We start from the raw sequence: 55,019 nt of genomic DNA, 5'->3' as shown, positions 1-55,019 counted from the left end.
GAGGCTTCCGGCATCACCGGGGTTTTTGATGTTGGTAATCGTACCGTTCCGGCAGCACCTGTCCCACACCATATAGTAGCCCTGTGGGTCGCTGAAATCGGCCGGTTCGAGGCGAAGTGTGGCGCTGTAAGTGATCATATATGTTTCCAAAGATGATATTCCACAAAGCGGATTAGTATAGGTGACCGATTTTCGTTCTATTTTTGGGGCGGGAAGGTAACCTATTGCTGCATTGTCGCGTTTTCGGAACACATAAATATTGACAAATGGATCTTCTGCGCCCGGATTACCATTGAGTGCGTCAAAATACATCGTTAATCCGATATTGTAATTGTAATAGCTGTTCGGGTTGTTGGTGATGAAAAGCTGGCCGCCGACAATATGCGTGGCACTGACTTCGGAGAATGCAAACAGCATCACAAAAAATAAGATGAACCGTTTCTTCATGGCTAAATGTGGCAGTAAATGTTACCCGATACGATTTGGAGTTAGAAATTAAAAAGAGGAATATGCTTAAGAATTCAAAGTATGAGTACGTTGAAATTACCGATTTTGCGGCAGAAGGCAAATGTATATTTAAATCGGAAGACGGCGTAATTTTTGTAGAAGGAAATGTTGCTCCCGGTGACATTGTTGATTTGCAGGTAGTAAAGACCAAAAAAAAATTAAAAGAGGCGGTTGTCACAAAGATTCACTCTAAATCTGCGCTCAGGACAGAGCCGTACTGTCTTCATTTTGATGTTTGCGGAGGATGCAGGTGGCAGCATATCGAATATCAGCATCAGCTACGGTTCAAAAGGCAACAGGTTGTTGACCATTTCGAACGGATCGGGAAGATCAGAAATGTGGAGATCAACCCGATTATAGCGGCCCCGAAAACGGAATATTACCGTAATAAACTTGAATTTACGTTTTCCAACTGGCGATGGCTGACCAAGGAGCAGATGGATTCAGGCGCGCATTTTACCAAGCATGCGCTCGGCTTTCACGTTCCGAAACGTTTTGACAAAATATTTACCGTAGACCACTGCCATTTACAGCCCGATCCATCGAACACGATCAGAAATTCATTGCATCATTTCGGAGAATCCAAGGGCATACCTTATTACGATGTCCGTTTTAACAAAGGTGTTCTCCGCAATCTGGTGGTGCGTACGGCCAATACCGGGGACGTGATGGTGATTGTTCAGTTTGGTGAACAAAACGATGAAGCGATCGCCGGCGTCATGGAGTATCTGCATAAGACGCACAGTGAAATCACCTCGCTGAATTACATCGTCAATCTGAAAGGGAATGACTCGTACCAGGACCAGGAGGTGATTCATTACGCGGGAGAGACAACCATCCGGGAAACCATGGAAGACCTTACGTTTCTGGTGGGGCCCAAGTCGTTTTACCAGACGAATTCCGAACAGGCATACCATCTTTTTAACGTGGCGCGGGAATATGCCGGGCTGACGGGCGGGGAGTCGGTTTATGACCTTTATACCGGGACTGGCACTATTGCCAATTTTTTGGCGCGTAGTGCGAAAAAGGTGGTTGGTGTGGAGTATGTGGAAGCTGCGGTGGAAGATGCGCGCAGGAACTCCCAATTGAACGGGATCACGAATACCTCATTTTTTGCAGGCGATATGCGTTACATCATGAATGAAGGTTTTTTGCAGAAACACGGAAAACCGGATGTGATCATTACCGACCCGCCCCGGGCAGGTATGGACCAGCCGGTAGTAGAGACCATTTTAAAAGCGGCTCCCGACCGGATCGTTTACGTTAGTTGTAATACTGCTACCCAGGCACGCGACCTGGCCCTCATGGCGGATCATTACGAAGTAACCAAAGTACAACCGGTAGATATGTTCCCCAATACGCATCACGTGGAAAATGTGGCACTGCTGGTCAGGAAGTGAGTTCTCCTGTCAGGAGGGCTGTCGAAACCCGGAAGCTAATGCTTAAAACGGCGGCTCGCTGTCCGGCCCTTTGTAATCGAAGTTGCTCAGGTCGTTGGCGCGGCTTCTTAGTGTGCCGCCAGCGGCCGGAGGCGCCGGTTTTCCCTGGCTTTCAAAGGATGCAATAGGGTTGGTAGTCACAATAGGCCTGTCTACGGAAAAAGGAGCGGGGGAGAATTGGGAGTCCAAATCGGTAAACTTGGTATACTTACCAATAAAACGCAGTTGCACTGTATCCAGCGACCCAGCCCGGTTTTTAGCGAGGATCACCTCGCCGATACCTGCCACAGAGTTACCCGCTTCGTCTTCTGTAATTCCATAATACTCAGGACGGTACAAGAAAAGAACCATGTCGGCATCCTGCTCGATAGATCCCGATTCCCTTAAATCCGAAAGCTGCGGACGTTTTTCACCTCCACGCGTTTCTACGGCCCGGCTAAGCTGGGACAGGGCAATGACCGGTACGTCAAGTTCTTTGGCCAGGTTTTTAAGAGACCTTGAAATCATCGCAATTTCTTGTTCCCGGTTTCCTGCGCCTTTGCCCCCGGTGTCACCGGTCATGAGCTGAAGGTAATCGATTACGATCATTTGTATATCATGCTGCGCTTTCAGACGGCGACATTTTGCACGCAGTTCCAGAATGGATAGGGCGGGGGTATCGTCGATAAAAATCGGGGCATTGGTCAGCCGGTGGATCCGGTGGTGCAGCTGCTCCCATTCATGGGGTGCAAGGCTTCCTTTACGTATTTTTTCACTGTCAATTTCTGCCTCGGCGGATATCAGACGATTCACCAGCTGAACAGATGACATTTCGAGTGAAAATATAGCGACCGGCATGTTGAAATCCACTGCGGCATTCCTCAGCGAGGATACAACGAAGGCAGTTTTTCCCATACCCGGACGGGCTGCCAGGATCATCAATTCAGTTTTTTGCCAGCCAGACGTAAGCCTGTCCAGCGCGCTGAATCCCGAAGGTACGCCTGTAAGACCATCCTTATTATTTTTCTTCTGATCGAGCTCGGCCAGGGCCTGGCGCATCAGGGCACCCATGTCGGCGTAGTTCTTTTTAATGTTGGATTCCGAAATCTGGAACAACGCCTGTTCTGTTTTATCCAAAAGACGGAAAACATCAGTTGTATCTTCAAAAGCTTCGCGCTGTATTTCAGAGGAAACCTTGATCAGTTCACGTTTGATGAACGCCTGGGAAATGATACGCGCGTGGAATTCAATGTTAGCGGCAGAATTTACCCGCGATGTTAGCTCCATGATGTAGGAAGCTCCCCCGATCAGTTCAAGTTCTCCTGTGCTGCGAAGCTTGGATGTAACGGTAAGCATATCGATAGGCTCAGAGTCCGCGAAAAGCGTGATGATCGCGGTATAAATCCTGACGTGTGCTTCTTTGTAAAAACTATCGGGCCTGAGAATATCTGCTACCGCCGTAAGTGCGTCTTTCTCAATCATTAAAGCGCCTAAAACTGCCTCTTCAAGATCAATGGCCTGAGGGGGAAGTTTGCTGAATGTCTGGTCAACAGCAGGAGTGCGTGTGCCAAGGGATTTTCTTGCAGAATTCCCTTGTTTTGAACCTGTTCGGGAGTAATTGTTGGGTGCCTTTTCATTTTCCATGTTAACACAAAGCTAATGATTACAGGGCTCGAAGAAAAGAAAGAGCAGACAACAATTTTTTTGAAAATATCTTCCAATATCTGCACTGCTGATACTGAAAGAGTTGATCATAATTTGGTAATTTTTCAGTGTTAGATTTCTCTGTGGAATTGTTAATTCTCGGTCTATGTTTTACAAATGTTGGTTATTATTACTAAATTTTAGAACAAATAGACCAAAACTAAACTTCAAATCATTTGCTGGAAAAAATCATCACACTCGAGGACGTTTCAATGGTCGACTTTCTGGGTATTCACAATTCGAATATTAAAGAAGTCGCGGCTGCTTTCCCTGAAAGTAAAATCATTTCCCGCGGTAACGAGATCCGCATTCAGGGCACCGCTCCTGAGATTATCCGCATCACCGACGTAATGGACTCTCTTCTTGCCCATTACCAGCGATACGGAAAAGTAACAAACGACAATGTGAAAGGGTACCTGAACGGGATTGTCAAAACAAACGTAAAGGCTGGGGAGGACGACGATGATGTCATCATTTATGGTAATAAAGGACTGGTAGTAAAGGCAAAGACACCAAATCAGAAGCTGTTGGTAGAGCAGGCAGCGAAATTTGACCTGGTTTTTGCAGTAGGTCCCGCCGGTACAGGAAAAACATATACTGCTGTCGCAATTGCGGTGCGCGCATTGAAAAATAAAGAAGTACGTAAAATCATCATAACCCGCCCGGCTGTGGAAGCGGGAGAAAACCTGGGTTTTTTGCCGGGGGATCTTAAAGAGAAAATTGATCCGTACCTGCGCCCGATATATGACGCGCTGGATGATATGATCGCCCCTGAGAAGCTGAAACTCTACCTTGAAAGCCGGGTTATTGAAATCGCACCCCTGGCTTACATGCGCGGCCGTACGCTGAACAATGCTTTTATCCTGCTTGACGAGGCCCAGAATACCACACCTATGCAAATGAAAATGTTTCTGACGCGTATGGGGCCTGCTTCGAAAGCAATTATTACAGGAGATAAATCACAGATAGACCTGCCCAAGAACCTGAAATCAGGTTTAATAGATTCTCTTCACGTTTTGAAAGGAATAAAGGGCATCAGTTTTGTAGAATTGGATGGTTCGGATGTTGTAAGGCACCGTTTGGTAAGGGATATTCTTGCAGCATATGAAAAAACTGAGCAATAGGCTACTTAAAGTTATGGTTCTGGCATCTTGTATCGCAGCTCCGGCTGCAGCACAAGATGCAGACTCCTTATTAATCAGGTGCGCAAGTACGGAAAGGGATTCTGTCAGACTCACTAAAAATCCCGCGCTGATGCAGCTCAGGCTCAGATCGGAGCAGGCGATTCAACGTCATATCGATCTGAACAAATCGACATTGCGTACATCGGCGGATGACATTATTACCATTCCCGTTGTTGTACATGTGATCTACGACCGCGAAGACAACAAGATAGGAGGGGCAGGGAATCCGAATATTACCGACGAGCAGATCAGGAACCAGATCGATGTTCTCAATGAAGATTATGGGAATACATCAGGTTACAAAGGATTTTACACGGATTCGCTGGGAGTAGATACCGGTATTCGTTTCAAGCTGGTGACTGTAGTGAGGGAACGAACTACCAAGACCCAGTTTAATCCGCTTACCGACGCCGCGACGCTGGCCGGGATTTCGCCTGCGTGGTTTACCAACCGTTATCTGAATATCTGGGTTTGTAAACTGGCTGATCGTTACCTGGGAACTTCCCAGTTTCCGGTTGTGACCGAGATCAATGACCGTACGAATGGATTGTCTGTGAGTGAGGATGAAGAGGTTGACGCGCTCACAGACGGGGTTATCATTGATTTCAGATACTTTGGCCGGAACTCTGATGCGATCACCAGCGCAGTTTATAACTTGGGCAGGACTACCACGCACGAAGTGGGGCATTGGCTTGGACTGATCCATATCTGGGGAGATACTTTTTGCGGTACGGATTATTGCGAGGATACCCCGGTGGCCTATACGAAAAATGAAACGACGGATGTTTCCTGTACCCCGGTTTTCTCTCAATGCCGCGGGAGTAACAGCAGAAATATGATTGAAAATTATATGGATTATTCGCCTGATGCCTGCATGAGCGTATTTACGGATGATCAGAAAGCAAGAATGCAGGCTATTATGCAGCTTAGCCCGAGACGTGCCAGGCTCGTAGAATACTCGAAACTTACCGACCAGAACGTTAAAGTGGAAATTTATCCCAATCCTGTTCATGAGTTTCTTACAGCCGATGTCTACACACCGTCTTACGAGCCGTTTACGGTTAGCGTGCTGAACGATAAGGGGCAAAAGGTATTGGAAGACAGGGTCAACAGGACCTATGTTGATGTGAAGAATTTTCCTGGGGGGCTTTATTTTTACAAAATCACTACCGGGGGCCAAACGATCACTAAAAAGTTTGTGGTTCGATAGCTGATCGCTTATGATATCCCGCACACCATTTGCCGGCATTGTTTTCTTCTACATTGCCGGCATTTTTATGGGCAAATGGCTCATTTCCTGTCCGATACCTGCATACGAGGTTTTCCTATCATTGTTTTTGATATTTTCTGCTATTGGCGGCTGGTTTTATTTTATCCGGCAAAAAACCGGAACAGGAATATGTTTTTCGCTGGTACTGCTTTGTCTCGGCGCTTTTGTGACGGTTGAAAAACATAATCAACTATTCGCGGGGCCGGAACAATTGCAAAGGGCGGAGTATTCATGCTATGAGGCGGTAGTTAAATCACTTCCTGAAAAACGTACAAAAACATTGCGGGTAGAGGCGGCTGTGGTGCGTATTCGCTCGGGTCAAAAATGGATAACGACGGATACGAGAGCATTACTGAATATTACTTCGGATGCATCGGTCATTCCCCGTCCCGGAGATCACATTATGGTTTCAGGTGTATTGAAGAGACCGGACGAGGCATTGAATCCCGGACAGTTCGATTACAGGGGTTATCTCGAAAATAAAGGTATTTTGTGGACAGATTATTTGCGGGAAGGATCTCTCCAGATTATCGGCAGCGAGAGAAATAACCATGACCCATTCGTTTGGAGCATTGCGGTTTCTGAGTGGGCGGACGGTATTTTTCGCAAAAATATTACTGATGACCGCGCTTATGGGTTGATCAAGGCAATGTTGCTTGGCCGCAGGGAAGATCTGCGCGCCGATCAGGTGGACGACTATATAACTTCCGGGACGGTGCATATACTATCCGTTTCCGGCATGCATGTCGCGATTATTTTTCTGGTGATCAGTTTTATGCTTGGCTGGCTGAAGCGCTGGCATACAGGGCGGTTGGTGTATCTTTTCTCTATTGTTTTAATGCTGGGATTTTATGCATTGGTTACCGGGTTGCCGCCGTCCGTTCAGCGTGCTACGCTTATGTGCATCGTTTTTGTAATTGCCGAGGTATTCGCGCGGAAGCATCAGTCGATGAATACGTTATGCTTGTCGGCGTTCTTAATTCTGCTTTTTGATCCTTCGGCTTTATATGATGTTGGTTTTCAATTGTCTTATCTGGCGATGGCGGGTATATTCCTGTTCTACGAACCGATTTGCAGTGTTTTTACTCCTTCCAACTGGTTGACAAAGTATGTATGGCAAATTACTGCGCTGTCGTTTGCTGCCCAGTTGACGACTTTCCCGCTCAGTCTATATTATTTCCACCAGTTTCCAACTTACTTCTGGCTTGTTAATCCCTTTGTGATTGCGTTTACCAATGTACTGCTGCCGGCAGCACTCTTATTACTTTTTGTGAATGTTTGGAGTCCGCTTTGGCTGCAAAATTTCGTTGCCTGGGTTGTAGATATTACCGCTTATTTGGCTAACTGTTCCGTTTCAGTACCTAAATTTTTGCCCGGTTATCTGATCGAAAATCTATATCTGGACAAAGTGGAGGTCGTTTTTCTTTTTGTGATGCTGTTTTTTGTCTGGTACAGTTACTATGGGAGGGAATACATTTATCTGAAATTCGCATATCTGACTGTCTGCATTTTTGCAATTTATTCACTGTCAAATAGTTTGCAGCTACATTGGTCGCCGTCCCTGATGGTACATTCAGTTCCCCGTCATGCTGTGGTTAGTATGAGCCATGGAAGTAAATTGTACATCGCCAGTGACGAAAGCTTCCGGACGGACAGTACAGCCTATGGATTTTATTTGAGAAACTATGCGACTAGTCTGGGTACTAATCACCTGATTTTTAGCGCAACAAAAGGTTCTAACTGAAAAAAAATCTACTGCTGGGCCGCGTACACCGAGGAAATTCTGTCGGCAATCTTCCTGTCCCAGACAGCCTGGGCGCCGGCGTTAAGCCCGTGGCCGGTTTCATCATCGTACTGTTCCTGATCGCGGTTCATTTCACGGAAGGATTCGAGAAACTGATATTGAATTTCGCTGTCAAAATCCTCAATCGTAAGATCGGCTTTGCGAAGCCTGTCCTTAAATTTTTCAACAACCAGTCTGGTAATATCAAAATGGATCTGTTCATGGCGTAAAGTGCCCGAAGTTCTGGCGTCCGGGCGGCCCCAGGACATGCTTTTGACCATAAAAGTTTTCAGCCCGATTTCGACGACCAGGTCGTTTTCTTTGGGATAGGATTTGCCTTCGTAACCAAAGCTCGTAAAAACCGCAGCTGCATACTTGCTGCCCGGTTTCCCGGTTCGTACCTTGAAGTCGTCCCAAATCAATGGTCTTTGGGGAGAGTAAAAAACAGTGTCAGCATCACCGGAACTAGTTATCTCCTTGAAAACGAGGAGCAGGTTACGCGCCAGCGCAGGGTTTTTACCGGTATTCTGAGACATCCATTTATGAAAACTGGTCATAGACTGGTCGAGGAGCTGTCTCACCAGTTTTTCGTAGTCAAAATCTTTTTCCGGGCGGGTGTAGTTTGCGGCTGTCTGGTAGGTGGTCAATTCGATGGGCTGCATAGCCCGGTACCATCTGAATTTTACGGATAACCTGATTTCACCGGTAACCTTGTTCGGGCCAACTCTCTTTTCGCTGATATGAAAGTCTTTTATGCTCACATAGAGCGGAAGGTAGGTCTGGTCTTTTTTGGGTGCACTGAACGACCAGTAACCAAATAGCTCCCGGTCGGCTTTTGCAGGCAGGACAATTGGCACTTCCTTGCCCAGCGCAATAACTTTCCCGATACCTGCACCCGGCAGCACCCGCTGATCTTCGACTTCCTGTATGTAAAATTTATAGGATTTGAAAAGGGCGGAAGGCTCCTTCGAGAGAGTCAATACAACCTTATCCTGCTGCGAAATCGCAGGAAAAATTGTCAACACCAGTAAAAGCATCAGCAGCGCACATCTCTTCATACTTCTCAATCTATATTGAATCCAACCGCCATTTGTGATAAGTTTGTGCATTAATTCTCTTGTACAAACGGATGACTTTACTTACAACGAATTTACGCCCTGAATTTGATGATATATTTATGGAACTGGCTAAAAATCTGGCCCAACGTTCCCACTGCATAAAAGCACAGGTTGGGGCGGTGCTTACCAAGGACACCCGCATAATTTCAATCGGTTACAACGGTCCTCCTGCCGGGACGCACAATTGCGACGAAGAGTTTCCTGAAACCGGTTGTCCGAGAGATGCAAAAGGCAGTTGTTCACTAGCTTTGCACGCCGAGCAAAATGCGATTCTTTTTGCTGTAAAAAACGGCTCTAATATCGAAGGATCAACGCTGTTTGTTACGCTGGCACCTTGTATAGCGTGCGCGAGGGTTATCTACACAATGAAAATCAAAAAGGTAATTTTCCTGCATTCTTATGCTGCCTACAAAGGCATCGCTATTGAGGAGGGAGTGGAGTTTCTGAGGAGGTTTGGGGTGGAAGTGGAGCAATATGGAGGGAAGCTTCTTGGTAGAGCTAATCTTTAATTTTGAATGATTGAATGAACGAATGATTGAATGACCGAATAATTTAATTTTTTGGTGAGTTATTGTGTGAATATCAAGAATCAAATTCTAAAAACATTCACTCATTCACTCAATCACTCATTCACTCATTCACTCATTCACAAATTCGCTCATTCAAAATTACCCTAATGATGGTGCACTCCCCCCGCTCCATGGACATGGCCGTGGCTGATTTCTTCGGGTGTGGCGGCACGGATTGAGATGATCTGGCCTTCAAATTGCATTTCTTTTCCGGCAAGGGGGTGATTGAAATTCATGATCACCACATCATCTTTGATCTCCATCACCTGGCCGTGCATACGCTCACCGTCCTCATTGGTCATCGGGATAATGTTGCCGATCTGCAATAATTCTTCCTGATTGACGTCTTCCATCTGAAAAACGGATTTTGGCAGGTCTACGATCGCATCTTCATCGAATTCGCCGTAGCCTTCTTCCGCCGATACCGTGAATGCAAATGTGTCGCCTGCCACAAGTCCTTCGATCTGGTTTTCAAAGCCTTCCGGTAAACCGCTGATGCCTTGAATGAAGTACATCGGATCTTCTTCGGTAACGACTTCCACGACATCCATTTCTCCTTCAGAGTCAGGGATTCTGAGGCTGTATGTCAACGATATCACGTTATTTTTTTCGACTTTCATTTGCTAGTTTGATTAAAATAATTGTTGTTGTAAAATAATTGTTCCATGGTGAAACTGATGAAACAAACGTACGCCAAATTTGGCAAAATGCCATTTCTATGAATTTTTTAGCACACATTTTATTGTCTGGGGAACGGGATGGCGTGATTTTGGGAAACTATGTCGGGGATTTCATCAAAGGTCGTCTTACCGAGGAAAAGACTGCCCTGTGGAATCAGGAATATGTTCTCGGCCTGAAATTGCACCGCTACATTGATTATTTTACAGATACCAATGAACTTGTGCTGGAAGCAAAACGGATGGCTGCAAAGGTGCACGGGAAATTGGCGGGGATTGTCATGGATATTTACTTCGATTATTTTTTAGCCAAATATTTTGATCAATTTTGCGCCGAATCGCTTTGGGAATATTGTCACAGGATGTACGGCGTGATTGAAAAAAACGAATACCTCATTCCGGACAATATGATACCTATGGTGCGGTCGATGATCCGGCAGGACTGGCTCACCGGCTATGCGACGCTGGAAGGAATAGATATCACTTTTCAGCGGCTTTCGCGCAGGGCTCCGTTTCTCGGGCCGATCATTGGTGCGGCTGAGGAGTTAAAGGAGAATGAAGCGTTTTATCGGGAACATTTCATGCAATTTTTTCCCGAATTACAAAAAGAGGCGGCGCAGTTCATCAAAGAAGGCACACATTAATAATAATTGAAAGTACAAATTACACAGGTTCTGGTATACCAATATAATGGCGCAAACTCCCGATGTTGTCCTGAAAGAGATCAGGGCAAAGAAATACAAACCACTTTATTTCCTGCATGGCGACGAGCCTTACTACATTGATTCAATTGCCGAAGAACTGGAAAAAAGGGTTGTTCCTGAATCTGAGAAAGGTTTTAATCAATTCGTGCTGTATGGGAAAGATACTGATGTGGCTGGCGTGCTGAGCTATGCCAGGAGGTTTCCTTTTATGGCCGAGCGGGCGCTGGTTGTTGTGAAAGATGCAAACAAGTTGGGCGGTATCGAACAAAAAGAACAGCAGTCCCGGCTGGAAGATTACGTTTTGAACCCGCTTTCCAGCACTGTACTTGTGCTTTGTTTTCATGCTAATGCCGACGAACGGAAATCTTATGTGAAGGCATTCAATACGCATGGAACGGTAGTTCAGTCCAAAAAGATGTATGACAATAAACTGCCGGACTGGGTGGCATCCTACTGCCAGAGTGAAGGTGTGAAGATCAGCCCGAAAGCAGTGCAGATGCTGGTTGATAATATCGGAAATGATCTGAAAAGGCTATCCAATGAAATCCAGAAAGTAATGGTGAACCTGCGGGTGGACGAGGGAATCGACGCCTCGGCTGTGGAGCGGTTTGTAGGTATCAGTAAAGAATACAATGTTTTTGAATTCCAGAAAGCGCTGATGATGCGGGATGTGATGAAGGCCAATAGCATTGCTACCTATTTTTCAGCCAATTCAAAAGACAACCCACTGGCCCCGATCCTGATCATTTTGTATAATTTCTTCGCTAAATTACTCCTGGCGCATGCCAGCCCGGATAAGACAGACAAGGGCCTGGCGACCGAGCTGGGGGTAAATCCATACTTCGTAAAAGACTATATGCTGGCTATGCGAAATTATCCCTTACCCAAAGTTGCGCACATTATCCATTATCTGCGTGAATGCGACAGCCGTATGAAGGGGCTCGATGGCGTGAGTATTCCCGAAGGGGAACTGCTGAAAGAGCTTGTTTTCAAAATAGTACATTAACATCGCAAGGATCAGGTTTTTAAGCTTTGAGTAGGGAGGTAACTTCACGGTATGGATAGTAACAGTGTTCTTTTGGTGCCGGTACCTGCACTTTTCAGCTTTCAGGAGTGTATCTGGTTTTTAAACCGCAATTATGACGACTGCCTGCATGTAATCGAAGGAGATGTCATTTTTAAGGCAATTGAAATTGAAGGGAATGCAATCTTGTTCGGTGTAAAAGAAAGCGGAAATTTCCTGGAAGTGGAAATTATCATGGGTGAAGCCGGCAGGAAAGAACGGGATTACCTCACTGCTTACGTCCGGGAATGGTTCGATATGGAGCGGAATGTTCAGCCGTTTTACGATCTGCTGATTAAAGATCAACGACTGGCTTATATGGCGGATGAATACAAAGGGTTGCGGTTAATAGGTATATCCAATCTTTTTGAGGCTATTTGCTGGTGTATTATCGGGCAGCAGATCAATTTGTCTTTTGCCTACAAATTGAAGCGTCGGCTAGTGGAGCGATATGGAAGCCAAATTGCCTGCCACGGGAAATCTTATTACATATTTCCGACTGCCGAGGTACTGGCATGTGCTTCCGTTGAAGATCTGAAAGCGATGCAGTTTTCAGAAAAGAAAGCGCAGTATACTATAGGGATTGCCAGGGCCTTTCACGAAGGCAGCCTGGACAAAGACAAAATCGCTTCGCTGCCAGACCTGGTGTCCCGGAAAAAAGCATTGACGGATTTTAAGGGAATTGGCGTGTGGACTGCGAACTATGCGCTGATGAAGTCATTGAAAGAGCCCGAATGCATTCCTCATGGCGATATCGGTTTGCTCAATGCGCTTTCGCATCACAATATCATCAGCGACAGGAAAGAGCAGCCAAAGATAGATGCGCTGTTTTCAACATTTGTGGGTTGGCAAAGTTACCTGGTTTTTTACCTATGGCGTAGCCTGGCTGTCAAAGAGCTGATCTGAGCGCGCTTTCCATTCCAGGTACCTTCCGCGCATGCAATGGCCGCAAGGACGATATCCGTTGCTGATGGCTTCCTGTTCATTTTCAAAAAACACCCTGTTTTTCAGGTTCATCCGCTCTCCGGATTTACAGGAAATTGTTCCGTAGATTTTCAGGTTTTTATTGCCGCCCAGCCGGATCAGATTGGCATCGATCAGCCGTTTTAGTTTTCGGCTGGTTTTAAAGGATTTGTCACCTAGTTCTGAATGCAGCAGCATATTTTAACTTAATGCATCGTGAAAGATGATCCCCATCGTATACCGGTAGCCGGCTTGTACCTCACTGACGCCGTGTTTCATGTTTACCCGGTAGTATCCTTTACTCCCTTTGACAGGCCGGAAATTGGTTGTAAAAATAACGATATCGCCTTTTCGGGGTTTCAATACCATTGCTTTTGACTGTGCCCGCGGTGTCTGTTGCAGCAGCACAAATTCCCCACCCGTATAATCAGCTTCCGGCTCGCTGAGGAATATTACAAGTTGAATAGGAAAAAATACATCACCATACAAATCCTGATGCAGCGTATTATGGCCCCCCGGACCGTATTTGAGGATTAACACCGTTGGTTTGGTTTGCTGATTGTCTCGGCAAAGTTGTTGAAATTCGGCAAACCGATCGGGGTAATTATGCTGCATTTTCAAAACCTGCATCCATTTGTTGGCAATCGTCGAAAGGTGAGGGTAGAAGTTTTCCCGCAGATTTTGGATCAAATCCGGTAGCGGGTAATTCAGGTATTTGTACTCACCCAAACCAAAGCGATAGCGTTCCATAGCTATCGTTTTTCGGTAAAGGTCTTTATTGTTATACTGCTCAACAAGTGAGTCACATTCACCGGACTTCAGTATGCTTTCAAGCAGGCAGAAACCCTTTTCGTGCATTGTTTCCTGAATACCTTCCCAGTTTAATTCTTCTGCTTTTTTCATCACGGACAGTCGTTATTTTGTAGGAGCAACCTTCAATAGTTGATCAAACAAAATTACCAGCTGCCCGGATGTGAGAAAACCTGAATCTTGCTAAGGTATGTCGGTCAGGCGGTCACAGTTTCAGTTTGTCTTTCACCAATTTGCTGACGCCACATGGCATAGTAAAGGCCTTTTTCGTCAATGAGAGAGCTGTGCGAGCCGGTTTCAATGATTCTGCCTTTTTCAAGTACATAAATCCTGTCAGCGTGCATGATCGTCGACAGCCTGTGTGCAATCATGACCGTGATATGCTGACGTTCGTTGGTAATGTTACGGATCGTGGTTGAAATTTCTTCTTCTGTAATTGAATCCAAAGCAGAGGTCGCTTCATCGAAGATGATCAGATTGGGATTGCGCAAAAGTGCCCGGGCTATCGACAAACGCTGGCGTTCGCCCCCGGATAGTTTCAGCCCGCCTTCTCCTATCATTGTATCGATACCGTTTTCGGCACGTGCCAGCAGGTTGTAACATGCAGCTTTCATGAGCACGTCATCAATCATTTCATCTGTGGCTGAGGGATTTACAAAAAGCAGGTTTTCCTTGATAGTGCCGGAGAACAGCTGGGTATCCTGGGTCACAAAACCGATTTTGTTCCGCATTTCATCAAAATCGATGATGTTGCCATTAAAATTATTGTAAAAAACATTGCCTGAATTGGGATGGTACAGGCCCACGAGCAATTTGACCAATGTCGTTTTTCCCGAACCGGATGGTCCGACAAATGCAATGGTTTCACCTCGCTCTACTTCAAATGAAATGTCTTCGAGCGCCGGCCTGGTCGCGGATTGGTGCTGGAAACGTACTTCATCAAAACGGAGCGATTTTATCTCGGATATGCTTTCCGGATTGGCCGGCTTATGCTCAACTGGCCGGGCCAACAATGTCTGCAGATTATTTAGTGAGGCCTCGGCTTCACGATAGGAAAGTATTACATTACCAAGCTCTTGGAGCGGGCCGAATATGAAGAAGGAATAAAACTGCATCATCATCATTTGTCCGACAGTGATTTTGTCACGAAAAACAAAAAACAGGAGGGCGAACATGATGCATTGCTGAAGGAAGTTAACGAACGTACCTTGTATGAAGCTGATGGAGCGAATGCTTTTTACTTTTCGCAGCTCAAGTTTTAATATTTTGAATGTGGTCGTATTCAGGCGGCTGATTTCCTGCTGAGTCAGTCCCAGGCTTTTTACCAGTTCAATATTTCTTAAAGACTCCGTGGTCGAGCCGGCCAGTGCGGTGGTCTCTTTCACGATGTTTTTCTGAATCGACTTGATCTTCCGGCTCAGAACGCTCGTCAGAAATGCAAGCACCACCGAGCCCACGAGATAGATAAGCGGAAGCATAGGGCTGAGCTTAAATGCTACCACCACCACAAAGACGATCCCCACAAGTGTGGCGAAGAGGACATTGACAAAACTGGTGATAAATTTTTCGCAATCGGCCCGCACTTTCTGCAAAACAGATAAGGTTTCCCCGCTTCTCTGGTCTTCAAAATCCTGAAAAGGGAGCCGCAACGCATGTCGCAGACCGTCGGTGTAAAGGTTCGCCCCGAACTTCTGGATCACCACATTGACCACATAATCCTGAAAAGCTTTCGCGATCCGGGATACCATGGCCGTGCCGATGATCAATAGCAAACCGACCAGAATACCCCGGAAAAATTCATCGGCCATTTTATTGTCCCTGAAATATCCTGCTTTATTGGCATAGGGATCGATCAGGTAATTTCCAAGGATGTACGGGTTGAGAAGAGAGAAGATCTGGTTGATCGCGGCAAGGACTAACGCAAGGAAAATGAGCGCTTTATAGCGGCTCAAATATTGTATCAATAATTTCATGGTGAGGCAATCGGTGGTTTAACTATACCATGAAACCCAAAATCCGGAATTTTAATTCTTTATTCCGGAAGAGAAGTGCGGACCAGAGCCGGTTAGAAACAGAAAAAGCCCCTGCTGGGGCTTTTGTGTAGCGGGGAGCAGGATCGAACTGCCGACCTTAGGGTTATGAAAACTATTCGGCATGAATTCATATGATATCACATGAAACCATATTAGATATTTTATACTGTAAATCAATTAGTTATGTTTTTTGGTAAACCACACTAGTCCATAGTAAACCGTCAAAATTTTGACTTATTTTTGACTAGAAATTAATATATTTGTTTGATCTTAAATTAGATAGGCATGTCAACAAGTATAAAAGTGCTAATTCGCAATGCCCCGAAGAAGGATGGGACGTTTCCTATTGCTATCCGAATCAGCAAAGAAGGTAAATCTTCTTACATCCATATCGGTCAAAGTGTCAAACTTGAAGACTGGGATGCTGTCGCATGTAAAGTTAAGAAATCCCACCAAAACTCGGTGAGGCTTAACAACTTAATTGCGCAGAAATTTGCCGAGGCCAGCGACACCAGCCTCGAATTACAGGCCAAGAAGAAAGACGTTTCCGCGAAGTTGGTTGCCACAAAAATAAAACCGAAAAAGGGAGTGACGTTCTTTGCGGTCGCTAATGAATTCGTCGAGAACATGCGGAAGGAGGGGAAATATAACCGCGTTCCGACCGACCTCTCACGGTTGAAAAACTTCCGGGAATTCCTGAAAACCGGAGACATTGACTTTTCTGAGATTACTGTCCCTCTGTTAAACCGGTTTAGGGCGCATTTAAAGGGCGATAAGAAGCTCGGTGAGCGTACAATCGTCAATCACCTCATATTGATCAGGACGATCTATAATCAGGCCATACTAGGGGAGATTGCGGATGTAAAGAACTATCCTTTTGGAAGACGGAAGATCCAGATCAAAATACCTCAGTCAACGAAAATCGGACTTACAAAGCAGGAGGTTGAGAAAATCGAACAGCTTGACCTATCCGCCGTGCCGAAGCTGAACCATGCCCGGAATATATTTCTATTTTCCTTTTACTTCGCCGGTGTGAGGATCTCAGACGTTCTTCGGATGAAATGGTCTGATTTTCAGAATGATCGATTATTTTATTCAATGGGTAAAAACGATAAACCCGGTTCTTTAAAGATTCCGGCCAAGGTTGTAAATATCCTTAATCAGTACAAAAACGACGAGCCAGGGCACGGGTTGATTTTTCCGGAATTGAAGGTTGTTGAGGATTTTTCCGATCAATACACGGTAGCAAGGAAGATATCGTACTCGGTAAAAACTCTGAATAAATATTTAAAGAAGGTAGGAGAGATGGCTAAAATAGAAAAACCCCTAACCAACCACATCAGCCGTCATACGTTTGGAAACATATCAGGGGATAAAATTAGCCCCCAGATGCTTCAAAAGCTTTACCGGCACAGCAGCATCACAACGACGATTTCATACCAGAATAACTTCATTCACAAGACCGCCGACGATGCTCTGGATTCGGTTTTAAATGGTTAAACCGCATGATAGTTAAAACAGATGCGATATGCACCCATTATTTTTATATAGGATATCAAAAAGTGGGAGAAGCTTACATGCTTGTTTGCATGAAAGTCAGACTGATCGATGACTCGCCGCGCAGACAGACATTTATCCCATTGTGGCATTTGGATATGTTGAACTATCCAAATTACCATGTATTAAGCTTGATGCCATTATTAGAATTTATGTATGAGCTTAACGGAGGAAGACTTTTTACGGATAATTGAGCAAGCGTTTGTCAATGCAAAAGGCAACAAGCGCGATAAATGGATCGATGGCGAGGAAGCCATGAGATACATGAGGATTACCAGTAAGACAACATTACAGAAGCTCCGTGATGAGGGGAAGATCCGATTTACCCAACCCTTTCCGAAGATGATCCTTTACGACATTGACAGCATTGATGCATTTTTAGATAAACACGCCAAAAACCCATTCTGATATGCCTACCGATAAAGAAATGGACGATATGTATCATGAGCACTTGAAGGGCGAGTTTCGCGACAACAGCGAATTCGTCAATAAGGAGCCTGAACAGCCGGGAACTCCTGACTATCAGAAGGAGGCGCAAATGAAGATCGATGACCACGTTAAGCGATCAAAGATGCTTACGCAGGAGGATATGGATGAAATCGCCCGTACACAGGCGCATCATGAAGTTAAAGAAGACATTCACCGAAGTCAGAGGAAAGCTCAGGATGATGAATTATTAAAAAAGCAAAAAGCGTGGAGAGAGAAGCGGGATAAGGAGAATGCCGCCGCCGAGGAAAAGAAAAGCAGAATGGCTGCCTTTATGGCTAAGTTTAAAAAAACCGATAAAGACCGCGATCATGAACGATGAAAAAGTGGACGACGAGAAAGTGAACGAAGAAATTAAGAAGTGGTTTAACGTCGGTTATCAGCTTGAAAAGGGTGGGCGATTCCAGCAATTAATGAAAAATCAGCCTAGTGCTGAATTCCAAAAGTCATTCACTTATAAAGCTTTATCAGCCGGGAGGACTGAGGCCAAGAAGGAAAGGTTTATGGATAACTTCAAACCAAAGGATCTCGACAAAGACCGTGAGATTTAGGGTTGCAAGCCTTTCAGATAATCCCCTGCTTTCGTGGCGGCACTGGCAGCGGTGAAGATGCAGTTTTTGTTCTCCCTTAACATCGGTAGCCAATGACTGAGGTAGTTAATTTGGTCCGGCTGAGGGCCGTCTGCAATCTCCAATTCTGCACAGAGGAAGGCTGAGGATATTTCGGCGACCAACTCCTCAAAGGCATAGGCTTTATCACCGAATTTTTTCCCGTAATCTCGATTGCAGCGTTTCTCCGCGCCTGTCCAATGGGACAGCTCGTGTAATTCTGTCGAATAAAACGCTTCCGTGGGAGATTGTGTCTCCGTGCCGGTAAACATGACCGATGCGGGCATTTGAATGTAGTCGTCCTTTTTGTTATAAAAAGCTTGCACACCCCAGTGATTGATCCATGCGCCGGTGTTCTGGACAAAGGCATCGACATTTTTGATGCGCGTTACCAGGTCGGTCTCTTCCTTAAATTCCTGCTCGGGATTATAGGATTTCAACTGGCACTTATTGAATACGAAAGACATTTTTAGAAACGGGATCTTCTGGATTTCATCGTCCTTTTTCCTTTCAATCGTGTCGTAATAAACGATACGAGTGGCCTTTTCACCCTTGCGGACGTATTCCTTCTTATCTGCCCACTGTTTGAAACTAGCAAATTCATTGCTCTGGAAGCCCTTTTGCTGCATGTCATACCAGCATAAAGGGACGTTAATCCCCCGGTAAGGCTTGCCTGTAACGCCGTTCATTGGCATACCGAAGGAAATCCCTGTCTTCCAAGGCTGTCTCCACGGGGCCTGACCTTCCTGTAACTGTTCGATTATTTTACCTGTGATCTGGTCGTGAAGGTCGGTCAAGATTAGGCTCCTATTCTTAAAACATTATTATTTGTCACATGTTGTAGCATGGTATCGCCAGATGGCAAGAGGATTTGGCCTAAAAATGCACCCTCGAAGCTCAAAATCCCTGTTTCAATTGCCATGACCTGACCTTTAATCCAATCACGTAATATCGAATACACCGCAATTCCTGCAATATCAATTGCTTTTCGTTCATGCTGAGGTCGGGTTAATCTCATTCGGCTTGACCATGGGTGTTCTTTTAACCATGACGCCGCATAGCCCGCCATTGAAGCTTCAACGCTAATCGGCATGTCCCGGTAACGGAATTGAACCAGTAATTTTTTATTATCAAAATCAATCATGTGGCCGAAAGATTGACAACCGAATTTTTGTAAAATCTTTTGAATTTCACCCATAGCCTTGTCGCCGGATGTCGCGTTTTCGTATGGTAAAGCCATTATATTTCCTCCTTAAAGGAACCGTCTAATTATATAATCATAGCACCCGTCATAGTCATTATTCAAATAACTCTCATAGAACTGGTCTGCAATACTTTTTGCCTCAAAAACCTCATATCCAGCCAGAAACAGGGTTTCATCGCCCGCCCGGTGCAACATATCATGGACTTTCCAGTCCAGGGGGATTGAATATCTGTCTGGGCTTTTCAACCCCATCCCCCGTAAACCAGTATCCATTAAATGATGAGCCGTCACATTCCCCATCACCCCCGTACACAAACATGGGAGCGACCGGAGGAACATAAGAAATCCAGCGTCAGTAGCACGTTTTGGTTTAATTCGGGACAATGAACAATCCCCAATGGCTTACAGAGGTGTAAAGTATGCCGTCTAATTCATGTGTCATTTACCCTCCTGTTCCAAGTCTTTTATCTCAATACATTTAAAAGTACATTTTCCAACATAGAATGATCCAAGCCGTCTACATTCTTCGGCTACAACTGAATGCGCCCTTGTCCAACCCCACCAATAACAAAACAGTCCAATAATTAAAAACATACACGCCGTCATTCTTCTTCCTTTACTATTCTTATGTTGAAAATGATTATTGCACCGACCACTGACCAGAACCAAAGAGCGCCGTTCATTATTTGCACCAAATCAGATCGTCAGGGTGGGGCAGGATAATGCCCTCACCAATAGACCATTCTTCAATCTGGTTCAAGTATTCAGTGAATTTTCCGGTATTTAAACCTTTTGTAGACTGAGGGCAATGTCTTATTTCCCCGGTTTTCAGATCAGGAATTTCGACAGGTTCCAGAAACATAATTGCAAAAGCGTAATGCCATTTCTCACGGGTCATGAGAATATTTTTAGGCTTGCAGCTTGAAATAACTTCTAACCATTTCCAGTACAATGAGTTTTGAGCCGTACTTCTTTGTTTCGAATACTTCTCAATTGTCACCGTCCATTTCGGATTCGTGTGATCCTTTGGCAGCCCGTTTATGAGTTTTACCGCATAATCGGACTGCTCAGAGGAACGCAGGATAATGGTCTTGCTATCGGTCAAGATGCGCTCCTGTGAAGATCATAATGGTGTTTAGGGCATAACCAAATTACATCTAGCGGTGAAGAATAGTCATTATGATGGGCGTGGACTTTATCCGAACCGCATACCTTACATGGCATTTTGATAATCTTTTTATCTCTTACTGCGTTTCCAAGAGTGATATGAGCCGCACGTTTCTCTGGGTTATTTTCAATATATTTTTGCTTAGATTTGGTAAGAGAGTTCTTTCCGGCCTCAGTTTGTTCATATTCCTTCCTAGCTTTTACCCGGTGAGGAAGGTTTGCACGTTTCTTCTCATATTGCTGTATTTTATCAAAACAGGTTTTGTAACGAAGATTAACCCTTGCTTTGACACACTCTTTGCACTGATTTAAGTATCCGTCAGTGTTGCCAGCATGTTTATAAAACAGTGATATTTCTTTATTGAGATTGCAAACAGTACAAACCTTCACCGCACAACCTCCTAAAAAGGAATTTCCGAATCATCATCCAGATCATTAGCAAATCCTGATGGCTCGTTTTGCGCCTTTGAATAAGCGGCGCCGTTATCGGATTGCTGATTGTCCGGCTTGCTATCCAAAAGAACCAGTTCGCCTTTAAACGGTTTCAGGACAACCTCAGTACTGTATTTATCAACCTCACTGTTATCCGTCCATTTGCGTGTTTGCAATTGGCCGACCAGATAAATCTTGGAGCCTTTTTTAACGAAGCGTTCAACTATCCCGACAAGCGCGTCATTCGTAACAGAGACGTTGTGCCATTCCACACGTTCCTTGCGTTCGCCGCTGGATTTTTCTTTCCAGCTTTCAGAAGTCGCCACCGAGAAGCTTGCAAATCGTGATCCTGACTGTGAAGTCCGAATTTCCGGGTCTTTACCAACTCGACCAAGTAGGGTTACGCTGTTTACTGATGACATTATTCATTCTCCATTGTTGTTGTTATTTTACGTGGCTCCATGAACGACCAATTATTGCCCTATGTATGGCAGTCCAGGATATATTAAAGTCTTTGGCAATTTTATATTTTGTTTCTCCCGCCTGAAACCTTCTCCTAATATCCCTTACGTGATCGTCGGTAAGCTTAGACCAAGAAGCACCTTCCCCAATCTTTCCCAAGCCCGTACTCCAAAAATGATCCATGTTTTGTTTTTGGGTGCACCACTCTAAATTTGAAACATGATTGTTTGATCTGTTTAAGTCTTTGTGGTTAATATATGGGTAGTTAAAACGGTTATCGATGAAGTGCATTGCGACAAGTCGATGCGCTCGGAAAGTCTTTACTTTTCCGTTAGGATCATTATAATAATTTAAGGTGAACCGGCGATATCCATCGAAGTCTGCTGATTTTAATATCCTTTCCCTGACATGCTTTGTCTTGAAACCATGCGGGCCATTCACCATCCTTGATGAAGACTTCACTCTACCGTAGTTAGAAATCTGATAGCATCCTTCAAAGCCGAATATCGGCTTCCATTCTTCATCGTGGTATGATAATAATTCATCAGGCACTACGCACCTCCATGCGTGGGTTTAGAGAAGACGGTCAGTTAGTCGCTGCCGTCTTTCTCGTTTATAGCAGGTTTTCTAACTAATGCCTAGTGCTGATTTATAGGTTTCCAAGATCATTTCTTCCTCTTGGCGTTTCTGGCGGTCAATTTTTCTCAGCTTAACAATCTGGCGCATTGCCTTTGTATCAAATCCGGCGCTTTTAGCTTCGGCATACACGTCAGTGATATCCGCTGCAATTCCGGCTTTTTCCTCAGAAAGGCGTTCAATTCTTTCTATCAGTAGGATTAAACGTTCTCCGGCGACACCGCCGACATTAGTTGGTTTGGTCAATGTTTACTCTCCTTTGAGTTGTTTTAGTTTCTTGTTAGCAGTTTCTGTAATCTGATTATAGGATTTTTCATCCTCGGCTTTCATACATTCTTCTTTCGCGGAGGCGTGAAGTTTTTTGACCGTTTCATTATCCTTCGAATCATTGATATACTGAATGATTGCAGCAAGGCGCTCAGGTGAAACAGGTTCCGGCTTTGGAGCAGGTTTATTTGCTTTTGGTTTCTCCGCAGCTTGACCGTCATCGTCTTCGTCTGCTGCAATATTCAACATAGCACACAGGGCATAGCGGCGGGCGTATGTAATGGCCGATCCCATTCCTTGTGCTGTTTGTTTATCCAGCACCAATGGCATCCGGGATGAAAGGATCTTCTGCGTAGGAGCGTGGACAATCCCCGTTAACAAAAACGGTCTTATTTCATCAAAATCTACATTTTGAATAATATACAAGCCAACTTTCGCAAGGATTGGGGTTACCAAATCTCTAATCTCTGGAAGGGTAGCGTATTTGCCGTAATTGGCTGCGGCAGTTTTCAAAGGATTCGTAAGTTCCGATTGAACGGCCAGCATAGCCATTTCCAGCGTCTCAGGGTATTTTACTTCGGTCATTATGCAGCCTCCTTCTCAATTTCTTTCAGTTCCTCATCAAACATCTCACGAATAGCAGTAAGTGTCTGGCGGTACTGGATGGGGCATTTTTTATTCATGGCCTTACCGAGACGGATGACGGAAACGGCAGTTCTTAATAAGGCATTAAGCTCAATTTCAAGAGGTTCTTGAAGGATTGTGATTGGGATTACATTTGACATTTTTCTCTCCTTGGTCTTAATCACAGTAGCCGCAGCAGATACAGGATGTCAACAACAAAATGCACGAAAGCGAAAATAATTTTCTGCTTGACATTTAGAGCCGTAAAAGCTAACCATAGGGAATGACCCATCAGAATACACATCCCTTATCGGCATACCTCACATCCAAGAATATCAGCGCCGCAAAGTTCGCCGCAGAAGTCGGGTACAAGCATCCAGCCAGCCTTTACCGGGTGATGCGCGGTATCCAGCCTAACTACAAGATGGCGCTCAGGATTGAAAAGGCCACGAAGGGAAAGGTCAAAGTGAAAGACCTTATTCTATCCGTTGAATGATAATCGTACTGCCATTCCCGCCGAGCGTTAATTCTCTTTTCGGTGGTGGATCAAATCAGCAACGTTTCCCTTCCAAAAAGTATAAGGAATGGAAGGCCAGTTGCCCGATACTGGAAAAACAGGGAATATCCGATAAAGTGCATATCCATTACACATTCGCTTGGCCCTGCCGTCGTAAGCGTGATGGTCAATCATATTTCAAAGCAGTGACGGATTATCTGGTAAGCCAAGGGGTAATCCTGGACGATAACTACGAAATTGTTGACAGCGAATCGTGGGATCATGTAGGAGTGGACAAAGACAATCCACGGGTGGAAATCAGGATTAAACAGAAATGACCATCAAAGAAATAAAGCACGGTAACGCTAAACGCGAGATCAACAAGCGTGGCAACAGGAAGAGACGGAAGCAGCCGTTCCCGAAGATTTACACGAATGAGCAGGAAGACTACTACTTACAAGGGGGTATTGAAGACCAGATCACGGCAATCATGGTTGACAGGGGTAGTTCTAGTCACCTCGCTGAAAAATAATCTCCAATTGATTTTGCAATTTTCAAAATATCGACTGCTTTGATTACAATGTAATGTATTGATAATCAATTTACCAATACATTTTTTGATGAAAAGTAAACATTGTTTACCACGAAGATCTGATATGAATTTGTACCTTTATATCGGTTATGGGGCCCGATCAAACGAAAGGGATGATGCTGGAAACATCACCCCTAAAAAAATGACCATCTTCGACAATGGCACTTATTGAACTGCTACGTTTGTGGCGGTCGCTGTCTCCGCTGGAGCAGGCCGCTTTCCTTGCCGTCGTGCCGACGGTTTGGGACATTATCAAGTACTTTATCGACTGGTTTCGAAAGAAGTAGATGATTTTTAATCGGGTGCTGTATGTGGTATTGTTACTCATACAGCACTTGTTATATGTATTATAACATCAAATTGATGGTTAAAATTACAAAGCATTATTTAATTGTGCAAGTACTTAATTAAAGTAAAGGTCGCTTTGTTCTTCTGGCATTGTTGATCCGGCATGTGGAACTGATGGTGTTCTTGTTAGCAGTATTTGTCCCGTTGTCATTGCACTAAATTAAAAAGCCCGACAGATAAACTATCGGGCTAATCTAAAAAGTGCATTGGCTTATTTAAATTTCGACTTTGCTTCCTTACCAGCAAGCGTTAAATCACCCGCTATCGGATAATCCTCCTCGTTGGAATAATGGCCTTTTGCCAATCCTTTTTTTCTAACAAAACAATAGCAGGGCCGATTTCATTTTGCCAAACTTCGTTAGTGAATTCTTCTTTGTCCAGCATATCCTTGTTGACAAAGTAACTCAGGGCTTTTTTGATGTCTTCCATCTCGAGTGTATGTTTAATGTGAGCCAGAAAGTTACGAAGGAATATGATAGTATCCAATATTATTTCAAAAATGTTATTGACAGTATCAGAACGTGTGATATATTTTATTCGTGGCGGTGGTCATACCCTCGCTTGATGTTCCACAGGTCAAGGCCGCCAGCCCTTATCAACTGTGGATGACTGTGGAGGTCATCATGAAAACCGAAAACTCAACCGTCTATATTGCCGACGATGGAAAGCGTTTTGCCACTGAAACGGAATGCAAGAATTATGAAGAGACCGTAATAAAAAGAAAGAAATCACTTAAATTTTTCTATATCGTCCATGGCCCTGATCTCACGGAGGGACGTGGAATGTACGGCCTGACTTACATGGCCATTGAAAGCACTTACGTTCCAATTAATGCTATAATGGATTATTGCTTTTTCACATTTGGCCGCCCTGTAGCGTTTGTTCAAGGTTGTGCAGAAACTGACAATTGGACGGTTTATCCAACCGATGAAGCCGAATTTAACAAGTGGCCGCAAAAGAAAATGCACGTTGGGGATTACAAGTATCCTGCCAAAGTGTTATTTATCTCTAACGGTGAAAAGCTGGAAGGTTTACCTGAACCCATTAAACTTTATTCATGGGTGAAGTAAGTAATGCGATCATCTGCGGCCAGATTTTCTGCGAATTTTTTCCAGTTGATCAATTTCCGTTCGGTGACAGGAATCCAGAAAGTCGTCGCCAAATTCCGTCAGTTGATACCTCCCTGTCTGTTTCGTTTTCACGAAGTTCGGAATGCTCCCGGTTGCATCTTTCTTCGTATTATATGAGTGCTCCAGGATTTCTTTTATTAAAGAAAGTCGTACTAGATTGTTGACCTCCTCGTCCGTGTAAGGACATGGGCCTTCCCCTTTAAAGTGTCTATACAAATGTGGCCTTTTCTCGGAACTCAGATATTTAAGAATCCGCACTTCGCTGGTTGATAACTGCCTTAGGATATTGGGGTAGACTACCACATTTAGGTTTCTTGATGAGTCAACATAATTTACAAACATACTTGCCCACATATTTTGAAGATCATCGTCTTCCTCAAGCTGAATGCCCTCTATCATAGGGACTAATGCTTTGCTGCTAATTTCTTTCGGGACAACTTTTTCTTCGATTATAATCGTATGAATTTTACCAGAAGTTAACTCCCAGTTTCTTTTCATAGATTCTCTTTTGTGGTGAACCATATCACCTAAAAGCATTCCGAATTGCTTGGCCGAGTCAGCAAATATAAGTTTTGCCCATTCGTTGGCCATTTTAACGATTTCCAATCCTGCTTTTATTTCTTCTGGTGTCATAGTTGGGGATTTTCATTCAAAATCGAAAAAATGCAGTTAGTTCACAATAATTATATTGACAGGCGGTTTCCAACTGCTATTCTCTGGTCATAGCGGTGGACGTAAGACATCCTTTATCACCTCCCATATGGGTGAACGCTTAATTTTAGTCTAGTATGGAAAAAGAAAGTATGGCTTACAATGCAAGAATATTGGTACCCTTGGGTTCCCGCTCGTTATAGAGCAGACACGCTACATCTTTCACCGCTGGAAGATGGTGTTTATCGTCGCCTGATAGATCATTACATGGAAACGAAACTGCCATTGCCTGATAATGAGATAGCTCTCTCACGTATTGTAGGCATGCCACAGGCAGAGTTTGGGCAGATATCAGGCACGGTCTTGGCATTTTTCAAAAAAGACAAAGGCGTTCTGAGACACAAAAAATGTGATCAGGTTCTATCAGATCAACATGAAAGATCAGAACGTCATCGGAATAAATCAGCCGCAGGTGGAAAGGCAAAAGCTGAAAAGTATAATAATATCAATGCTAATTCTGCCATAGGCAAGCCAGAGGTAATGCCTCATCGTGCCACAGACAAGACAGACAGAACAGATAAGAAAGAAAAGAGTGCCTTACAAAATTTCAAAGATTCTGATCTCTCAGAACTGAATGATTGGTTTTTGAATAACGCCCCTTCCGTAAACAAACTTAAACTCAAAGATAAAATTCTCAACTGGTGTGCATCAAAAGGGAAAACGTACAAAGACTATTTTGCGGCAGCCAGAACATGGGCTACCAAGGAGCATAGCGAGAATATTGCTAAGGGCTGGACACCACCTAAAACCCCTGTAAATCGAAACGACCCATACGCCCACCTGACAGGAGGCTCAAATGCTTAATGTTGATCCCCTGTTAATTCAGGAGCTGGAAAACCAGATTTTAGGTATCCTGATCTTGAAACCGGAAATGTTTATGATTGCTTCGCTGGATGTGGAGGATTTCGTCATCAACCCTCTGGCTTACGAGATTATACAAGATCAGTATTACGCGACCGGAACCCTAAACACCACGAACCTTGCCATCCAATTCAGTGCAAAGGGATTGGAACAATGGTTGCCCTCAGAATTTGTTTCCTCGGTGGTGACGATCACCAATTTTGAGAACCTCTGCCAGATCGTCAAAGGCCACTCAATGCGCCGAAAAGCCATTTTGAGGGCGCAGGAAGTTATTAGTCTGGCAAATGACATGAGCGCTAACCATGACGCAAGCGTCACCATGCTGCAAGGGATGAGCGCCGAATTGGTGCGTTCTGACAGCATCATTGGACAGACACAGATTTTATCTGACATGCGTTCTAATGGGGTTGTGAAGGAAAATTTTGCGACAGGTTTAACAGGACTGGACGCTCTGATGGGTGGAGGGATGTTCAGAGGGAAAGTTTACGGATTTTCCGGAAAGGCCAAATCGGGTAAGACTTTGCTTGCTTCCACAATCAGCTATAATCTGGGTGAAAACGGTTGCCGTCACCTCTATGTAGCAATGGAAATGGGAGCAACAGAGATTGCTCAAAGGAAGTTTGCCAGAAAAGGAAAATTCAACAGTCTGGAATTCATTCAGGGAAAGAGGACATGGGAAGGGCTGACACCTAACACCGAAATCCGTTATCTGGATGCGCCCGGCATAACCTTCAACGAATTGAAAAGCCGCCTCCTGGAAGCGGTTGCACGGCATCAAATCACAGGAGCCATCATTGATTACTGGCAGCTTGTTCAAGGACAGGATAGCCGACAGACAGAAGAAAAGCATTTACGGGACGTAGCACAGGGATTGGCAGACTTTGCAAAACGGCATAACATTTGGATCTTCCTATTAAGCCAGACCAACGAGGAAGGTAAAACATTTGCAGGTCAGGGATTGATTAAGGCTTGTGATCAGCTTTATATGATCCATGGCACTGATGACACCCGATGGCTGGAAATGACCGCCACGCGATATACCGAGCGAATGAATTACGGTTCAGACGATAACCCATCATTAGCCATTAACAAACGAGTAGGGCCATATTTTGAAGAAATTTAAATCAGATCAGGAATTTTTCAGTTCACCGGAGTGGGAAAAATTACGTTATCGTGTGCTTCGTCATTACGGAGCGCGTTGCTTGTGCTGCAAGCGAAACGATGTGGTGATTCATGTGGATCATATCAAACCCCGCTCAAAGTACCCTAAACTGCAATTGGAATTTACAAATTGTCAACCGCTATGTGGATCGTGCAATAGGGGTAAATCGAATATTTACAAGGATGATTGGCGACCACCAGCGCCTGTTCCTAAGCTAAACCCTAGTAAACTGATGGCCTTTCTCAACAAGTTTACCACTTGACCAAAGGACTGGAAGACAAGACTACGCGTATTTCTTAACATCAAAGCTTAACCAAGGAGAAGTCCAATGCTAAAAACGATCAAAAAGATCAAATCCATTTTTGAAAAACCAAAACCCGATCCAGTGCAAGAAAATCTGATATGGGCATTAGCAGAAGCCTTATTGTGGCGTGATGAAGAGGTAAGCATGGCCGCTATCCCAAGCCCAATACGGCAACAGCCAAATGCAAAGCGGTATTACAATGACGCTGTTTATTTGCTGGAATGGATGGGTCGATACTTGCAGAAAAATCCCTTGGAAGAACAGAAATGACCATAAATTTTAACATCAAAGCATAGGAGAGAATGAATGACAAACTTTATTGAGCAAAACTACGGATATGATTTTGAAACGGGGAAACCAAGAATTGGTACTCTGGCCGATGGCATTCAGGTTTGGTCTATTTGCCAAGAAATAGGAAATTCATCTGTTTCTGCTGCAGCCAAGGCATTCAATATCTCAAAGAGACTGGTCGAAGAAGCATGCGAATTTCATGATTACCTGTATGTTTCAAAGGGTCAGATTGAACATGATGGAGTTGATGAATGACCAATAAAATAGAATGGCCTAACTGCAAATGCACCTTCGCCCAACACATGGTCGGGAATGGCTGCGATCAATGCAATCCGAAGCCAGAGGAGGATAAGGAATGACCGATTACACCCTCACAGAATTTGAACCCTTCGATAGCTTCCTTCCAGACACACGCCTGTCCCGAGAGCATTTAGAGGCGCTTTCTTTTATGTTTGGATAAAATCCTATTGACATTGTAACCAGAAATGATACACTGTGTATCTCCATTGTTTAGACCAACGCTTTCCGGCCAGCGTAATGACCGGAGCCTTTCTTGATGTGTCGTGTAGCTAGTTAACTGGCACCAGTCGATAAGACGGCACGGCACTTCTGGACAGGGTGACACAATTGTGTTCTATACCACTCGGAACGTACCTGGCCTTAGCGGGCAACATAGCGTGGGCCGGATCGATACGGCGAAAATGTACGACCACCTGTTCAACAATTCGGTTCCAGCTATCCTTTCAGCTTGGCGGTGAGTAACAAGTAATAGCGACAATGCCTAACGGATCAGCGCCCGGACATAGACCGCTCCCCGAAGGTTTAAACATGCTGGGTAATTATATGTGTTAATTGTCGCTTCTCACTATTTTTCTGCTTGACACCCGTATCCGTTACGGCTACTGTAAGGTTTAACCAACGGAGAGAAATAATGGATAAGTTTTACGCAGACAGACCGGATAAGGACGCAGAGCCGGTGGGATGGTTTCCTAGTGCCGATTGGGGACAATACTTCAACCCATTCCTGAAAGTACGCTACATACCAAGACCATGGTGGAAGTTCTGGGCACCGAAATACACGGTTACTTTTGAGGGGAATAACTGATGCACGTTACTAGATATAAAATACTATGGCCTTGGCAATGCTTTTTCATCTTTCATAAAAATGTGGGAAGATCGCGCAGCATGTATGAAGGCGGCTTTGATCGAGATAAATATTGTATTCCATTATTGATAGGTTTCCTGCGTTATCATACTTGGGGCTGGTTTGCATCTAATCTGATTGAAGATGAGAAGAAGGGAAAGGTGTACTGGAAATGACCCATTTAACAAAAAAACGGCTTTTATTGCTAAGATTTATGAATTAATTATATTTATGTGAACATAACAATATCTATATGAGTGTGATAAGAACTTTATTAATCTTGGTGTTTTTTACTTCAACTACTTCATATGGGCAGATGGTACATCCAATGCTAAGATTTTCACAAATGGATTGGATTGAAACAAAGGAGGCTTTCCTTATAAGGATTGATTTGAAATACACGTATGAGGAGTCGAATTTTAGAAAAAAAATTCATTTGCTTGATTCTACAATAAATGTTCTTAGACATCAAAACATAGATTATTCGATTCAAGAGAGCGAATTAAAATCCCTAAAAAAAGAGCTAGCTGGTCTGAAAATTAGTAGGGATGAAGAAATAAAGTCTGTGGGAAAATTATGTGATCCTTTCATTTTAGAGCTTCAGACCACTGCATTTTATAGCAAACCTGATTATGAAGGGAAAGAATTTGTAGTAACTGGAAACGTAAAAAGCGCTTCTTTGCCATTTTCACCTAAATCCGTCCGAGTAGCACAAGGTTGCAAGCTTTCTGTATGGCCCTATGAAAATTATCGGAAACACAGAGATTATAGAGATGTAAAATTTAATGATTCCACTTCATCCGATCTACCAGATAACGTTGCAACAGGAAGCATGATGGGTGATCGGTATATTTTTAGAGCTGAATCTTGGAAGCTTCGCTGTAAAAAGAATTAATCTTATCGACAATAAAGGAGTTGAATAGTAAATCAAACAAATTATTGACCCTTATATAATAAACTTATATAATAAACCACCGCTCAACCCGAAAGAGGCCATAATGACAAAGTACGTAGACAAGTTTAAGAACCCGGCCAATAACTATGTTGAGACGGCCACAACGCCGTTTTCATTCTTCCTCTGTATGCTTTTTGGCCCGTTGTATTTCCTGTTGAAGGGCAATTTTAAACATTCAATCTTCTCCCTAATCCTGATGTGCATGACCTATGGCGTGTCAAATCTTATTTATCCCTTTGGCGTGTATGTAATAAACCGTGAATATTACATGAAGCGCGGATGGGTGGCGGTGTAGGATGATATACGCTCAGAAAATAGGCTTTTGGCCGCTCACATATGTACGTATTGGGGATGTTTCCGAATTCAGACTGTTTGGAAAGGTCATCAAAAATCAAATTCATTCAAATAACTGGCAAGATATCAGCACGGCACCGAGAGACGGAACGGAAATTCTGGCACTTCAAGATCTTCCGACAAATATTTACATGGTCGTTAGCTGGGATGATAGTTCTGTCGATGAAAACATGAGATGGGCTTCCATTGACGGAGTTTACCACAAAGATCTGTTTACGCACTGGCAGCCGTTACCAGCCCCACCCACAGAGGCATGATTGACCTTAACCCAGAAACAGGAAGACTTCTGCCAAGCTATCCTCACTGGCGTAAATTTCAGTGACGCTTATCGCATAGCTTATGACGTGTCCAAGATGAAGGACGCTAGTATACATAGAGCAGCGAAAGAGTTAATAGATAACCCCAAGATTGTATCAAGACTGGCAGAACTACGGCAACCAGCCATAGAAACGGCTCAAATAACGCTCAAACAGCATCTGGACGACCTTAAAGACCTTCGAGATAAGGCAACCCTTCGCCATCAATACACCGCAGCCATCAGCGCGGAAATCGCCAGGGGCAGGGCGGCAGGTCATTACGACAGTAAGAAGGCAGAGCCGCCACCTCAGGGATTGACAGTACCCGAGGATTACAGCCTAAGCCCGGATGAGAGCGTGCCGGATGCGCCAATCCTCTAGTCCAGTCCATTTAACCCCGAAACAGGCAAACATCTTCGTATGGGGATGGCAGAAGACCGCCCGTTTCCGTGATGCCGTGTGTGGACGACGCTTTGGAAAGACCTTCCTCGGTAAAGCAGAGATGCGAAGAGCCGCACGACTGGCTATGAAATGGGGTGTGAGCGTTGAAGACGAGATATGGTACGGCGCGCCAACCTTCAAACAGGCCAAAAGGGTATTCTGGAGACGGTTGAAACAAGCCATCCCTCCCGAATGGCGAGACGGCCGGCCGAATGAGACCGAGTGCTCAATCACCCTGAGAACAGGCCATATCATCCGGATCGTGGGATTAGACCAATACGACAATCTCCGGGGATCTGGGTTATTCTTCGTCCTGATCGATGAGTGGGCAGACTGTCCGTACGAAGCCTGGGATGAAGTCCTGAGACCGATGCTTTCCACCTGTAAGTACATGGTTGACGGAGAGCTGAGAAGGGGAGGCCATGCCCTCAGGATCGGAACACCCAAGGGATTTAACCACTGTTACGACACTTACCAAGCCGGTCAGGGAACCGAACCAGACCATAAGAGCTGGCTTTACACGACACTCGACGGGGGCAACGTGCCGGATGAAGAGGTTGACGCTGCCAGACGAACACTCGATCCAAGAACCTTCCGGCAGGAATACGAAGCTAATTTTGAAAACTATCAAGGGGTGGTTTATTACTGCTTTGACCGCAGGAAGAACCATACCGACGAAACGATCAAACCCAGAGAGGTTCTGCATATCGGTATGGATTTCAACGTCGGCAAGATGGCGGGGATCGTTCATGGTATTCGTGAGGGTCTTCCTCGCGCTATGGATGAGCTGATCGACGTATTCGACACACCCGCTATGATCAAGAAGATAGATGAACGCTATCCAGATCATGAGATCGTCGTGTATCCCGATGCGTCAGGGGATAACCGCAAGAGTACAAACGCCAGTGAGACCGATATCGCATTGCTCAAAAAAGCCGGGTATAAAATCAAGGTCGATGCCTCCAATCCGTCAGTAAAAGACCGGATCAACAGTATGAACGCCATGCTCTGTAACACGTATGAAGAGCGCCGATATTTGATTAATACGCGGAAATGCCCGAAATACACTCAATCACTCGAACGTCAGGTCTGGGATGAGAAGGGCGAGCCGGATAAGAAATCAGGATTCGACCACCCGAATGACGGCGGTGGATACTGCATTACGTATTTATATCCGATTAGGAAGCGTGGAGTGACAATGAAGAGGGTTGGCGGAACTTAGACTACATAGGTACTCCACCGGAGAAATCAAGAAAAAGGATTCTTAAAAGAGTGCGTTATCTAGATACATTCTAAGCAAAAGACTTTTTTTTAATATCGGATCGCCGATTAAAGTGAAAATTGAGACTTTCACACTCATTATTTATAAGGCCATAGAACCACTTCCCGAAATCTCGAATATAGCCTGTTGTTGACACAATTGTGCCAAAATCAGACGCAATATCGAGTGGGTTTTCTAGCTTCATGGCCGTTAAACAAATTTCTCCGGCAGTAAGTTCTGTATAGTTTCAAATATCTTCTTGTCTTATTTAGGCGGTGTGTTATCCTTAACCGACCAAGGAGCCAGCAATGCAGCCAGACGACAAGCACGAAGAATACACCGAGTTCGAACCAGTCTGGAAACGCTGCCGGGATGCAGTAGCCGGGCAACGCGCCATTCAAGAGGCTGGCAAGGCATATCTCCCCATGCTGGACGGTCAGGAAACCACCGCATACGACAAGTATCGTTCCCGCGCCCTGTTCTACAATGCCACCGGCCGCACAGTAGACGCCATGACCGGGCTGGTATTCCGCAAGCCAATGGTCATTGAAGTTCCAGAACAGATGAAACCGTGGCTGGAAGACATTACCCTTGCAGACGAAACACTTACAGATTTTGCCGAGACAGCCCTTTATGACGTTCTAACCGTCGGCCGTGGCGGTATTATGGTGGACATGCCCAAAGCCGCTGATAACATCACCCTAGCCCAGGCTGACGCATTACAGATCCGGCCATACCTCACATTCTACAAAGCAGAGAGTATTCTGAATTGGGAATTGGCACGGGTAAACAACGCTTACCGGATCGTTAATGTATGGTTGAGCGAGAATTATAAATCAGATGAAGGCAAGCAGGAACATCAGATCCGACAGCTCACTCTTACCGAAGGCGCATATAATCAGGTTGTTTGGCGTAAGAAGAGCGTTGAGAAAAAGGCCAAAGCAGCCAATAAAGATGCATTTGAGTGGTTTGAATACGAGCGGATCATCCCTACCAAGGCTAGCGCAGCCATTACAGAAATTCCGTTTTACCCGGTATCCCCCCGTAAACCCACCATGACCGTTATTGCCCCACCGATTGAATCGCTGGTGGACGTTAACATTTCGCATTACCAGAACAGCGCAGACCTTGAAAACGGCGCTCATGTGTCTGGATTGCCGACACCGTACATCACTGGCGTGGATAAGGAAGACGTTGGAGAATTGGCTCTGGGAAGCGGAACAGCGTGGTTACTGCCGAATGCAGAGAGCAAAGTTGGGTTCGCACACGTTGGAGCAGATGGGTTCAAGTCCCTCGAAAACCTCCTTGATCGTAAAGAAAAGCAAATGGCCTCTTTGGGAGCGAGAATGCTTGCCCCGGAAAAGAAAGATGCAGAAGCAGCCCAGACCCATGAAATCAAACGCAGCGGTGAAAGTAGCGTATTGTCGGCAACCTGTGGGGTTATCGAACGCCAGATCACCAAAGCATTGAAGTTCGCAGCCGAGTGGCAGAGCATACCGGGAGATATATCCGTTGAGCTTAACCGTGACTTCTTCCCGCCGAACTTCACCGGCGCAGACCTGACAGCATGGGTATCAGCACGTCAGGCAGGGGAGATCAGCAAGGAAACACTGTTTAACGTGCTTAAATACAGCGAATGGATTGCAGACGAGCGGACATTTGAGGAAGAGCAGGATGCTATTGAGGGGGATGGTCCGACGTTGAGTGAAATAGCCGAAAAGTAAGTAAATACCGCTCCTACTAGTTAAATGCATTATATTCAGTTATTTGCGAATATGTTGATCTCTATTTAAGTAAATGGAAAAAGGACGAAAAAGCTCATCTGATAAAGAGATTGAAGTAGCAAAATTGAACTTCAGGCAATCGGTTTTAATAGCTTTGATATCTGCTTCATCGGGTATTATTGTTACCTATTTGACTGTTTCTAGTAAGTTCCCGGCAGTCCAGGCCGAAGTCGCGGAAAACACAACTAGTCCAAGTGATTCCAAAGAATATGTCGAGCCACTTTATAACACCAAAAACCATCTGTACTATCTGCGAATATCGAGCGCAAGTCTAACTTCAAAAGATGTCGAATTTTCAGGGATCAGAATTCATGGGTACATTGAGGGTGCGCCAGTTTCTTATCCGATGAAGTCCGTTTGGGCAAAATTGCCAGTTGGAAAAGTAGGGAATTACCCATTAATTTTAAAAGAAAAGCGTGGGTTTATGAGCTTCACCATGATTGCACAGGACAAAAATGGAGTACTATACGAGTTCACTGATGAAATGAGAAACGTGAGCCTCACTTATGATGTGTCAAAAACACCATACGAGGTAGATTTCAATCTCAACTTAGATTTGCTTTCCCCTCACAATATAAAGGCAGAAGCTAAGGTTAGTATCGAAATAAGAAAAGAGCCATTCGAATACATAAATTAGGACTTTTGGATCTGCAATTTACCGTTGACATCCCATAAAAATCATCCTAGAATACTCCCCGTGACGGTAGGATTGATCCCCTCTCGTCCATATTCTCTCTGATGGAGCCGTCACTTTAATCATTGCAGGGAGAGAACAGAGAGATAGAGAATGACTGAACACACACCGACACCTTGGCGCATCCTTCCTGAGGAAGTTGATAAAGACTATATCCGTATTCGTGGCACTGTACTCGGTTGCCGATACAAGATTGCCAACGTTTTGACACCTGTCTACGATGGCGCGCCTCAACGGGAGGCTGATGAAACCAGAGCAAATGCCGATTTGATTGTCCGAGCCTGTAATGCTCATGATGATCTTGTGGACGCTCTGGAGCGCATGATTGATGGTTTTGGTTACACTTCATACATTAGCGATGAGGAAAAGCAGAGTGATCCAGATGTCATTTTTGCACAGAATACACTTGCCAAAGCAAAGGCGGTGCAATCATGACCATCACACGCGAACGGCTGGAATTAGGGATTGCTCTGGCATCTTTACTTGAGAGAAACTGGGCAGACTCGTCACCAATGCATGTAATCATGGACGCTGCGAAGGAATATCTCACCCTGATATACGCTAAGACAGCACCAACAACGGATGGATTTATTCAAGGCTATGCCACAGCACTTGCAAATGCAGCCCGCTTGGAAGATTGGCGGCCAAATCATAATACGGGCGGCTTTTCGATGCAGTCTTTTAAGGATGCTGGCGTTGACGAATACGACCTGAAAGAATTGGAGAAGCACATTGACTGATTTAACGAGGGAACGTCTGATAGAATTTATTGGAGAGGCTGTTCATACTGCTTTCCGTAAAGGGTCAGATTGTGAACAGGCGGGTAAAGTATGGCGATTAATTAGAGATATGCCTATGCAGGAGTACGTATCTGTTATTGAGTTTATCGTTGATTCACTACCAACCCCACCGGAGAAAAGCGAATGACCGAATTTAATAAAGCTGAACAAGATGCAATCAATTCTCTGAAACGCCTTGCTAAAAAGTGGCCACAGACATTAAAACTAATGTCGATGGCGGGATTATTGTACGTTATTCATTCAAATAATTCTTATGAGTTTGTTAATTCTGGCGGTGAAAATAGTGAACATATCCAAGGAATACCATGTGATGGAGGTGATTTCTAATGACCGATCAATCAAAACCCACCACTCATATGCCTGATGTTGCGTATTTATATCAAGATGCAAATGGGTTATGGAGCGCTTGGCCCGAAAAGGGAACAAAATACATCCGCGCTGATCTGGTTCCAGCAGCACCCACAGGCGATAAGGCAGCGGCTTTGGATAGATTAAATCAGCCTGTTGATCCAATTGCTTCTGGTTGGAAAAAATTGATTGTTAGGGATTGTGAACTCGAAACAATCCGCGCCGCCTTACAGCAGGACGATAGCGATCTGGTCAAGGCGTTGGAGTTTTATGCTGATAGGAAATTTTGGTCAAATCGCCGCGATCATCACGGTGGCTACTCAATATTTGAAAGGGATACCAATGGATATGAAATCGCTGAAAAGGCTTTAAAAGGCAGAAAGTGTTCTAAGTGCCCACAGTAAACGAACGCATTCTTGAAGCCCAGATCAAGCACTCTGTATACTTGGAGCGCTACAAGGGCGGTGTGTTAAAGAAGATCATCGGCCTTCTGAATGACACAGAGGCCGACCTGATCGAGCTTATCGCTGCACGGCTTGCCAGTATTGAAGGCAGGGCGTTCAACCTATCCCCGGCAGAGACAAAGCGCCTTGAAAAGCTTCTGGAAGACATCCGCAAGAAGCGCGAGGACGTTTATTCCGTTATCGAAAAAACGATATCGGGAGAAATGAACGACTTCTCCCAATACGAAGCAGACTTTCAGATCCGGTTAGCCGAGACAGCTGGGGTACAGGCATCCTTCACCATGCCGAGCAATGCCCAGCTCAAAGCCATCGTCACCAGCCAGCCATTCAGAGGCAGGTTGCTTAAAGATTGGGCGAAGGGACTGGCGCAGGAAGAACTCCAACGTGTTCAGGATGCGATACGTATAGGTATCACCGAAGGCCAGACAACCGACCAGATCATCCGAAGAATACGGGGAACCAAGAAAGCAAAGTATCAAGACGGTATCTTGGAAATCAGCCGCCGGGACGCCGAAGCCGTCACCCGGACAGCGGTGAGCCATGTCGCCAACCGTGCCAGGCAGGAGGTCTACAATGCGAATGCTGATATCGTTAAGAAGCTGCAATACGTGGCAACGCTCGACAGCAGAACCACGCTTATTTGTGCCTCGCGTGACGGGAAGGTTTATGATCTCGGTAAAGAGCCAGCGTTACCCGCGCATTTCCGGTGCAGATCGGTACTGGTAGCCTACTTTGAGAATGATGAAGTGGGAGATAGGGCCAGCGTGTTTGGTCCGGTTCCAGCCAGCACGACATTCAGTGAGTTTTTGAAAAAGCAGAGCATTGACTTTCAGGAAGAGGTCTTGGGCGTTGAACGCGCAAAACGTTTCAGATCCGGCGAGGCTCTGGAAAAATTCGTTGACAAGACCGGAAGAACCTATACTCTAAAAGAACTTAAAGCCCGAGAAACCTGATCACCCGAAAGGATCAAAATGTGTTCCCGTCTCCAATTGGCCATAATGATTTACAAGTTTTTGCTTCGCCATAAAGCCGGTTATGTAGTGGCACGTAAACACGCAGACGGCAGGTTTGAAATTACAGAACAGGCAAGCTTAAATACTTTTGACAGAAAATTGTCCTAACAAAAACTGCTAAACCCGAACCCACAGGAAGACCAATGAAACTAAAAGCAATCCTCGACAACCTTGATGGCGTAGACGAAGCCCTTAAACCAGCATACACGGAGAAGGATGGCAAGTTCGTTTTGAACATTGAGGGGTATGACAGTCACCCGGAAGTCCAGGGCTTGAAACGATCCTTACAGGTTTCCCGTGATGAGAAAAAGGCTATTGAAACCCAGCTAGGCGAGATGAAAGAGAAATTCGGCTCCTTGCCTGATGAATTCAATATGGAAGAATATAATCGTCTCAAAGATGGCGGCGGCGGTGATGTTAATCAAAAACTTGCCGATCAACGTGCACGGCTGGAAGATGCCAGCAAAAAAGCGTTGGATGTGGTCAATAAAAAATTGGAAGACGCAACCAGTAAATTAAATAAACTACATGTTGATAGCGCCTTAAATTCCGGTATTACAGAGATTGCAGTTGCCGCGCCTTTCGCTCCCGCTGTTCGCGCCATGTTCAATGACAAGGTAAAAGTTGACTATGAGGGCGGTGAACCAATTGTTACAATCGAAAACATGCCGGTCAACGAGTATCTCAAAACTTGGGCAGGCACAGACTTTGGGAAACATTATATCGTAGCACCCGGCAGCGGTGGCGGTGGATCAGGCGGATCAGGAGGCGGTACACCAAATAAAGCTGACAACCCTTGGTCAAAAGAAGGCTTCAACCTCACGAAGCAGACCGAGATTGAACGAGACGATCCGGCCAAAGCAGCGCAGTTAAAAGCATCCGCAGGAAAATAATTCAAAAGCCCTTTAACCGGGGCTTTTTTAATGCTTGCATAAAATTAAAATACGTGTTTATAATTAATCGCACTGGTCGGGATGACCGGAGCGCGGATAGCGGGATGCTTCCATACAACGGTGCGTAAGCCGTTATTTGATGCGCGGGATGCAAAGTCACATAGACGGAATCCACCAAAGAACAATTTCATTTTCTTTTTTGGAGGTCCTTCGTGGCTATTACAAAACTTTCAGATATTGGCGTGTTGCCGACCAATGTATCAGACTATATTCTGCAACAATCCATCGAAACAAACGCCTTTTGGCAGTCCGGCATCGTTCGCCGTGATGTTACCCCTGAAGTTCAGGCTCTCCTGAACGCTGGTGGTAAAGAAGTTATCTTCCCATTCTTCAATGACTTGACTGGTTCCGGTCAGATTATGGACGAAGCCGATAACATCACTGTCGGTAAAGTCACAACTGGCTCCGGTAAGGCTCCTGTCATGGAACGTGCCGAATCCTGGGGTTCAACCGATCTTGTCGCGGATTTCTTGGGTCAAGACCCTATGAAACTGATCGCTGATCGTGTTGCTGCTTTCTGGTCACGCCACTATCAGGGAACACTTCTTTCCGTCCTCAACGGCGCTGTCGGTGCTGTTACCGCAAACGTGCTGGATATTTCCGGTGGCTCAGGGGCTGCGGCTGTTATCGACGCGGATTCCTTCATCGACGCCAAGCACCTTTTGGGTGACCGCTCCTCGAAACTGGTCGCAATTGCCATGCACAGCAAGTCCCTTGCCGTTCTGGAAAAGGCCAACCTGATCACATACATCACGCCTCAAGAAGGTCTAGCTCGTAAAATCGCATACTATGGCGATCTGCGTGTCATCATCGACGATACAATGACCAACGGCAGCGGTATCTATAAGACATACCTGTTTGCCGAAGGTTCGATCCTGTTTGGTGAAGGTGGTGTTAAAACCCCGGAAGAGACAGAGCGTAACGCTTTGACATCCGGTGGTCAGGAATACCTGGTATCCCGTAAACGCTTCATGTTCACACCGACAGGCGTGTCATGGACTGGTACACCGGTCAAATTGACACCATCGAATACTGAATTGGCGACGACAAGCAACTGGACACTGAAATACGACCAGAAGAACATCGGTATCGTCCAGTTCGTCCATAAGATCGCTTAATTGATTTTAGCCCGGTTTAACCGCCGGGCTAAATTTACCCTACCGACTAAATACCTCTTAATTATCTTGGAGTACAAAAAATGGCTAAAGAAGAAATCGACATTCAGGCCGAACGTCAAAAAATCTACGCAAAGCGTGATGCTAAACTTGCAAAGGAAAAAGCTGAACGTGAGAAAGATGCAGTTGACGAGCGCGGCTCACCAATTAAAGACGCTATGAAGAATTCCCCGGCTGTCCGTGCGACAGATGGCGGAGTGCCTGGCACAGTTGAGAAAAACCCTATCGAAGAAGCTGATAAAGCCGAAGCTGATGGGAGCGACTATGGCGAAATCACTGAAAACTCGACTACAGCTCAGATTAAAGCTGAATTGGACGCGCGTGGCATTGACTACAACGGCGTAACCAAAAAAGCCGATCTGTTCGCTTTGTTGGGTTAATTAAATGCCATTCACGGTCGAAGATGGAAGCATTGTAGAAGGAGCGAATTCCCTTTGTTCGCTTGATTACGCAAACGCATTTCACTCCGACCGTGGAAATACCTCTTGGACTGGCACCGATGCCGTCAAAGAGGCTTCTCTAATTAAAGCAACCGATTACATTAATCAAAAATATTCCTTTCGTGGCCGTTTGGTAGAATATGATCAACCTTTGGTATGGCCTCGCGCCTGCATTGCCGGGGTTGAATACGACACAATTCCCACAAGAGTAAAGGCCGCAGTTGCGGAGCTGGCACTGGAAGCTCTCACGGGATCACTAAGCCCCTCAATCAGCCCACAGGGGCAGGTTAAATCTAAGAAGGTTGACGTGATCGAGATTGAATACTTCGCCTCTGCCAGCGCCAATACTAAGCGCCCAGCCATTGACGGTCTATTGCGTCCATACCTCTCAGGAAGCGGGATTAACGTCCCGGTGGTGCGTGTATGAGCTTTTATGATATAATGGCCGAGATGGCAAAAGAGCAGATCAATGAGTTTGGCCGTACCGTTATTTTGCGCCGGAACAACGAAGGTCAATATGATCCTTCTGATGACAGCTTTACCGGGTCAACATCTGCCGAGGAGAGCATAAAGGCACTGTTTACCGATTTTACAGAGAAAGAGATTGACGGTACTATTATCCTCAGAGGCGATAAAAAGGTCTTGATTGCCAGTGCAGAATTATTAGCCCCACCACAGCACAATGACACAATTGTTGACGGTAATGACGAATACAAGATCATCCCTATGTCCACAATTCAGCCGGGCGACACGCCAATCATTTACAAATTGCAGGTGAGAAAATGACAGGTTGCAGAATTGGTAAGGTCAAAATGAAAAACGGTGGTGCGCCTGTTTATTTGATCCACAGCCAGTCCCATAAGAAGACAGATGCTGAGGTTATTCTTCAAGAGGCTATTCAGATGGTCAGGTCAGGATTCCTGTTAGATGTTGGTATCGTGGGTGCCATTGTTGATGACCAGCTTACTACTAGTTTCAGCGAGGGCATGAAGGGCAATGTTTACGCCGGAGTTGCTGCGTGTGAAGTGCTGAAAAACCGCTTATTGGATACATTGGAAAAATGACAGTAGAAGATCAAATCAGAGCTGCCATGGAAAATAAAGTGTATAAGGTTCATCGAGACCTTGTGCGCTCAACAGCCATTCTTGCCTATGCTAACATCATTCTGGCTACACCAGTCGATACAGGCCGCGCCCGTGGTAACTGGAATATTGCCGTCAACAACATTGATTACAAAACCACCGAAAATACCTCGCCACCAGATACTAACCCAGGTATTAAATACACCGCTGGTGATACGATATTCATTTCGAACAGCCTGCCATACATTCATCGATTGAATGACGGATATTCCAAGCAAGCCCCGGCCAACTTTGTTGAAAAGGGCATTGATATTGCCGTCCGTCAGGCGAAAAACCTAGCCAAGCGAGGTGGCAAATGAACTACGAAATCGCAGTGAAAACCATCCGCAAGATCTTTTCGGACGCATGGGGAGACACAACAAAGGTCGCATATGATGATGTGAAGTTTGACATCCCAACAACAACCTGGGTCCGGTTCAACATTTCCCATTACGACGGCAATCAGGCCAGTATCGGATCACCGGGCAGCAATAAGTTTCGACGTTACGGATTGATCGCAGCGCAGGTTTTCCAGCCGCAGGGTCAGGGAAGTCTGGACGCGAGGAAAAAGGTCGATCTGATCATTCCCATCTTTCAAGGCAAACAAATTTCTGGTATAACATTCTATGACGTTCAGGCGCGGGAAATCGGTAACGATGGCGCGGGATGGTATCAGGTAAACGTGCTTTCCAAATTCTATTATGACACCATTGCTTAACCAAGGAGACCCCTCATGACCGATTCCTCACAAACCCGCCTTGCCTATGTTGCCGAAGTAACGTACGGCACGACACCGGCGACACCGGTATTCAAAAAAGCCCGCATCACCGGTGAGAGCCTTTCGCCGTCCATTCAGTATGTTTCCAGTAATGAGATCCGCCCGGATCGTAACGTCGCTGACATGACCCGTGTTGGTCAGGAAGCAGCCGGGGATATCAACTTTGAACTTTCATACGGATCATTCGATGATTTCCTTGAAAGTCTGATGTACAGCACTTGGGCGACAAACGTCCTGAAAAACGGTGTGACGCGTAAATCTTTCACGATCGAAAAGACTTATGCCGCGACAGCGAACCAATTCCACCGTTACCCCGGATCAGTCGTCAACAGTCTTTCGCTGAATATGCGCGCCAAAGAGATTGTTACCGGCTCATTCAACATTATGTGCCAGACCACAACTTCCGCTCAGGCGATTATCTCCGGGGCGACATACACAGAACCAAACGCCAACCCCGTCATCAACGCAGCCAATAACTTTGCCTCCCTGTCAATCACAGGCGGTGGGACGGTTCAGTTAATGTCTCTGTCACTGAACATCACCAACAACCTTGAACAACAGCCTGTCATGGGTCAAGTAGCCAGCAAGGGCATCCGTGCCGGGCAATGTGTGGTTACTGGTGAGATGGAGGCATATTTCGACAGTCAGGAACTGTTTGAATTGTTCTTGGCCGATACAGCCGCTGATCTTACCTTCTCTCTTGGTGGTGCTTCGACACTCAAATACGTTTTCTTCATTCCGAAACTGAAACTGACTGCAAACAACGTTTCCGCAGACGGTAACAATCAGGACGTGATGCAGAAGATTAGTTTCCAGGCATACTTTGACGCAACGACAGCCGCTCAATTAAGAATTACGCGTACACCGTAACAAGTTGGCACCCGGATGCCTAAGAATACTTGCAAGTTAGGGGGCGGTCTGTTCGGGCAGATCGCTTCCGTCTAACCCCCGAAGGAACTTCAATGACCAAGAAAACAAAGGCATCTCCGAAAGTTGCCACAGACCTGCTTGCAACATTCCTTACAACGCTCCATGAAGGTTTTGAGACAGATACCAATCTGGAAACCAAGGCTGGTGTCGCATTCGATTATGGCCGATACGGTACATTCGTCTTGCGCCGTGCCATCCACCGGAACCACGATTACGCCAAGGCAATGAAGGACAAAATCCTTCCGTATCTAGAAACCCGTGGCGATCAAGTTGATGGTCAAGAAGATACGAAAGCCAATAAGCTGATGGCCGAAGTTTACGTTGAAACTGTCATTGTGGGATTGAAAACCACAGATGGCGTAACAATTCCTTATGACGCAACTGCGAAGAAAGGCTTGGTTAATCTGTTTGTCGCCGCGCCGGATCTGTTCACGAAAATTCAATCTGATGCCTCGGACGCTGCAAACTACCGGAAGAAAAAAATTGAGGCCGAAGCAAAAAACTCACAGAAGTCCTAGTCTGGGAAACGGAATGGGGCGATAAGGTTTCATTTCTTGAAGGCTTGCAGCGAGACGGACAAAAAGTTGCTGCATTAGAGCGTCGCCCTAAACTTCTCCCCGGCTTGGACTTCTACTTGATTGCATACCAAGAGTTGAGGTATGATAAACCGATTGGAATGAGCATAGGCCCGATACCTTGGTCTTCTATTGATAGATGGGCGTTGAGAAACGGAGTGAATGACATTGACGATTTCACAGTTTTGGAAAGCCATATCAGGTCACTGGAGAACGCAGCTTATCAATTTGAAGAGAAGCGCAAGGGGTCGAAATGAGTGATGTAAATATTGTCGTTGGTATTACCGGAGATCCTTCCGGTGGCCGTACCATAAAAAAATCACTCGATGATATCAATTCTTCCGGTAAGAACGCCACCAGCTCAACTAAACAGCTTGAAAATCAGGTAAGAGCCACAACACTGGCGACAAATGGCCTTGCAAGAGCCTTTGGTGCGCTGGGTGCTGTGATGAGTGTCGGGCAGATCGTCAAGATGGCCGATCAATACACGGTCATGGAAGCCCGATTACGAAGCGTTGCCAGAACCACGCAGGAAACCACGCGGATGATGGGCGAATTACGACGCATCTCCAATGCCACCGGAAGTGAGATGGCGACCAGCCTTTCCATTCTTCAGCGTCTTTCGTTCGTCCGTGAAGAAATCAAAGCCACCAATAATGATATGCTGTCTTTCACCGAGACAGTCACAAAACTTGGTGTGACGTCGGGCGCTTTACCCGATGCGATGAAAGCCGGTTTGATGCAGTTAGGACAGGCACTTTCGAGGCCCAAAGTCCAAGCAGAAGAATTTAACTCAATCATGGAGAATATTCCGGCGGTCGGGAAATCGATTGCCGATGAGCTGGGTGTTACCACTGGTCAGATGAAAACGCTTGTAGATAGTGGCAAAATTTTGTCAGGCGATGTATTTTCAGCAATTCTAAACCAGACTGAAAAAGTACGGTTGGAATTTGAGCAATTCCCCAAAACCGCCGCTCAAGGCGCTAAACAGATGGTCAACAGTTTTGACCAGATTATTGCACAGGCGAACAGTGCGACCGGAGCAACAAATGGTATTGGGATAGCATTGCGAGGCGTTGGTCAAGGTGCGAAAATGATTTACAACGGCCTCGCAACCACTTTTGATTTCATGGTGGCTGGCATATCTGAAACCGTAAACTTGATGCTAGTTGCTATCAATAAAGCTATTAAGGGAATGAACTGGGTTAAGCGTAACGCCCCCTCCTGGACAGGGATTGACAAAACACAGATTGATCTATTCCAGACTGGTGATATTGGCGGTGCGTTACAATCAGCGAATGCAGCAAGAAAAGAGCGTGAATCTGCTTTATTTGGCGATGATGTCGGTGGAGTGATTACACCGGAGCAACGGGCTATTTCTCAGGACTATGCCAAAATTGCCAAGGATATTGCTGCTAAGGGCAATGAGAATAAAGAAGCCCTCAAAGCACAGAAGAAAATTCAGGAAGAATTAACTGACGCGATTAAGGATTCCCGCACGGAAACAGAACAGCTTTACGACCGTATTGCTGAGATGGAACGGTTGAAACCATTCGCCAAGACGAACGAGCAATCCGAGGCCATTGCCAAAAACATCAAGAACGCCCGTGATGAATTGAACAAACTGGCAGTAGAAGCGGAACTCGATAGTCCACTGGGTAGGGCCTTCCAATCCCTTGCCAGTGAGGTTGATGACGGCTTTAAGGATGCGTTTAAATCAGCCTTTACCGAGAGTGACGGTGGTTTTAAAGCCCTTCTGAATGGTTGGAAGAACACATTTAAGAGTTTTCTTGCGGATCTTGCCTATCAGGCTTTTGCCCGCCCAATTGTGATTTCTATGGTTGGCGCTGTGGGCGGGATGTTTGGCCTTTCATCCGGGGCAATCGCCTCAGCATCAAGCACCGGGGGGAATGTCGCAACAACCGTAGGATCAGGCGGAGGTATGTTCAGCGGTGTTTCCAGCTTATTCAGTACGGGATATAGCCAAACACTCGGTGGTATTGGTGGTAAGCTTGGAAGCAGCCTTGGATTAGGTTTCGGTAAGACGGCACAGCTTCAACAGGTTTTTGGAAATTCTGCATTTGGTGGTATTGGAAGCCTAGGCGCACAGCTGTTGGGTCTTGGTTCAGGTAATATGATCGTGGATTCCGGCCTTGGTATTGGCGGGAGCTTGATTGGTAGTGCTTTTGGTGGCCCGATTGGCGCAGGTATTGGCGGTTTTATCGGTTCAGCGCTTGGTGGATTGTTTGGCGGCGGCAAGCCATCGGACAAAGCTCAAAGCGGATATATCGACCTGAACAGCCTTGCGACTTCAACAAGCGGAATGACCGGCAAGAAATTCAGCCAGGAGAACGCAAACTTTCGTGATGCAGTCCTAAATGAAGTATCTGCTCTTGCCTCGCTGATGAAAGACGTTGGCGGTCAGGTAAATGGAGCTTTCGGGTTTACTATTGGTAGCCGCGACGGTCTCCGCATTGAAGGCGGTCAGAACTACGGAAATAACACCGAAGCCTTTCTTAACGCTGTTAAGCAGCTCGTTGTTGCGAGTACTTCGGGGTTAAATTCAACCTTCCAGACCATCTTGAACAAAGTAGGTGTTGGTAATACAGCCGCTTTGTCGGATGCTTTTGCTTTTGGTAAATCGTATGAGGCCACGCTCAATCCTGTGTCCGTCGCCGAGCAATTGACCAAGGCCATTGCTGATCTGAATGTCCAGTTCTCAGATATGATCAAACGCGCTACCGATCTGGGATTGCCGATTGAAGAATACACAAAGGCTCTGGATAAACAGAAAGAGGCCGCGATTGGAGCGTTGAAGGCTCAGGCGGCGGGTTTTTCCAGTCTGGAAGAAATGACCAAAACCTTCAAGGCTTTCCTCGATGGACAGTCGTTGAGCGCCAATTCCAGCCTGAACCCAATGGATAAATTAGGTCTGGCTCAGAAGAACTTTGACGACCTTCTGAAAACAGCCCAAGGGGGTGATCTGACCGTTACAAGCGATCTATTAGGGGCGGCAGCAACGTTGATTGAGCTGGGGCGTGGTATTTATGCATCATCCGTCAGCTTTGTTGCATTGGAGGGTTTTGTCCGGTCGAGTGTGACCGAGATTGCCCGTGCCGCTGGGGTTCCCGGGTACGCAAAGGGAACGAATTCAGCTTCCCCGGGAATTGCCATGGTGGGTGAGCAAGGCCGTGAACTTGTCCGTATGGGCGGTGGTGAACAAGTCTACACCGCAGGCCAGACAGCGGGGATTATGGCGCTCTCGGGGAATGCTGCCGGGGACATTGTCCGAAGCAATGGACAGATGGCAGCCATGATGCAGGAAAACACTGAAAAGCAGGAACAGAACCGTAAAGAACTCGTAAAGATGCGTAAGGTGATGGAACGGATGACAAGTTACCTGAAAGTCGCAGCATGACCGATTACCTGAATTTCTTCGGTGATCTGGCAATAAGCCAGTTAGCGGACGATCTTGACCAGTCCACACCCGATCCCTTTGTAATCCTTCAACAAAACCCGGATGCACAGCTCGTTTATCTGATTGAGGCATATCCATACGATCTAACTCAGGAAAACACTTTTGATGGAGATCCGCCTTTCGGAACGCTGTCAATCAGTCAATACGGTTTTAAATATTATGGTGGCGTTACACTGGTATGTTTATCGGATGTCGGATTTGTGACTAAGCCAACTGATACGCTGGCAAACAAATACTTCATCGGCCGTGTCAACAACGCTTTCCAGTTTGACGTTTCGGTCCTGTCCAATGATGAGTTTGGGAACAGCAATCAATCCTATGGTTCTATCGTCATTCAGAATGGTGATGGAGACCTTGACCGCTTAGTGGACTATTTCTGGTCATCCCGACGCGTAACAGTGAAAGCCGGGGCGACGTGGTTTCGATATCAGGACTTTGCAACCATCTTTGATGGAGCGATTGATGACTTTGACGGGGACGACGAACAGTTTACCCTGACGATTAAAGACAACCGATCCAAGACAGACCAGCAGATTGTCTCCGGAATTTATGGTGGCACGGGTGGCATCGACGGTGGCGCGGATATTGCCAACACCTACAAACCGCTTGCATACGGTGTGATCAAGAACGCTGAGCCTGTTTTGGTGGATTCGGTGAACCTGATTTATCAAATCCACGATGGATCTATTCTTTCCGTAGACGCTGTCCGGGACCGGGGTGTTGCTCTTACTAATGTAGGGGATGTTCCAGACATTGTGAGCGCGAGTGTTGCCGCTGGACAGTTTAAAACCCAACTTTCAGGAGGATTTATCAAACTTGGCTCGACTCCTGCCGGGCGTATTACAATGGATGTTCAGGGTGAGAACGCCAACGGTTACGTCTCAAAGACTGGTGAAATTATCGAGCGTATCGTTACAACGCGGTTAGGGTTGAACCCGGTTGAGCCGGAATATATCGACGGCGGGTCATTGAATGATCTGGACGCTGTTTTAACGGGAGATGTGGGAACGTATATCAATCGAAATATGACGGCCAGTGACGCGATCAACGACCTGATATCAGGGGTAGGGGCGTACTGGACATTCACAAGACAGGGACTTTTGTTTGCCGGGACAGTCTCCCCGCCAACCCTCGAAAGCACGACCCTCACGATTAATGACATTGACGAGCAGGGAATTAAGCTCGACCGGATCAACAAACCAGCCTGGCGGATTTCCGTCGCCTATGCCCCGGCTTGGACTGTGCAGGATGAAAGCGAACTCGCCGCGGCGACGACCGATGCAGACCGATCCTTTGTCTCGAATGAATATAGATATCTGACCAATGAAGACCGAGCGATACGGAGTCAGAGCAAGGAAATGATCGAAAAGATTTTCTACACCAATATCGCAAATGAGGCCGACGCTCAGGCCTTGCTTGACCGTCTTGTCTTAGTCCACGGCGAACCAAGGCAGGTTTTCCAGCTCACTGTTTACCGCGCTTTGTTTAAATTATACATTGGCGATCAAGTGAAATTGATATACAATCGGTTCAATCTTGATGCCGGGAAAGTCTTTATGGTTTCCGGTGTTTCGGAAGACGCCGAGACCGGCGCAACTGTCTTTGAACTCTGGGGGTAGCTATGCAGAATATGATTTTAGCAAATGCCCTTTTGTCCGATGCCGGTGTGATTGGCGGCACTGGCGGCACTGGCGACCTGTCGATTGCAAACCTTCAAAAAATGGACTTGAAAGCCATCTATCGGGTTCTGGGGGATACCGTTGCCTTGACGGTTGACCTGCTCTCTGCAAAAGAAATCAACCTTGTTGCATTAATAGCACACAATTGCTCTGCGATTGCGTCCGTCCGTGTCCGGGCTTCAAATACCAATAATCCCGTAACAGCACCATACGATACAGGACTTTTACCAGCACGATCCAATCAGACCACATTCGTTGACAGCGGCTATCCACTGGAAAGAAATATGTTCCTGTCGTTCTTTTCACCGCAGACCTATCGCTATTGGTTTATCGACATTGTGGACACCGGCGCGGCCTATATTGATATTGGAAGGCTGTATATCAGCAAAGCATTCCAGCCTGATACAAATATGGATTACGGTTTGGCTGAGGGTGTTGTCGATCCGTCCCGAGTTAATCGGGTTGCCTCAGGCGGGAAGATCCCACGTGAGTTCGTCAAATACAAAACCGCTGAGTTTGCCCTTGGATACTTGAATGAGGCCGATACTTTCGGTAAGGTCTTTGCTCTGGAATTGGCCTGTGGCCGGACGAAGGACGTATTGTTTGTCCCAGATCCGGACGCAAAAGAGTTTTTGCAAATCCGCTCGTACTATGGCACGATAGAAACAATTAATCCAAAGGTGAATTATCAGTTCTCCCTTTTCAACAAAGCTTTCCGGATTGAGGAAATTCCAGCATGACCCTGAAAACTGCCGACCGCGTATTTGAAACTTCGACAACAACCGGAACCGGAACGCTTACACTTCAAGGTCCGGTCGCTGGTTTCCAGTCCTTTGTAACAGGTGTGGGGAATGGTGCGAAGGTTCCATACACGATTACTCAGGCTGACGCATTCGGTGTTATCGTATCTTGGGAATGTGGGACAGGAACTGTAACAGATGCAGCCAGTGACACGTTATCCAGGACTACTGTCTTACGCTCATCTTACTCCAACGCCCCTGTGAATTTTGGATCTGGTACGAAAAACGTTTATTTGGGCTTTATTGCTGATGTCGTTCCAACCCGTGATGAAAACCTGAACTTTATCGAGGGTTTTGGAGTAGTTGCTGGCACGGCAAACGCTTTGACTCTCACGCTTCCGGTTGTCCCCAAAGGTTATTCAGATGGAATGACTATCAAGGGTTTCGCGACCAATGCCAACACTGCCGGGGCGACCACGATCAACGTCAATTCCCTCGGTAGCAAGAATATCAAAGTGAACGGCGCTGATCCGGCTGCTAATGTTTTGACCAATGGAGGGTATTTTGAGGCGGTTTATAAGTCTGCCTCTGGATGGTTTGAATTGAGAGGGACTTTACCAGTCGCCTCCGATACTGTCGCGGGGATAATTGAAATTGCCACAGATGCAGAATTTAGAACTGGAACAGCGACTGATCGCGGCACAACGCCAGCAAACGTAAAAGCCGGGCTTGGATTTACGAAGATTTTTGAAAGCGCTGAGCAGACAGTTACCAATAACACCGTCGTCAGTGTCGCCCACAGTCTAGGCGCTTTCCCAAAGCTTGTCATGGTAACTTTAAGGGCGAAAAACGCCGTTTTGGGCTTTTCTGTGGGAGATGAAGTGCCTCTGGCGAAAGACAACGATTACACGAATGGCGGGGCGTCAGTAGGCTTCAACGCCACAAATATCTGGGCTGGCGTTAATAATGCGCCTTTCGTTCAAAGAAAAGACAACGGCCTGATGGCACAAATTACGTTAACTGACTGGCGATTTGTGATGAGAGCCTGGGCATAAATCACATGGAATACTTACACACCGAGCACTAAATTGAGGGCATGACCAGAATGGATGACGAAAAGATAGCGATTGCCAAAATGGGTGTCGGAGCCAGTGGAGCCGTCCTTTACAGCTATACGCTTAATGAGTGGGTGGCGATTGTGACCCTGCTTTATCTTGTCCTGCAAATCGGTTTGCTGATGCCAAAATATTACGAGGCACTATCAGCGTATTTGCGGAATAGAAAATGAATTCTCGCGCTGCCGGGATAGCTGTTGCAGGTGCGATATCCTTTGCCCTTCCGATTGTGACATATTACGAGGGATTAAACCTTATGTCGTATCTCGATCCCGTGGGTATCCCGACGATATGTTACGGCAGCACTTCCGGCGTGAAGATCGGCCAGACGCGCAGCAGGTCAGAGTGTGACCGGCTGTTAAACGCTGAATTGGGAGAGGCGATCTCGGCTGTTGACCGTCTGGTCAAAGTTCCCATGCCTGATACGCGCCGCGCCGCCCTAGGTAGCTTTGTCTATAACGTGGGTGCCGGAGCCTTTGCAAGATCAACCATGCTGAAAAAGCTTAATGCCGGTGATGTTGTGGGCGGTTGTAACGAACTTTTGAAATGGGTGTACGCCAAAGGGAAACGTCTTAAAGGGTTGGAACGCCGCAGAAGCGCTGAGGTTAAGCTATGCCTACAATCCTGAAATATGCCTTATATCTGGCCGCTGTAATCATCGGATTGAACATTGGCTATACCCTCGGTCATTGGCGAGGTAAGGCAGATGGTGAAAAGCTTGCCATTGCCGACCAGAACGTAATTGCCACCAAAGAAGCAGTCAAAGCCACCTCTCAAAGGGAGAAAATTGACCATGAAACACGTAAGCTTTCGGATAGTGCTATTGATGCTGAGTTGCGGGCTGGTGGCTGGATGCGCTCAGACGAGGATCGTTGATACCGGGTGTTCGTGGACACGCACGATCATGGCGCATCCGCTGGATACCGTTGAGACGAAGCGCAAAATTTTGGCGCATGATCTGGCCCGATTGAAGAAATGCTCCGTATGAAATTATGATTAGTTGATTTTTGTAGCGACTTCTTTTAATTCATCTGACCCTGCGTAAGATCCAGATATGTTATGATATTTAAGTTCCTCATCATCTGTGCTACAAATTTCAATTACTTGTTGCCATCTGTTATTAGTAACTGCTTCCGGTCTAATATCCTCTATGAATGTAACTAAACTGCCTTCAATTGTTACCTCTCCAATAAAAGTGAGATTGCTTGATCCGGTACTTCTCATTTCAAAGCGCATATCCGGAGTGACAGTGAGTATGTCATTAGGAAGTTTCCATTTACCAACTAACTGATCAATGGTTACCGGAGACTCTTGGGCGGTACATCTGACCGATACGTGGCTCCAGTAAATAGCACCGCCGAGACCTATGGCTGCAAGAAGAATGGCCGTTATAGCAATTCCTGCAATATTGTCCTTTTTCTTAAAAAATAACTGTACAATAAAATAACAGACGACAACATAAACGACTAGAGCCGCAATCATAATAATTAGAATTTAGTTTAGGTTTTATTATAATGAAATCAGTATGAGGTAGATATTTACTTAAAACTTATGAAATATTTCTAGGATTTATTGTCTTCGAAAAAGCTCTAAGTTCTACCTGATCTTCCGTAATCTGCCCAAATAACCTTGCTGCCTCTGTGAAAATGGACAGCGGATGCTCTGGGCTGAAATTATCGTCCCTCTCAACTGCCGGGAGTCCAGTGTTGCGCTGTTTAATTTCTTCCAACTCGGGGAGATATACGTCACCCAATTCGGGACAACCCATCCCCAGGTCACACAGCCCAAAGGCCATTCCCTCGTAAAATGGTGATAGCTCTGTGAGCAACCAGATCGCCCGGCCATTGGTAGCAAACAGTTTTACAACCGGGACCGGGTCGATGTCCTGGCTCTCGGAGCGCTTACCGTTTTCTCTAAGCTTGGCTTCTTCTTCTGGTGTGTAAAGGCGTGACATGATTGCTCCTTTGAATATTATAAGGGGCTGCCGTGCTGCGCACAAGGGGTTTTCGTGAGGAAGACTGCGGCATTGTCCGTCACATGAATTGAAAGATATTTTTCTGATATTTGGGTATGGAATTTGGATCAAGTGCAATTGTCAGTTTGTTAAAAGCATTTTATGATATTTTCACAGGTAGAAAGAGGATTAGAGCCTCGCTCTGGTGTGATCAGGATGATTATATTAGTATAATTAACGATTCTGACAAGGCCATATCGATTGATAGATGGGAATTGGTTTGGCAAGTACAAACAAGCGTACATCCGCAAGAATTTAAATACGAGAATCTGGATCGATATACAGATGATTTAAGTCGTTTTGTTAAAATTCCCGGAAAGGATAGGTTCACGATCACATTTTCAGGCGAGGATAAATTTGATTGGAATCCGCCATACCGAAAAGGTCAGAAGTTATTCATTGAGTTATATATGGAGGGATCAAAAAAGCCTTTAAGAATTTGGCTATTTGATACCTTCACCTATAATTCGAAACGATGACATTTATCTCCTCAAATATTGCTTGACACATTGTAGGTCTTAGTTTACAGTAATCGTATCAACCAAGGAGACCACAGTTGACCGACCTAAAAAACCTCCGCGTAAGTCTTAACGCATCCCTTCAAGACATTGGCAACGGTACAGGCGTTGGTAAACAATACGTCCATGACATTGAAACAGGCAAACGCCCTATGTCTGACAAATTCAGAAAAAGCCTTCTCTTATGGTTGAAAAGCAAGCGCAAAATAATTGAGAAAATAATCAAAAATCTTGAAAATAATGCTTGACAATCCGTAAGTCTGTGGTATTCTAAGGATACAAACCAAGGAGAGAACAAATGATCAAATCTTACCAACACCTCGCATTAGACATTCCAGAAGACACAGAATACGAGCCAATCCTTTGCATTGTGAAGCTTATCGGTTTAACCATTGGCGACATTGAAGCACATGGTCAGGTAACGGCTTATATGGGATATGACGAGTCAGGCGACTACTTTGTACCGATGGACGTTGTTGACAGCCGCTTGGTTACTAATTCAGAAGAAGAAGCACTTAATCTGGATAATGACACCGTATATGATGCAATGCTTGCCGCATACGAGAGATTTGAAAACTACTTTGAACGCACAGAAGTGAGGGAGGTATAATGTTCTATTTAACCTATCTTCTCGTAGCCGCTCTCTGCATCGTATTCATTGGATGCGTTATAACCTCTTACTGACGTGGTTCCCTTTTGGTTTACACTTTTGCGGGTTAGTAAATATTTAAAAACTTCAATTCTTATCCAGTTTGTCGGTAATATTCGGCTTCAAAAGCTGCTGGATTTAAATAGTTCAAAGAGGAAT

At 45.6% G+C, this 55,019-nt stretch carries 74 protein-coding genes (1 of these 74 running past the window's edge); 54 read left to right on the top strand and 20 right to left on the bottom strand.

Going from position 1 to position 55,019, the window contains the following annotated elements:
• Positions 1-447: the 5' portion of a T9SS type B sorting domain-containing protein gene (locus FBF61_RS05560; protein WP_138476220.1), read on the bottom strand. 1,761 nt of this gene lie to the left of the window's left edge; the window shows 447 of its 2,208 coding nt (coding positions 1-447); it begins with the start codon at positions 445-447; the stop codon falls past the left edge of the window.
• Between the two features lie 62 nt (positions 448-509).
• Between FBF61_RS05560 and rlmD the strand changes: the two genes are divergently transcribed.
• Positions 510-1,907 carry a 23S rRNA (uracil(1939)-C(5))-methyltransferase RlmD gene (gene rlmD, locus FBF61_RS05555; protein WP_138476219.1) on the top strand — a complete coding sequence of 466 codons (1,398 nt, stop codon included), beginning with the start codon at positions 510-512 and terminating at the stop codon, positions 1,905-1,907.
• 42 nt (positions 1,908-1,949) lie between these two features.
• Here the strand turns inward: rlmD and dnaB are convergent, their stop codons facing one another.
• Positions 1,950-3,569 carry a replicative DNA helicase gene (gene dnaB, locus FBF61_RS05550; protein ID WP_138476218.1) on the bottom strand — a complete coding sequence of 540 codons (1,620 nt, stop codon included), beginning with the start codon at positions 3,567-3,569 and terminating at the stop codon, positions 1,950-1,952.
• Between the two features lie 236 nt (positions 3,570-3,805).
• On the opposite strand from dnaB, the gene FBF61_RS05545 reads away from it, so the two are divergent.
• From FBF61_RS05545 to FBF61_RS05535, 3 genes are all read left to right on the top strand, one after another.
• Positions 3,806-4,753 carry a PhoH family protein gene (locus FBF61_RS05545; protein ID WP_138476217.1) on the top strand — a complete coding sequence of 316 codons (948 nt, stop codon included), beginning with the start codon at positions 3,806-3,808 and terminating at the stop codon, positions 4,751-4,753.
• A 130-nt stretch (positions 4,754-4,883) separates the two neighbouring features.
• Complete coding sequence (locus FBF61_RS05540; RefSeq protein ID WP_229214928.1) at positions 4,884-6,023, top strand: T9SS type A sorting domain-containing protein; 1,140 nt, start codon at positions 4,884-4,886, stop codon at positions 6,021-6,023.
• 10 nt (positions 6,024-6,033) lie between these two features.
• Positions 6,034-7,827 carry a ComEC/Rec2 family competence protein gene (locus FBF61_RS05535; protein ID WP_138476215.1) on the top strand — a complete coding sequence of 598 codons (1,794 nt, stop codon included), beginning with the start codon at positions 6,034-6,036 and terminating at the stop codon, positions 7,825-7,827.
• An 8-nt stretch (positions 7,828-7,835) separates the two neighbouring features.
• On the opposite strand, the gene FBF61_RS05530 is transcribed toward FBF61_RS05535, so the two are convergent.
• Positions 7,836-8,924 carry a DUF922 domain-containing protein gene (locus FBF61_RS05530; protein ID WP_138476214.1) on the bottom strand — a complete coding sequence of 363 codons (1,089 nt, stop codon included), beginning with the start codon at positions 8,922-8,924 and terminating at the stop codon, positions 7,836-7,838.
• Between the two features lie 71 nt (positions 8,925-8,995).
• On the opposite strand from FBF61_RS05530, the gene FBF61_RS05525 reads away from it, so the two are divergent.
• The gene (locus tag FBF61_RS05525) at positions 8,996-9,493 is read left to right on the top strand and encodes a deoxycytidylate deaminase (protein ID WP_138476213.1); all 498 of its coding nucleotides are present in this window, start codon (positions 8,996-8,998) and stop codon (positions 9,491-9,493) included.
• A gap of 164 nt (positions 9,494-9,657) precedes the next feature.
• Here FBF61_RS05525 and FBF61_RS05520 read toward each other — a convergent pair whose 3' ends face one another.
• Complete coding sequence (locus FBF61_RS05520; protein ID WP_138476212.1) at positions 9,658-10,173, bottom strand: FKBP-type peptidyl-prolyl cis-trans isomerase; 516 nt, start codon at positions 10,171-10,173, stop codon at positions 9,658-9,660.
• A 98-nt stretch (positions 10,174-10,271) separates the two neighbouring features.
• Here FBF61_RS05520 and FBF61_RS05515 point away from each other — a divergent pair, with 98 nt between their 5' ends.
• Genes FBF61_RS05515 through FBF61_RS05505 form a run of 3 tightly spaced genes read left to right on the top strand, consistent with a single transcriptional unit; the run spans position 10,272 to position 12,903 of the window.
• Positions 10,272-10,874 (top strand): acyl carrier protein phosphodiesterase, encoded by a 603-nt coding sequence (locus FBF61_RS05515; protein WP_138476211.1) that lies wholly within the window; start codon positions 10,272-10,274, stop codon positions 10,872-10,874.
• A 46-nt stretch (positions 10,875-10,920) separates the two neighbouring features.
• Positions 10,921-11,940 carry a DNA polymerase III subunit delta gene (gene holA, locus FBF61_RS05510; protein WP_138476210.1) on the top strand — a complete coding sequence of 340 codons (1,020 nt, stop codon included), beginning with the start codon at positions 10,921-10,923 and terminating at the stop codon, positions 11,938-11,940.
• A gap of 51 nt (positions 11,941-11,991) precedes the next feature.
• Positions 11,992-12,903, top strand: coding sequence for a DNA-3-methyladenine glycosylase family protein (locus tag FBF61_RS05505; protein WP_138476209.1), 912 nt, complete (start codon positions 11,992-11,994; stop codon positions 12,901-12,903).
• Here the strand turns inward: FBF61_RS05505 and FBF61_RS05500 are convergent.
• The 3 genes from FBF61_RS05500 to FBF61_RS05490 form a co-directional block, all read right to left on the bottom strand.
• Positions 12,868-13,158, bottom strand: a complete 291-nt coding sequence (locus tag FBF61_RS05500) for an Ada metal-binding domain-containing protein (RefSeq protein ID WP_138476208.1) — start codon at positions 13,156-13,158, stop codon at positions 12,868-12,870. The two genes, FBF61_RS05505 and FBF61_RS05500, sit on opposite strands and share 36 nt — an antisense overlap.
• 3 nt (positions 13,159-13,161) lie before the next feature.
• Positions 13,162-13,863 (bottom strand): 2OG-Fe(II) oxygenase, encoded by a 702-nt coding sequence (locus FBF61_RS05495; RefSeq protein WP_138476207.1) that lies wholly within the window; start codon positions 13,861-13,863, stop codon positions 13,162-13,164.
• Positions 13,864-13,967: 104 nt separating this feature from the next.
• Positions 13,968-15,743 (bottom strand): ABC transporter ATP-binding protein, encoded by a 1,776-nt coding sequence (locus FBF61_RS05490; protein ID WP_138476206.1) that lies wholly within the window; start codon positions 15,741-15,743, stop codon positions 13,968-13,970.
• A gap of 345 nt (positions 15,744-16,088) precedes the next feature.
• Here FBF61_RS05490 and FBF61_RS05485 point away from each other — a divergent pair, with 345 nt between their 5' ends.
• The 4 genes from FBF61_RS05485 (at position 16,089) to FBF61_RS05470 (ending at position 18,397) form a co-directional block, all read left to right on the top strand.
• A complete protein-coding gene (locus FBF61_RS05485) occupies positions 16,089-17,303 on the top strand; it encodes a site-specific integrase (RefSeq protein WP_138476205.1) in 1,215 nt (404 codons plus the stop codon).
• A 213-nt stretch (positions 17,304-17,516) separates the two neighbouring features.
• A complete protein-coding gene (locus FBF61_RS05480; protein ID WP_138476204.1) occupies positions 17,517-17,768 on the top strand; it encodes a helix-turn-helix domain-containing protein in 252 nt (83 codons plus the stop codon).
• A 1-nt stretch (position 17,769) separates the two neighbouring features.
• The gene (locus FBF61_RS05475; protein WP_138476203.1) at positions 17,770-18,168 is read left to right on the top strand and encodes a hypothetical protein; all 399 of its coding nucleotides are present in this window, start codon (positions 17,770-17,772) and stop codon (positions 18,166-18,168) included.
• Complete coding sequence (locus FBF61_RS05470; protein WP_138476202.1) at positions 18,158-18,397, top strand: hypothetical protein; 240 nt, start codon at positions 18,158-18,160, stop codon at positions 18,395-18,397. Before FBF61_RS05475 ends, FBF61_RS05470 begins: the two co-directional genes overlap by 11 nt.
• On the opposite strand, the gene FBF61_RS05465 is transcribed toward FBF61_RS05470, so the two are convergent.
• The 9 genes from FBF61_RS05465 to FBF61_RS05425 form a co-directional block, all read right to left on the bottom strand.
• Positions 18,394-19,251, bottom strand: a complete 858-nt coding sequence (locus FBF61_RS05465) for an ArdC family protein (protein ID WP_205748240.1) — start codon at positions 19,249-19,251, stop codon at positions 18,394-18,396. The genes FBF61_RS05470 and FBF61_RS05465 overlap by 4 nt on opposite strands.
• A gap of 2 nt (positions 19,252-19,253) precedes the next feature.
• Positions 19,254-19,694, bottom strand: coding sequence for a hypothetical protein (locus FBF61_RS05460; RefSeq protein WP_138476200.1), 441 nt, complete (start codon positions 19,692-19,694; stop codon positions 19,254-19,256).
• Positions 19,695-19,706: 12 nt separating this feature from the next.
• Complete coding sequence (locus FBF61_RS35495; protein ID WP_374756604.1) at positions 19,707-20,042, bottom strand: DUF968 domain-containing protein; 336 nt, start codon at positions 20,040-20,042, stop codon at positions 19,707-19,709.
• Positions 20,043-20,340: 298 nt separating this feature from the next.
• On the bottom strand, positions 20,341-20,763 hold the full coding sequence (locus FBF61_RS05450; protein ID WP_166444433.1) for a recombination protein NinB: 423 nt from the start codon (positions 20,761-20,763) through the stop codon (positions 20,341-20,343).
• Positions 20,764-21,226: 463 nt separating this feature from the next.
• A complete protein-coding gene (gene ssb, locus FBF61_RS05445) occupies positions 21,227-21,679 on the bottom strand; it encodes a single-stranded DNA-binding protein (RefSeq protein ID WP_205748239.1) in 453 nt (150 codons plus the stop codon).
• Positions 21,680-21,701: 22 nt separating this feature from the next.
• Entirely contained in the window at positions 21,702-22,271 is a 570-nt protein-coding gene (locus FBF61_RS35490; protein ID WP_138476196.1) for an NUMOD4 domain-containing protein, read from the bottom strand.
• 75 nt (positions 22,272-22,346) lie between these two features.
• A complete protein-coding gene (locus tag FBF61_RS05435; RefSeq protein WP_138476195.1) occupies positions 22,347-22,601 on the bottom strand; it encodes a DUF2312 domain-containing protein in 255 nt (84 codons plus the stop codon).
• Between the two features lie 3 nt (positions 22,602-22,604).
• A complete protein-coding gene (locus tag FBF61_RS05430) occupies positions 22,605-23,207 on the bottom strand; it encodes an ERF family protein (protein WP_138476194.1) in 603 nt (200 codons plus the stop codon).
• Positions 23,207-23,407: a hypothetical protein gene (locus FBF61_RS05425; RefSeq protein WP_138476193.1), complete on the bottom strand. Its 201-nt coding sequence runs from the start codon at positions 23,405-23,407 to the stop codon at positions 23,207-23,209. The genes FBF61_RS05430 and FBF61_RS05425 overlap by 1 nt, the downstream gene beginning before the upstream one ends.
• A 122-nt stretch (positions 23,408-23,529) precedes the next feature.
• Between FBF61_RS05425 and FBF61_RS05420 the strand changes: the two genes are divergently transcribed.
• From FBF61_RS05420 to FBF61_RS05410, 3 genes are read left to right on the top strand one after another with little or no spacing between them, the layout of a single operon-like run.
• Positions 23,530-23,742: a helix-turn-helix domain-containing protein gene (locus FBF61_RS05420; protein WP_138476192.1), complete on the top strand. Its 213-nt coding sequence runs from the start codon at positions 23,530-23,532 to the stop codon at positions 23,740-23,742.
• A complete protein-coding gene (locus FBF61_RS05415) occupies positions 23,739-24,080 on the top strand; it encodes a RusA family crossover junction endodeoxyribonuclease (RefSeq protein ID WP_138476191.1) in 342 nt (113 codons plus the stop codon). The genes FBF61_RS05420 and FBF61_RS05415 overlap by 4 nt, the downstream gene beginning before the upstream one ends.
• Entirely contained in the window at positions 24,077-24,274 is a 198-nt protein-coding gene (locus tag FBF61_RS05410; RefSeq protein ID WP_138476190.1) for a hypothetical protein, read from the top strand. The genes FBF61_RS05415 and FBF61_RS05410 overlap by 4 nt, the downstream gene beginning before the upstream one ends.
• Positions 24,275-24,943: 669 nt before the next feature.
• On the opposite strand, the gene FBF61_RS34485 is transcribed toward FBF61_RS05410, so the two are convergent.
• Complete coding sequence (locus FBF61_RS34485) at positions 24,944-25,111, bottom strand: hypothetical protein (protein ID WP_166444431.1); 168 nt, start codon at positions 25,109-25,111, stop codon at positions 24,944-24,946.
• Positions 25,112-25,221: 110 nt separating this feature from the next.
• Between FBF61_RS34485 and FBF61_RS05405 the strand changes: the two genes are divergently transcribed.
• Positions 25,222-25,752 carry a hypothetical protein gene (locus FBF61_RS05405; protein ID WP_138476189.1) on the top strand — a complete coding sequence of 177 codons (531 nt, stop codon included), beginning with the start codon at positions 25,222-25,224 and terminating at the stop codon, positions 25,750-25,752.
• A gap of 9 nt (positions 25,753-25,761) precedes the next feature.
• On the opposite strand, the gene FBF61_RS05400 is transcribed toward FBF61_RS05405, so the two are convergent.
• Complete coding sequence (locus tag FBF61_RS05400) at positions 25,762-26,445, bottom strand: Abi-alpha family protein (protein WP_138476188.1); 684 nt, start codon at positions 26,443-26,445, stop codon at positions 25,762-25,764.
• Positions 26,446-26,625: 180 nt separating this feature from the next.
• Between FBF61_RS05400 and FBF61_RS05395 the strand changes: the two genes are divergently transcribed.
• The 36 genes from FBF61_RS05395 to FBF61_RS05230 all read left to right on the top strand — a co-directional run bounded on the left by FBF61_RS05395 (position 26,626) and on the right by FBF61_RS05230 (position 52,555).
• A complete protein-coding gene (locus FBF61_RS05395; RefSeq protein ID WP_138476187.1) occupies positions 26,626-27,327 on the top strand; it encodes a YdaU family protein in 702 nt (233 codons plus the stop codon).
• The gene (locus FBF61_RS05390; protein WP_138476186.1) at positions 27,320-28,507 is read left to right on the top strand and encodes a DnaB-like helicase C-terminal domain-containing protein; all 1,188 of its coding nucleotides are present in this window, start codon (positions 27,320-27,322) and stop codon (positions 28,505-28,507) included. Before FBF61_RS05395 ends, FBF61_RS05390 begins: the two co-directional genes overlap by 8 nt.
• Before the next feature lie 52 nt (positions 28,508-28,559).
• Positions 28,560-28,808 carry an HNH endonuclease gene (locus tag FBF61_RS35485; RefSeq protein WP_374756607.1) on the top strand — a complete coding sequence of 83 codons (249 nt, stop codon included), beginning with the start codon at positions 28,560-28,562 and terminating at the stop codon, positions 28,806-28,808.
• A gap of 66 nt (positions 28,809-28,874) precedes the next feature.
• Positions 28,875-29,120 carry a hypothetical protein gene (locus FBF61_RS05380; RefSeq protein ID WP_138476185.1) on the top strand — a complete coding sequence of 82 codons (246 nt, stop codon included), beginning with the start codon at positions 28,875-28,877 and terminating at the stop codon, positions 29,118-29,120.
• A 36-nt stretch (positions 29,121-29,156) separates the two neighbouring features.
• On the top strand, positions 29,157-29,396 hold the full coding sequence (locus tag FBF61_RS05375) for a hypothetical protein (RefSeq protein WP_138476184.1): 240 nt from the start codon (positions 29,157-29,159) through the stop codon (positions 29,394-29,396).
• Positions 29,397-30,072: 676 nt separating this feature from the next.
• Positions 30,073-30,246: a hypothetical protein gene (locus FBF61_RS34480; protein WP_166444430.1), complete on the top strand. Its 174-nt coding sequence runs from the start codon at positions 30,073-30,075 to the stop codon at positions 30,244-30,246.
• A 292-nt stretch (positions 30,247-30,538) separates the two neighbouring features.
• Positions 30,539-31,180, top strand: coding sequence for a hypothetical protein (locus FBF61_RS05370; protein ID WP_138476183.1), 642 nt, complete (start codon positions 30,539-30,541; stop codon positions 31,178-31,180).
• Positions 31,181-31,283: 103 nt separating this feature from the next.
• Positions 31,284-31,535, top strand: a complete 252-nt coding sequence (locus tag FBF61_RS05365) for a hypothetical protein (protein ID WP_138476182.1) — start codon at positions 31,284-31,286, stop codon at positions 31,533-31,535.
• Position 31,536: 1 nt separating this feature from the next.
• Positions 31,537-31,851: a DUF551 domain-containing protein gene (locus tag FBF61_RS35480; protein ID WP_138476181.1), complete on the top strand. Its 315-nt coding sequence runs from the start codon at positions 31,537-31,539 to the stop codon at positions 31,849-31,851.
• Positions 31,852-32,271 carry a terminase small subunit gene (locus FBF61_RS05355; RefSeq protein WP_138476180.1) on the top strand — a complete coding sequence of 140 codons (420 nt, stop codon included), beginning with the start codon at positions 31,852-31,854 and terminating at the stop codon, positions 32,269-32,271.
• 121 nt (positions 32,272-32,392) lie between these two features.
• A complete protein-coding gene (locus tag FBF61_RS05350) occupies positions 32,393-33,553 on the top strand; it encodes a phage terminase large subunit family protein (protein ID WP_205748237.1) in 1,161 nt (386 codons plus the stop codon).
• Positions 33,554-33,900: 347 nt separating this feature from the next.
• The gene (locus FBF61_RS05345) at positions 33,901-35,316 is read left to right on the top strand and encodes a DUF4055 domain-containing protein (protein ID WP_138476178.1); all 1,416 of its coding nucleotides are present in this window, start codon (positions 33,901-33,903) and stop codon (positions 35,314-35,316) included.
• Between the two features lie 73 nt (positions 35,317-35,389).
• The gene (locus FBF61_RS05340; protein ID WP_138476177.1) at positions 35,390-36,013 is read left to right on the top strand and encodes a hypothetical protein; all 624 of its coding nucleotides are present in this window, start codon (positions 35,390-35,392) and stop codon (positions 36,011-36,013) included.
• 150 nt (positions 36,014-36,163) lie between these two features.
• A complete protein-coding gene (locus FBF61_RS05335; RefSeq protein WP_138476176.1) occupies positions 36,164-36,505 on the top strand; it encodes an XkdD/Y8K6 family phage-associated protein in 342 nt (113 codons plus the stop codon).
• Entirely contained in the window at positions 36,502-36,810 is a 309-nt protein-coding gene (locus FBF61_RS05330; RefSeq protein ID WP_138476175.1) for a hypothetical protein, read from the top strand. Before FBF61_RS05335 ends, FBF61_RS05330 begins: the two co-directional genes overlap by 4 nt.
• Positions 36,811-36,993: 183 nt before the next feature.
• Positions 36,994-37,197 (top strand): hypothetical protein, encoded by a 204-nt coding sequence (locus tag FBF61_RS05325; RefSeq protein ID WP_138476174.1) that lies wholly within the window; start codon positions 36,994-36,996, stop codon positions 37,195-37,197.
• A gap of 29 nt (positions 37,198-37,226) precedes the next feature.
• Entirely contained in the window at positions 37,227-37,622 is a 396-nt protein-coding gene (locus tag FBF61_RS05320; protein ID WP_138476173.1) for a hypothetical protein, read from the top strand.
• Positions 37,610-38,635 carry a minor capsid protein gene (locus FBF61_RS05315; RefSeq protein WP_138476172.1) on the top strand — a complete coding sequence of 342 codons (1,026 nt, stop codon included), beginning with the start codon at positions 37,610-37,612 and terminating at the stop codon, positions 38,633-38,635. The genes FBF61_RS05320 and FBF61_RS05315 overlap by 13 nt, the downstream gene beginning before the upstream one ends.
• 203 nt (positions 38,636-38,838) lie before the next feature.
• Entirely contained in the window at positions 38,839-39,588 is a 750-nt protein-coding gene (locus FBF61_RS05310) for a hypothetical protein (RefSeq protein ID WP_138476171.1), read from the top strand.
• Positions 39,589-39,800: 212 nt separating this feature from the next.
• On the top strand, positions 39,801-40,766 hold the full coding sequence (locus FBF61_RS05305; RefSeq protein WP_138476170.1) for a major capsid protein: 966 nt from the start codon (positions 39,801-39,803) through the stop codon (positions 40,764-40,766).
• An 80-nt stretch (positions 40,767-40,846) separates the two neighbouring features.
• Positions 40,847-41,203: a hypothetical protein gene (locus FBF61_RS05300; protein ID WP_138476169.1), complete on the top strand. Its 357-nt coding sequence runs from the start codon at positions 40,847-40,849 to the stop codon at positions 41,201-41,203.
• 4 nt (positions 41,204-41,207) lie between these two features.
• Positions 41,208-41,690 (top strand): DnaT-like ssDNA-binding protein, encoded by a 483-nt coding sequence (locus FBF61_RS05295; RefSeq protein WP_138476168.1) that lies wholly within the window; start codon positions 41,208-41,210, stop codon positions 41,688-41,690.
• A 23-nt stretch (positions 41,691-41,713) separates the two neighbouring features.
• The gene (locus FBF61_RS05290; protein WP_138476167.1) at positions 41,714-42,049 is read left to right on the top strand and encodes a hypothetical protein; all 336 of its coding nucleotides are present in this window, start codon (positions 41,714-41,716) and stop codon (positions 42,047-42,049) included.
• The gene (locus tag FBF61_RS05285) at positions 42,046-42,327 is read left to right on the top strand and encodes a hypothetical protein (RefSeq protein ID WP_138476166.1); all 282 of its coding nucleotides are present in this window, start codon (positions 42,046-42,048) and stop codon (positions 42,325-42,327) included. The genes FBF61_RS05290 and FBF61_RS05285 overlap by 4 nt, the downstream gene beginning before the upstream one ends.
• A 26-nt stretch (positions 42,328-42,353) precedes the next feature.
• Positions 42,354-42,704: a hypothetical protein gene (locus FBF61_RS05280; protein WP_138476165.1), complete on the top strand. Its 351-nt coding sequence runs from the start codon at positions 42,354-42,356 to the stop codon at positions 42,702-42,704.
• Positions 42,701-43,102: a phage tail terminator-like protein gene (locus FBF61_RS05275; RefSeq protein WP_138476164.1), complete on the top strand. Its 402-nt coding sequence runs from the start codon at positions 42,701-42,703 to the stop codon at positions 43,100-43,102. Before FBF61_RS05280 ends, FBF61_RS05275 begins: the two co-directional genes overlap by 4 nt.
• 15 nt (positions 43,103-43,117) lie before the next feature.
• Entirely contained in the window at positions 43,118-44,032 is a 915-nt protein-coding gene (locus FBF61_RS05270; protein WP_138476163.1) for a phage tail tube protein, read from the top strand.
• Positions 44,033-44,124: 92 nt separating this feature from the next.
• A complete protein-coding gene (locus FBF61_RS05265) occupies positions 44,125-44,610 on the top strand; it encodes a phage-derived protein YdaY family protein (RefSeq protein WP_138476162.1) in 486 nt (161 codons plus the stop codon).
• A gap of 44 nt (positions 44,611-44,654) precedes the next feature.
• Positions 44,655-44,924, top strand: a complete 270-nt coding sequence (locus FBF61_RS35755; protein WP_445438729.1) for a phage tail assembly chaperone — start codon at positions 44,655-44,657, stop codon at positions 44,922-44,924.
• A complete protein-coding gene (locus FBF61_RS05260) occupies positions 44,921-48,085 on the top strand; it encodes a tape measure protein (protein ID WP_138476161.1) in 3,165 nt (1,054 codons plus the stop codon). The genes FBF61_RS35755 and FBF61_RS05260 overlap by 4 nt, the downstream gene beginning before the upstream one ends.
• The gene (locus tag FBF61_RS05255) at positions 48,082-49,764 is read left to right on the top strand and encodes a hypothetical protein (protein ID WP_138476160.1); all 1,683 of its coding nucleotides are present in this window, start codon (positions 48,082-48,084) and stop codon (positions 49,762-49,764) included. The genes FBF61_RS05260 and FBF61_RS05255 overlap by 4 nt, the downstream gene beginning before the upstream one ends.
• A gap of 2 nt (positions 49,765-49,766) precedes the next feature.
• A complete protein-coding gene (locus tag FBF61_RS05250) occupies positions 49,767-50,564 on the top strand; it encodes a hypothetical protein (protein ID WP_138476159.1) in 798 nt (265 codons plus the stop codon).
• On the top strand, positions 50,561-51,619 hold the full coding sequence (locus FBF61_RS05245; protein WP_138476158.1) for a hypothetical protein: 1,059 nt from the start codon (positions 50,561-50,563) through the stop codon (positions 51,617-51,619). The genes FBF61_RS05250 and FBF61_RS05245 overlap by 4 nt, the downstream gene beginning before the upstream one ends.
• Positions 51,620-51,660: 41 nt before the next feature.
• Complete coding sequence (locus tag FBF61_RS05240) at positions 51,661-51,852, top strand: hypothetical protein (RefSeq protein ID WP_138476157.1); 192 nt, start codon at positions 51,661-51,663, stop codon at positions 51,850-51,852.
• Positions 51,849-52,307: a lysozyme gene (locus FBF61_RS05235; RefSeq protein WP_138476156.1), complete on the top strand. Its 459-nt coding sequence runs from the start codon at positions 51,849-51,851 to the stop codon at positions 52,305-52,307. Before FBF61_RS05240 ends, FBF61_RS05235 begins: the two co-directional genes overlap by 4 nt.
• Positions 52,292-52,555 (top strand): hypothetical protein, encoded by a 264-nt coding sequence (locus FBF61_RS05230; RefSeq protein ID WP_138476155.1) that lies wholly within the window; start codon positions 52,292-52,294, stop codon positions 52,553-52,555. Before FBF61_RS05235 ends, FBF61_RS05230 begins: the two co-directional genes overlap by 16 nt.
• A gap of 120 nt (positions 52,556-52,675) precedes the next feature.
• On the opposite strand, the gene FBF61_RS05225 is transcribed toward FBF61_RS05230, so the two are convergent.
• Together FBF61_RS05225 and FBF61_RS05220 are read right to left on the bottom strand one after the other, a co-directional pair.
• Positions 52,676-53,161, bottom strand: a complete 486-nt coding sequence (locus FBF61_RS05225) for a hypothetical protein (protein ID WP_138476154.1) — start codon at positions 53,159-53,161, stop codon at positions 52,676-52,678.
• 67 nt (positions 53,162-53,228) lie between these two features.
• Positions 53,229-53,633 (bottom strand): DUF2958 domain-containing protein, encoded by a 405-nt coding sequence (locus FBF61_RS05220; RefSeq protein ID WP_138476153.1) that lies wholly within the window; start codon positions 53,631-53,633, stop codon positions 53,229-53,231.
• Between the two features lie 116 nt (positions 53,634-53,749).
• On the opposite strand from FBF61_RS05220, the gene FBF61_RS05215 reads away from it, so the two are divergent.
• Both FBF61_RS05215 and FBF61_RS05210 read left to right on the top strand, forming a co-directional pair.
• A complete protein-coding gene (locus FBF61_RS05215) occupies positions 53,750-54,172 on the top strand; it encodes a hypothetical protein (RefSeq protein WP_138476152.1) in 423 nt (140 codons plus the stop codon).
• Positions 54,173-54,509: 337 nt separating this feature from the next.
• Complete coding sequence (locus FBF61_RS05210) at positions 54,510-54,821, top strand: hypothetical protein (RefSeq protein WP_138476151.1); 312 nt, start codon at positions 54,510-54,512, stop codon at positions 54,819-54,821.
• Positions 54,822-55,019 lie beyond the last annotated feature (198 nt).

It is taken from the genome of Dyadobacter bucti (assembly GCF_005869225.1).
Lineage (GTDB): Bacteria > Bacteroidota > Bacteroidia > Cytophagales > Spirosomataceae > Dyadobacter > Dyadobacter bucti.
This window is presented reverse-complemented; position numbering and strand designations above follow the sequence as displayed.

Coding starts and splice junctions, on each gene's coding strand:
- rlmD (WP_138476219.1), top strand. CDS start 510: ATGCTTAAGAATTCAAAGTATGAGTACGTTGAAATTACCGATTTTGCG.
- dnaB (WP_138476218.1), bottom strand. CDS start 3,569: ATGGAAAATGAAAAGGCACCCAACAATTACTCCCGAACAGGTTCAAAA.
- FBF61_RS05540 (WP_229214928.1), top strand. CDS start 4,884: ATGCAGCTCAGGCTCAGATCGGAGCAGGCGATTCAACGTCATATCGAT.
- FBF61_RS05535 (WP_138476215.1), top strand. CDS start 6,034: ATGATATCCCGCACACCATTTGCCGGCATTGTTTTCTTCTACATTGCC.
- FBF61_RS05530 (WP_138476214.1), bottom strand. CDS start 8,924: ATGAAGAGATGTGCGCTGCTGATGCTTTTACTGGTGTTGACAATTTTT.
- FBF61_RS05525 (WP_138476213.1), top strand. CDS start 8,996: ATGACTTTACTTACAACGAATTTACGCCCTGAATTTGATGATATATTT.
- FBF61_RS05520 (WP_138476212.1), bottom strand. CDS start 10,173: ATGAAAGTCGAAAAAAATAACGTGATATCGTTGACATACAGCCTCAGA.
- FBF61_RS05515 (WP_138476211.1), top strand. CDS start 10,272: ATGAATTTTTTAGCACACATTTTATTGTCTGGGGAACGGGATGGCGTG.
- holA (WP_138476210.1), top strand. CDS start 10,921: ATGGCGCAAACTCCCGATGTTGTCCTGAAAGAGATCAGGGCAAAGAAA.
- FBF61_RS05505 (WP_138476209.1), top strand. CDS start 11,992: ATGGATAGTAACAGTGTTCTTTTGGTGCCGGTACCTGCACTTTTCAGC.
- FBF61_RS05500 (WP_138476208.1), bottom strand. CDS start 13,158: ATGCTGCTGCATTCAGAACTAGGTGACAAATCCTTTAAAACCAGCCGA.
- FBF61_RS05495 (WP_138476207.1), bottom strand. CDS start 13,863: ATGAAAAAAGCAGAAGAATTAAACTGGGAAGGTATTCAGGAAACAATG.
- FBF61_RS05490 (WP_138476206.1), bottom strand. CDS start 15,743: ATGAAATTATTGATACAATATTTGAGCCGCTATAAAGCGCTCATTTTC.
- FBF61_RS05485 (WP_138476205.1), top strand. CDS start 16,089: ATGTCAACAAGTATAAAAGTGCTAATTCGCAATGCCCCGAAGAAGGAT.
- FBF61_RS05480 (WP_138476204.1), top strand. CDS start 17,517: ATGAGCTTAACGGAGGAAGACTTTTTACGGATAATTGAGCAAGCGTTT.
- FBF61_RS05475 (WP_138476203.1), top strand. CDS start 17,770: ATGCCTACCGATAAAGAAATGGACGATATGTATCATGAGCACTTGAAG.
- FBF61_RS05470 (WP_138476202.1), top strand. CDS start 18,158: ATGAACGATGAAAAAGTGGACGACGAGAAAGTGAACGAAGAAATTAAG.
- FBF61_RS05460 (WP_138476200.1), bottom strand. CDS start 19,694: ATGGCTTTACCATACGAAAACGCGACATCCGGCGACAAGGCTATGGGT.
- ssb (WP_205748239.1), bottom strand. CDS start 21,679: ATGTCATCAGTAAACAGCGTAACCCTACTTGGTCGAGTTGGTAAAGAC.
- FBF61_RS05430 (WP_138476194.1), bottom strand. CDS start 23,207: ATGACCGAAGTAAAATACCCTGAGACGCTGGAAATGGCTATGCTGGCC.
- FBF61_RS05425 (WP_138476193.1), bottom strand. CDS start 23,407: ATGTCAAATGTAATCCCAATCACAATCCTTCAAGAACCTCTTGAAATT.
- FBF61_RS05420 (WP_138476192.1), top strand. CDS start 23,530: ATGACCCATCAGAATACACATCCCTTATCGGCATACCTCACATCCAAG.
- FBF61_RS05415 (WP_138476191.1), top strand. CDS start 23,739: ATGATAATCGTACTGCCATTCCCGCCGAGCGTTAATTCTCTTTTCGGT.
- FBF61_RS05410 (WP_138476190.1), top strand. CDS start 24,077: ATGACCATCAAAGAAATAAAGCACGGTAACGCTAAACGCGAGATCAAC.
- FBF61_RS34485 (WP_166444431.1), bottom strand. CDS start 25,111: ATGGAAGACATCAAAAAAGCCCTGAGTTACTTTGTCAACAAGGATATG.
- FBF61_RS05400 (WP_138476188.1), bottom strand. CDS start 26,445: ATGACACCAGAAGAAATAAAAGCAGGATTGGAAATCGTTAAAATGGCC.
- FBF61_RS05395 (WP_138476187.1), top strand. CDS start 26,626: ATGCAAGAATATTGGTACCCTTGGGTTCCCGCTCGTTATAGAGCAGAC.
- FBF61_RS05390 (WP_138476186.1), top strand. CDS start 27,320: ATGCTTAATGTTGATCCCCTGTTAATTCAGGAGCTGGAAAACCAGATT.
- FBF61_RS05380 (WP_138476185.1), top strand. CDS start 28,875: ATGCTAAAAACGATCAAAAAGATCAAATCCATTTTTGAAAAACCAAAA.
- FBF61_RS05375 (WP_138476184.1), top strand. CDS start 29,157: ATGACAAACTTTATTGAGCAAAACTACGGATATGATTTTGAAACGGGG.
- FBF61_RS34480 (WP_166444430.1), top strand. CDS start 30,073: ATGGATAAGTTTTACGCAGACAGACCGGATAAGGACGCAGAGCCGGTG.
- FBF61_RS05370 (WP_138476183.1), top strand. CDS start 30,539: ATGAGTGTGATAAGAACTTTATTAATCTTGGTGTTTTTTACTTCAACT.
- FBF61_RS05365 (WP_138476182.1), top strand. CDS start 31,284: ATGACAAAGTACGTAGACAAGTTTAAGAACCCGGCCAATAACTATGTT.
- FBF61_RS35480 (WP_138476181.1), top strand. CDS start 31,537: ATGATATACGCTCAGAAAATAGGCTTTTGGCCGCTCACATATGTACGT.
- FBF61_RS05350 (WP_205748237.1), top strand. CDS start 32,393: ATGCGAAGAGCCGCACGACTGGCTATGAAATGGGGTGTGAGCGTTGAA.
- FBF61_RS05345 (WP_138476178.1), top strand. CDS start 33,901: ATGCAGCCAGACGACAAGCACGAAGAATACACCGAGTTCGAACCAGTC.
- FBF61_RS05340 (WP_138476177.1), top strand. CDS start 35,390: ATGGAAAAAGGACGAAAAAGCTCATCTGATAAAGAGATTGAAGTAGCA.
- FBF61_RS05335 (WP_138476176.1), top strand. CDS start 36,164: ATGACTGAACACACACCGACACCTTGGCGCATCCTTCCTGAGGAAGTT.
- FBF61_RS05330 (WP_138476175.1), top strand. CDS start 36,502: ATGACCATCACACGCGAACGGCTGGAATTAGGGATTGCTCTGGCATCT.
- FBF61_RS05325 (WP_138476174.1), top strand. CDS start 36,994: ATGACCGAATTTAATAAAGCTGAACAAGATGCAATCAATTCTCTGAAA.
- FBF61_RS05320 (WP_138476173.1), top strand. CDS start 37,227: ATGCCTGATGTTGCGTATTTATATCAAGATGCAAATGGGTTATGGAGC.
- FBF61_RS05310 (WP_138476171.1), top strand. CDS start 38,839: ATGAAACTAAAAGCAATCCTCGACAACCTTGATGGCGTAGACGAAGCC.
- FBF61_RS05300 (WP_138476169.1), top strand. CDS start 40,847: ATGGCTAAAGAAGAAATCGACATTCAGGCCGAACGTCAAAAAATCTAC.
- FBF61_RS05295 (WP_138476168.1), top strand. CDS start 41,208: ATGCCATTCACGGTCGAAGATGGAAGCATTGTAGAAGGAGCGAATTCC.
- FBF61_RS05290 (WP_138476167.1), top strand. CDS start 41,714: ATGGCAAAAGAGCAGATCAATGAGTTTGGCCGTACCGTTATTTTGCGC.
- FBF61_RS05285 (WP_138476166.1), top strand. CDS start 42,046: ATGACAGGTTGCAGAATTGGTAAGGTCAAAATGAAAAACGGTGGTGCG.
- FBF61_RS05280 (WP_138476165.1), top strand. CDS start 42,354: ATGGAAAATAAAGTGTATAAGGTTCATCGAGACCTTGTGCGCTCAACA.
- FBF61_RS05275 (WP_138476164.1), top strand. CDS start 42,701: ATGAACTACGAAATCGCAGTGAAAACCATCCGCAAGATCTTTTCGGAC.
- FBF61_RS05270 (WP_138476163.1), top strand. CDS start 43,118: ATGACCGATTCCTCACAAACCCGCCTTGCCTATGTTGCCGAAGTAACG.
- FBF61_RS05265 (WP_138476162.1), top strand. CDS start 44,125: ATGACCAAGAAAACAAAGGCATCTCCGAAAGTTGCCACAGACCTGCTT.
- FBF61_RS05260 (WP_138476161.1), top strand. CDS start 44,921: ATGAGTGATGTAAATATTGTCGTTGGTATTACCGGAGATCCTTCCGGT.
- FBF61_RS05255 (WP_138476160.1), top strand. CDS start 48,082: ATGACCGATTACCTGAATTTCTTCGGTGATCTGGCAATAAGCCAGTTA.
- FBF61_RS05250 (WP_138476159.1), top strand. CDS start 49,767: ATGCAGAATATGATTTTAGCAAATGCCCTTTTGTCCGATGCCGGTGTG.
- FBF61_RS05245 (WP_138476158.1), top strand. CDS start 50,561: ATGACCCTGAAAACTGCCGACCGCGTATTTGAAACTTCGACAACAACC.
- FBF61_RS05240 (WP_138476157.1), top strand. CDS start 51,661: ATGACCAGAATGGATGACGAAAAGATAGCGATTGCCAAAATGGGTGTC.
- FBF61_RS05235 (WP_138476156.1), top strand. CDS start 51,849: ATGAATTCTCGCGCTGCCGGGATAGCTGTTGCAGGTGCGATATCCTTT.
- FBF61_RS05230 (WP_138476155.1), top strand. CDS start 52,292: ATGCCTACAATCCTGAAATATGCCTTATATCTGGCCGCTGTAATCATC.
- FBF61_RS05225 (WP_138476154.1), bottom strand. CDS start 53,161: ATGATTGCGGCTCTAGTCGTTTATGTTGTCGTCTGTTATTTTATTGTA.
- FBF61_RS05220 (WP_138476153.1), bottom strand. CDS start 53,633: ATGTCACGCCTTTACACACCAGAAGAAGAAGCCAAGCTTAGAGAAAAC.
- FBF61_RS05215 (WP_138476152.1), top strand. CDS start 53,750: ATGGAATTTGGATCAAGTGCAATTGTCAGTTTGTTAAAAGCATTTTAT.
- FBF61_RS05210 (WP_138476151.1), top strand. CDS start 54,510: ATGATCAAATCTTACCAACACCTCGCATTAGACATTCCAGAAGACACA.